Source organism: Curvibacter fontanus, from assembly GCF_054780335.1.
On the sequence record NZ_BAAGWN010000009.1, the window covers coordinates 1 to 55501 of the forward strand.

Below are 55501 nucleotides of genomic sequence, written 5' to 3' on the forward strand. Positions count from 1 at the left end.
ACTCGACGTGGGCGGTGTTGATGGTGATGCCGCGGGCCTTCTCTTCAGGCGCCGCATCGATCTGGTCGTAGGCCTTGGCCTGGCCGCCGAACTTGGCCGCCAGCACGGTGGTGATGGCCGCCGTCAGGGTGGTCTTGCCATGGTCCACGTGACCGATCGTGCCCACGTTGACGTGCGGCTTGGTCCGCTCAAATTTCTCTTTTGCCATTTTTCAAATCTCCAAAGAACAGGTTCCCGTGTACAGGTTTAATGTCTGCACGGTGTTGCTGGTTCGCCCCGCACGGGAACAGGGCGGCACACCGTCGCAGACAGCTTGAAACTTACTTCGCGCGTGCAGCCACGATGGCTTCGGACACGTTGCGCGGAGCTTCGGCGTAGTGCTTGAACTCCATCGAGTACGTGGCGCGGCCCTGGGTGGCGGAACGCAGCGAGGTCGAGTAGCCGAACATTTCGGACAGCGGAACTTCGGCCTTGATGGCCTTGCCGCCACCGGCCATGTCGTCCATGCCCTGCACCATGCCGCGACGCGACGACAGGTCGCCCATCACGGTACCGGCGTAATCTTCCGGCGTCTCGACTTCCACGGCCATCATGGGCTCGAGGATCACGGGGTTGGCCTTGCGGCAACCTTCCTTGAAACCGAAGATGGCGGCCATCTTGAAGGCGTTTTCGTTCGAGTCCACGTCGTGGTAGGAGCCGAAGGTCAGCGTGACCTTGACGTCCACCACCGGGTAGCCGGCCAGCACGCCGGAGTTGATGGCTTCGATCACGCCCTTCTCAACCGCCGGGATGAATTCGCGCGGAACCACACCACCCTTGATGGCGTCGACGAATTCGAAACCCTTGCCCTGCTCGCTCGGCTCGACCGTGAACACCACGTGGCCGTACTGGCCCTTGCCGCCGGACTGACGCACGAACTTGCCTTCGACTTCGGTGACCTTCTTGCGGATGGTTTCGCGGTAGGCCACTTGCGGCTTGCCCACGTTGGCCTCCACGCCGAACTCGCGCTTCATGCGGTCCACGATGATTTCGAGGTGCAGCTCGCCCATGCCGGCGATGATGGTCTGACCGGATTCTTCGTCGGTCTTGACGCGGAAGGACGGATCCTCGGCAGCCAGACGCTGCAGGGCGATGCCCATTTTTTCCTGGTCAGCCTTGGTCTTGGGCTCGACAGCCTGTGCAATCACGGGCTCGGGGAAGACCATGCGCTCCAGCGTCAGGATGGCGTCCGGATCGCACAGGGTTTCACCCGTGGTCACGTCCTTCAGGCCCACGCAGGCGGCGATGTCGCCGGCGCGAATTTCTTCGATTTCCAGACGGTTGTTGGCGTGCATCTGCACGATACGGCCGATACGCTCTTTCTTGCCCTTGACGGGGTTGTAGACGGTATCGCCCTTGGTCAGCACGCCGGAGTAGACGCGCACGAAGGTCAGCTGGCCGACGAAGGGATCGGTCATCAGCTTGAAAGCCAGAGCGGAGAACTTCTCGCTGTCGTCGGCCTTGCGGGAAGTTTCCTTCTCGTCTTCGTCCGTGCCGCCCACCGGAGGGATGTCCACCGGCGAGGGCAGAAAGTCGATCACGGCGTCCAGCATGCGCTGCACACCCTTGTTCTTGAAGGCGGTGCCACACAGCATGGGCTGGATTTCGGTGGCGATGGTGCGCGTGCGCAGGCCGAGCTTGATCTCGGCTTCGCTCAGGTCACCCTCTTCCAGGTACTTGTTCATCAGCTCTTCGCTGGCCTCGGCGGCAGCCTCGACCATCTTCTCGCGCCATTCCTTGGCGGAAGCAACGAGTTCAGCCGGGATGTCCTTGTAGTCGAACTTCATGCCCTGGGAAGCTTCGTCCCAGATGATGGCCTTCATCTTGATGAGGTCGACCACGCCGGTGAAGTTTTCCTCGGCGCCGATCGGGATCACGATCGCCACGGGGCTGGCCTTCAGGCGCACGCGCATCTGGTCATAGACCTTGAAGAAGTTGGCGCCGGTACGGTCCATCTTGTTCACGAAGGCCAGACGCGGCACCTTGTACTTGTTGGCCTGACGCCAGACGGTTTCCGACTGCGGTTGCACGCCGCCCACGGCGCAGTACACCATGCAGGCGCCGTCCAGCACGCGCATGGAACGCTCCACCTCGATGGTGAAGTCCACGTGGCCGGGGGTGTCGATGATGTTGAAGCGGTGCTCCGGGTAGGACAGGTCCATGCCCTTCCAGAAGCAGGTGGTCGCAGCGGAAGTGATCGTGATGCCACGCTCCTGCTCCTGCTCCATCCAGTCCATGGTGGCAGCGCCGTCATGCACTTCACCGATCTTGTGGTTCACACCGGTGTAGAAAAGAATACGCTCGGTCGTGGTCGTCTTGCCGGCGTCGATGTGAGCGGAAATACCGATATTGCGGTAGCGCTCAATGGGCGTTTTGCGTGCCATGATGGTCTTTCGTTAAACAGGTAAGGCCCGCTTGTGGCGGGCCTGAACCACTGGATGGGGACGATGTTTAGAAGCGGAAGTGGCTGAAGGCCTTGTTGGCCTCGGCCATGCGGTGCACTTCATCGCGACGCTTCATGGCACCGCCACGGCCTTCGGTGGCCTCGATGATTTCATTGGCCAGACGCAGGGCCATGGACTTCTCGCCGCGCTTGCGGGCGGCTTCCTTGATCCAGCGCATGGACAGGGCCAGACGGCGCACCGGGCGCACTTCGACCGGCACCTGGTAGTTGGCACCGCCGACGCGGCGGGACTTCACTTCCACCATGGGTTTCACGTTGTTGATGGCAACGGTGAACAGCTCCAGCGCATCCTTGCCGGTTTTCTGTCCAATGGTTTCGAGGGCACCGTAAATGATGCGCTCGGCAACCGCCTTCTTGCCGCCTTCCATGATCACGTTCATGAACTTGGAAAGATCGACATTGCCGAATTTGGGATCCGGCAGGATTTCACGTTTAGGGACTTCGCGACGACGTGGCATGTTTCACCTCATACTGCTTCAGTTGGCATCTTTTCAGACACCGCGAGAGCCATACAGAACTCTCACTTACTCGACCCACCCGGACGATTCCGAGCTTCGGGTCACTACGCTCAACCCGTCTGCCTGACGGAACGAGCACCGAAAAACTCAGACTTGAAAAATCAAGCCTTCTTGGGGCGCTTGGCGCCGTACTTGGAACGCGACTGCTTGCGGTCTTTCACGCCTTGCAGGTCGAGCGAGCCACGCACGATGTGGTAACGCACACCCGGCAGATCCTTGACACGACCGCCGCGCACGAGCACGACCGAGTGCTCCTGCAGGTTGTGGCCTTCACCACCGATGTAGGAAATGACCTCAAAACCGTTGGTCAGGCGCACCTTGGCGACCTTACGCAGAGCGGAATTCGGCTTCTTGGGCGTCGTGGTGTACACACGGGTGCACACGCCACGGCGCTGCGGAGAGTTCTGCATGGCAGGACTCTTCGACTTGATGGTCTCGACCTCGCGGCCTTGACGCACTAGCTGGTTAATGGTTGGCATTTAAAAACGTCCCTCAACGTTTGATAAAAACGAAAACGTGAAACCCTTCGGAAATTCCGAAAAGCCTTCGAGTGTATCAGGTCGACCCCCAGCCCGCAATGACTCGCCTGGACTCAACCGCCAGCCGAAGGAGCCTTAAAGAATCGACCGGGACTACTGGACCCAGAGTCTGAAGGCATCCCAGGCCCGGCCGATCAGACCCGCCTCATCGACTGACTCCAGTGTGAGCAACGGATAGTTAATAAGCGTGTACTCACCTATTAGTATTTTCAGAGTGCCGCTGGTCTGGCCTTTTTTGAGCGGCGCAACCAGGGGGTCGGGGCGCGAGGCCTGGGTGTGCAGCAGGCTGGCTTGTCCGGTCGGCACGGTCACCACCACGGCCTGGGGGCGCCCCAGGCGAATCTGGCCCGACTGACCCTTCCAGACCGCCGGGGTGAGCACCGGCTGGTTGGCTTCGAACAACTTGACCGCCTCGAAAGCGGTAAAGCCCCAGTTCAGCAGCTTCTGAGTTTCGGTGGCGCGCGCGTTCTCGCTGTCGGCCCCCAGCACGACGGCCAACAGGCGCCGGGCGCCGGGCGCGCCGGCCGACCCCAGATGGGGGAACTCGCGCTGCGCCGTGGCAATCAGGCAATAACCGGCCGCCTCGGTGTGACCGGTCTTCAGGCCGTCGACCGAGGGATCGCGAAACAGCAGCAGGTTGCGGTTGCTGTCGTTGGCCGCCGGGGTGCCCTCGTAGTGGTACTTGCGTATGGCATGAAAGTGGGTCCGGTCCGGGAAGTCGCGCAGCAGCCGCGTGGCCAGCGCAGCCAGGTCGCGCGCCGTGCTCTGCTGCCCGGCCTGGGACAGGCCGGTCGGGTTGACGAAGCGGGTCGCCTTCATTCCCAGGGCCTGGGCCTGCTCGTTCATCAGCTGGACAAAACGCTCCTCGCTGCCGGCGGCGCCCTCGGCCAGCGTCATCGCGGCGTCATTGCCCGACTGCACGAGCAGTCCCTTGATCAGATCCTCCACCGGCACCTTCATGCCGGCTTCAAGGAACATGCGCGACCCCGGCTGCCGCCTGGCGCGCTCGCTGACCGGCAGCGTCTGCTGCAGCTCCAGCCGACCTACGCGCAGCGCATCGAACACCAGATACGCGGTCATCAGCTTGGTCAGGGAAGCCGGCGGGACCGGGGCGTCGGCCTCCTTGGCGGCCAGTTGCTGGTCACTCGTCAGGTCCAGCAGCAAATAGGCGCGGGCGGCGATTTCGGGGGGCTGCGGCATGTTCTGAGCCCAGGCGCCGCCCCAGAGCAGGCCACATGCAGCCGCCAGGGAAACCAGGAGTTTCTTCATCACGATGCAGAGAGGTGGCGCACCACCAGGCTCTTGAGCAGGGGCAGTTGCCCGTGGAAAAAATGGCTGCCGCCGGGCACCACCGTCACCGGCAGCACCTGGGGGCGGGCCCAGTCCATCACAGCCGCCAGCGGCACGGTGTCGTCGTGCTCGCCATGGATCACGAGGGTGTGTCCGTGCAATTCCTGCGGCACCTGGGCCACCTGGAAGCGGCTGGCCGCTGCCCCGACGAACACCAGCCTGTCGATCTGGCGCGAGGGCCACAGCGCACCCAGGGTGCGACTCATGACAAAGGACCCAAAGGAAAAACCAGCCAACGCGAGCGGGCCTTCAGCGGCGCACTGCTGCACCACAGCCAGAAAATCCTCGGTCTCACCCCGGCCTTCGTCGTGCATACCTTCGGTGGCCCCGACACCACGGAAATTGAAGCGCAGAGCCGACCAGCCGCATTGCACGAAAGCACGCGCCAAGGTCTGCACCACCTTGTTGTCCATGGTGCCGCCAAACAGCGGGTGCGGATGGGCAATGACAGCCACGCCGCGCGGGCTGACCCCCTCCGCGGGCGCGTCACGCAGCACTTCGATACGGCCTGCCAGGCCCGCCACCTGCAGGCGCTCGGTCTGCGAGTTCATGTCAGCGCCCCAGGTGCGACGGCGTCAGCAGACGCTCGACCACCTGACCGTTCTTGAGATGCGATTCAACGATCTCGTCGATATCGGCCAGATCCACATAGGAGTACCAGACCGCCTCCGGGTACACCACAGCCACCGGGCCGCCGGCACAGCGGTCCAGGCAACCGGCGCGGTTCACGCGCACCTGGCCGGGCCCGGCCAGGCCGGCGGCCTTGACCTGGGACTTGCAACGCTCGAAGGCCGCCTCGGCCTGGTGGTTGGCGCAGCAGGACTCGCCTGCGGGGCGCTGGTTGAGACAGAAAAAGACGTGCCGCTGGTAATAAGTGGCGGGGGCCTCGGGGGTGGTATCGGTGCTCATGGCTGAATTTTAGGGGCTGCCCTGTCCAGGTCGCTGAGGCTCCAAACACGGATCAGCACATACAGCAGCACGGCATAGGGCCAAAACCAGCCCAGCCACTGGACCACCCCGTGAAACCGGATGAAACGCCCCTGCTCCCAAACCTGCAGATTATGGGCAAAGTAGGGACTGGCCGGTGCCTGGTTGATCAGGACCAGGTACAGGCCCAGGCCCAGCAGCAACAAGGCGGCACAGACGCGGGCGGGGGCTCGCAGCAGCAGCAGGGCGATGCCGCCCGCCAGCACCAGGCCGGCCTTGACCGGCAGGCTGAACCAGGCCCAGGCATGCACCGGCCCGTAACTCAGCGTGGCCGACAGCAGCGTGGCCCCCATCGCCGTCGCCAGGACGGCCAGCACAAAACCCGCGCGCCGCACCATCGAGGGAATGACGCAGAAGCCCAGCAAGCAGGGAATCAGCGCCCCCAGCAAGACACAACTCATTTCCGCCCCGGGCACCAGCGGCTGCAGTTCCACCGTGCGCAGCGGCAACCACTCCAGCAACGGTGTGTCGAGCAGCAAGTCGGCCAGGCCAGCCTCTGCACGCTCGAAGACCTGGCCCAGGCCCAGCGGCACGGACACCGGCAGCAACAGGGCAAAGGGCCACAAGGCCAGCAGCACCAGGGCGCCACGCGCATCGGGCACGAACCAGCGCTCCCGGAAACGGGTCCAGCGGTCGATCGCGCCCATTTTTTCCAGCAGGGTCGCCGTCACGGCCCCCAGCCACGCTCCGCCCAGGTTCAGCAGCAAGTCGATGTTGGACGGCACGCGCGCCGGCAGATAACCCTGCAGGGTCTCCAATACCAACGAGAGCACGCCGGCGCCCAGCGTCGCCAGCCGCACGGCGCGGGGGCCCTGCCCGGTCCGCAAGGCCCCCAGAGCCAGCAGAAAACCCAGCGGGGCATAACCCAGCACATTGGAAAAGAAATCGAAGGCCGTCCAGTAGTGCGGCCAGGGTGCGATGAGAAAGCCCCAGGGCAAAGGCCCCTGGTCGCGCCAGCCGGCAAAAGGATAGAGGCTGGCATAGACCACCAGCCCCACATAGACCCCGCTCAGGGGCCAGGCAGAGGTCTTGTGCACCGACATGGCGCCCCTGTACCGATCAGAAAGGCTTGACCACGACCAGCACAACAGCGGCCAGCAGCAGCAGCACCGGCACCTCGTTGAACCAGCGGAACCAGCCATGGCCGCGCCGGTTCTCACCGCGCCTGAACTTCTTCAAGAGCGCACCACAGGCATGGTGATAACCCAGCACGAGCACCACCACCACCAGCTTGGCGTGCAGCCAGCCACTGGCCGGGCCCTGGCCGATGCCGTAGCCCAGCCAGAGCCAGAGGCCGAAACCCAGGGCCGGCACGGCCAGGATGCTGGTGAAACGCATGAGCTTGCCCGCCATCAGCAGCAGCCGCTCTCGCTCGGCCGTGGAATCGGCCGGCACCTGGGCCAGGTTCACGAAGATGCGCGGCAGATAAAACAGGCCGGCGAACCAGCTGGCGACGAAGACGATGTGGAGTGATTTGACCCAGAGCATGCGCTGAGTTTAGTCGCGTGTGCCAGGTGAAGCCACAACCAGCGCAGCTGGTTGCGTCGCAGGCTAACTTTGGCCAAAGGACAAAGTCAAGCGCAGCGGCCGAAAACAAAAAAAACCCCGGCCATAAGCCGGGGTTGCAAGCCTTTTTTGCTGTCACACATCAAGGCCCCGCTCAGGGAGGAAAAGCGGGGGGTGGCGAACCACCCAAGCTCTAATCTAACAAAAACGTTCCTCAAATGCAAGCCGGCCCCGCAATCCACGTGGAAACAGGACATTTTTGGCACTTTTGCGCACCAATCCCGACCGCAATGGAATCGGGCACAATTTTCCCCATGACACCCTATGCCCCCTACCCCATGGGCCGCCCGCGTCGGCTGCGCCGCGACGAGTTCACCCGCAAGCTGGTACGCGAGCACGCACTCAGCGTCGACGATCTGATTTATCCGGTGTTTGTGCTCGACGGTCAGAACCGCCGTGAAGCCGTGGCGTCGATGCCCGGCGTCGAACGCCTGAGCCTGGACCTGCTGCTGCCCCTGGCCGAGGAATGCGTCAGGCTCGGCATCCCGGCACTGGCCCTGTTCCCGGTGATCGATGCCAAGCTCAAAAGCCTGGACGGCAAGGAGGCCTGCAACCCCGAGGGCCTGGTTCCGCGTGTGGTGCGTGAGTTGAAGCAGCGCTTCCCCGAACTCGGCATCATGACCGACGTGGCGCTGGACCCCTACACCAGCCACGGGCAGGACGGCGTGCTCGACGCCACCGGCTACATCCTCAACGACGAGACGGTGGCGATCCTGGAGCGTCAGGCCTTGACCCAGGCGCAAGCCGGTGTGGACATCGTGGCGCCCAGCGACATGATGGACGGGCGCATCGGCGCCATTCGCAGCGTGCTGGAGGCCAACCGCCTGGTCCACACGCGCATCATGGCCTACAGCGCCAAGTACGCCAGCGCCTTCTACGGCCCCTTCCGAGATGCGGTCGGCTCAGCCTCCAACCTGGGCAAGAGCAACAAGAAGGTCTACCAGATGGACCCGGGCAACACGGACGAGGCGATCCGCGAAGTGGCCATGGACATTAATGAGGGCGCGGACATGGTGATGGTCAAGCCCGGCATGCCTTACCTGGACGTGGTGCGCCGCGTGAAGGACGAGTTCCGTGTGCCGACCTTCGCCTACCAGGTCAGCGGCGAATACGCCATGCTCAAGGCCGCCGCGCAAAACGGCTGGCTGGACCATGACGCGGTGATGATGGAAAGCCTGCTGGGCTTCAAGCGTGCCGGCGCCGATGGGGTGCTGACCTATTTCGCCGTGGCAGCTGCGCGCCTGCTGAAGAACTGACCAAGCCCGGGCATGCGCGTCTTCAGCATCAGTCCCGGTGGCGTCAGCGAAAGCGACGCGCCGCCCCAGCAGCTGCCCCCGCTCGGTCATGTCTGGATCGCCTGCACGCGCCAGGAATTCGAGACCGGTTGGTCGCAGCTGCAGGCCACGCTGCAGGCCCTGTGCGGCCTGCAACTGGTGGACCTGCACGTCTCCGACCTGCTCAACGCGCAACTGCCCTCGCACTTCGACTACACCTCGCAGTACGACCTGCTGGTCTTCCGCCGTCTGGCGACCGGCGCCGGCCAAGCCGTCTCACGCGAAACGGACCAAGGCGCCTCCCGCCGCAGCGGCCCGCCCATCCTGCGGCACATCGACACCAGTCCCGTGGGGTTTGCGGTCTTCGAGCGCGTGCTGCTCTCGGTTCACCCTGCCGACTGCGCGGCGCGCGACGCCTATGCCTCCCGGCTGTTGCAAGTGACCTCCAACGATGTGCGCACCGCCAACAGCCGCCTGCCCGCCTCCCCGGCCGATCTGATGCTGCGCATCGTGAACCAGATGGTCGACGGTTTCCTGGAACTGCGGCGCGAACTCACGCGCCAGCTCGATCACTGGCAGACCGAGCTGCTCAACCCGCGCACGCGCTTCAACAACTGGGCGACTCTGCTCAATACGCGGCTGGCTCTGCACCAGCTCGACGAAATCTGCGAAGACCAGCGCTCGTCCGTGCAGGACTGGATCGAGTCCGTCAAGACCTGGCCGGAAGCGGACACGCCGGCGACCCAGCGCGAGCGTGATTTGTTGCTGGTGCGCAGCCGCGACTTGCTGGAACACATCGAACGCGTGGTGCACCATGTACGCCGGCTGGAGCAGGGCGTGGAGACCGCGGTGCAGATCCACTTCAACGCCCAGAGCAACCGCACCAACGACATCATGCGCACGCTCACCGTGCTCACCGCCATCTTCCTGCCGCTGAACCTGATCGCCGGCATCTTCGGCATGAATTTCGAATTCATCCCGCTGATCCACAACGACAGCGGCTTCTGGTGGGCCATGGCTTCCATGGGGCTGACCGCCGTGGCCCTGGCCCTGCTGTTCTGGCGCAAGCGCTACCTCGAGCGCAGCGGGCGGTAAGTCAGTCCGGTCCGGGACTGACCCCGGCTTCGGGTCCGGCGCCGATCTTCAGGTGCACCAGCAGGTCGGCCACCAGTTCCAGCCGCACCAGGGGACTGTCCACCGCCAGGAACTGCTGCTTGAGCTGCGGGCTCACCGGCAGGATGTCGCACCAGCGGTGGGCCAGCCAGCCGCAGTCGTCCCACTGCAGCGGCGGCTGGATCGGCAGCTCGTCACCCGGCCTGGCCTGCGCCTGCATGTGCTGCAGCAGGCGCTGCAGGCCAATGCGGACATGGGCAAGGTCGGCCGGTACCGGCACCGGCGTGTCCTCCTCCAGGTATTCGGCCTCGCCGGTCCACAGGCCGTGTTTCAGCTGCTCGCTGCGCAGCAGGCGAAAGCGCCGGCCGCCACGGCAGCGGACCAGCATCAGCCCCGGTTGCGGTCGCTCGAAAGAGGTGATGTGCGCCATCGTGCCCACGAGATGAAACACTTCGGGCCCGAAGGCCGGCTCACCGGCCTTACCCGGACGCGGCGCCTGCCGCACCTCGCTGCCACTGCTGAGGCAGACGACGCCGAAGGGGGCGCCTTCCTTCTGACAGCGCTGGATCAGGTCCAGGTAGCGCACCTCGAAGATGCGCAGCGGCAACAGCCCGCCGGGAAACAGCGCGGTCTGCAGAGGGAACAGTGGCAAGGCAAAGGTCGCGCTCATTTCAGGGCCTGTTCAACTGGAACAGGCTCGCCCCGTTGTCCCAGGCAATTCGGCGCGCCACGTCGGGCGGCAATTCACCAAGCCAACGGCGGTAAGCACGCATCAACTCGTCGTAATACAACCAGCGCTGGTTGACCCAGGTGTCCGAGCCGAGCAGGAAGCGGTCCGGGTATTTCAGCAGCAGCGCGCGCCATTCGGGGCACAGACTGCCCTCACCACAGGTCAGCCCGGGCCGGTAGGACAACTCTCCCATGAGCCTGGGGTACTTGTCCAGCAAGGCCAACACGCGCGGCGCAGGTGCGCCGCCGATGCCCGTGTGCGCCCAGATCAGGCGCGCGTCTGGCGCATGGGCCATCAGCAGGTCGATGGCCACGTCGTCCACATGGGCCAGCACAGCCAGTTGGTTCTGTGCGGCGAACTGCATCAGCTTCTTCGCCACCGCGCCGTTGGCATTGGCGCTGTCGTAGAGATGAAACTCGCCGATGCCGCGGTAGGGACCGGCAGCCGTGCCGCGCGCGAGCTCGGCCTGCACCATGGTGTAGATGCTCTCGTCGCGGAACCAGTTGTCGTAATCGGCCCGGTTGCGGTAGAGGCGGATGAAGGGCACCACCGTCACGCCGGCAGCACGCGTCTGCGCCCCCGCTTCGGCCAGGGTCTTGGTGCCGTCGTTGGGTCGGCTGTTGGCAACGATGGCGCGCACGCCATTGCGCTGCATGCGAGCCAACACGTCCGTCAGCGGGTGCAGGCCTTCATAGGCTTCAACGTTGTAATGCAGATGGGCATCCAGCAGGGGGCCGTTGTAATCGGCGGCCTGTGCAAGGCCCGTCGTTGCCAGCACCAAGACCCCGGCCACGAGACGCTTCACGGTCTCAGCCCACATGTTTGGCGAAGAAGGCCAGGGTGCGCTCACGCGCCAGAGCGGCGGCGGTGGCGTCATAAGCGCCGCGATGGTCGCAATTGAAGCCGTGGTTGGCCGCGTAGACATGCACCTCGACTTCCGGGTGGGCTTTCTGGAAAACCGCCACCCCCTCCAGCGGAATCCAGTGATCCTTCTCGCCAAAGTGCGCCAGCACCGGCACCTTGGGCGTGCGCGCGATCTCGGCCTCGGTGGTGACACCGCCGCCGTAATAGGGCACGGCCGCGCTCACGCCTTTCAGCAAACAGGCCGTGCGCCAGGTCAGCAGACCACCCCAGCAATAGCCCACCACGCCGACCTTGCCCGCCTGGGCCGCATGGTGGATGGCCGCCTGGATGTCCTGCAAGACGCCGGGTGCCGACGGATTCATGCCCAGGGCCTCGACCGTGGCCTTGAGGGCCTGGCCCGCACTCATGTCGTCGGGCGTATAGCCCAGTTCGACACCCGGCTTGCTGCGATGGAAGGTGGCCGGCGCCACCGCCAGGTAACCCGCCGCCGCATAACCGTCGGTCACAGCACGGATATGCGCGTTGACGCCGAAGATCTCCTGCAGCACCACCACGCCGCCACGCCGCTTGCCCGTCGGCTGTGCCACATAGGCGGGAAAGGTGAAGCCGTCGGCGGCTTTGAGCTCGATGAACTGTCCCATGGCTTTTCTCTCCAGACCTGTTGTTTCAGAGGGTGACACCGAGCTTGCGGGCCACGAAGTCGAGCCGGTCCTGGCCCCAGAAGATCTCGCCGTCGATGACGTAGCTGGGGGCGCCGAACACGCCGGCGCTGATGGCCTGTTGTGTGTGGGCCTCGTAACGCTCACGCACCTCCTGGCTGCGGGACTGTTCCAGGCGTTTGGCATCGAGCCCGTTTTCGGTCAGCAGTTCGGCCAGCACCCTGGCGTCGCCGATATTGCGTTCCTGCGCCCAGACGGCGGACAGCACGGCGCCGGTGATCTTCATCGCAGCTTCGCTGCCGTCGTGCAGGTCCACGGCGATGATCAGACACGCCGCGTCGTCACCGCCGACCGGGAAGAACTTGGGTTGCGGATGCAGGGGAATCTGCAGGTATTCGCTGAAGCGCCGGAGCTCTTGCAAGCGGTAAGCCTGGCGCTGCGGCGCGCGTTTCGGCAAAGGCAGGCCGCCGGAGACGGGGAAGACCTTGCCGCCCAGGTCCACGGGCAGCACGCGGACGGCGACCCCTGCGGCCTGGGCCAGGGCCGCAAAACGTGCATGGCCCAGATAGGTCCAGGGGCTTTGTGGTGCGAAATAGTAGTCCACCGTGCGGCTCATCGTGTCTCCTCTTGCGTGATCTGGCTGTTTCTGCGGCAATGGTATCTTGTCGTCATCACACCTGCAGGAGCTGGGATTTGGACAAGGTTCTACTGGTCACCGGGGGCGGCCGCGGCATCGGCGCCGCCACGGCGCTGCTGGCCGCGCAGCGCGGCTACGCGGTCGCCGTCAACTACACGGCCAACTCGCTGGCCGCTGACGAGGTGGTGCGGCAGATCCGCGCTGTCGGCGGCACGGCCATGGCGGTCCGCGCCGATGTGGCCGACGAGGCCCAGGTGCTGGCCATGTTCGGGCAGATCGACGCCAAGCTGGGTCGCCTGAGCGCCCTGGTCAACAACGCCGGCGTCGTGGACACCACGCAGCGCGTGGACGAGCAAAGCCTGGCGCGCTGGCGTCGTATGTTCGAGATCAACGTCTACGGCACCATGCTCTGCGCGCGCGAGGCCGTGCGCCGCATGAGCAAGCGCCACGGCGGCACGGGCGGCGCCATCGTCAACGTCGGCAGCGTGGCCTCCCTGCACGGCGCGGCCGGGCAGTATGTGGACTACGCAGCCGCCAAGGGCGCGGTGGACGTGTTCACCCTGGGCCTGGCGCGCGAAGTGGCGGCCGAGGGCATCCGCGTCAATGCGGTGCGCCCCGGCATCGTCGACACCGAGATCCACGCCAGCGGCGGCCAGCCCGGCCGGGCACAGCGCCTGGCCCCGCAGATCCCCCTGCAGCGCCCCGGCACGGTGCAGGAGATCGCCCACGCCATCGTCTGGCTGCTGTCGGACGAAGCCAGCTACGCCACGGCCAGCCTCGTGGACATCACCGGAGGACGCTGATGACGACAAGAACCTTCAAGTACTACTGGGAGGACCTCGAGGTGGGCAGCACCCATGAACTCGGCAGCGTGGTGCCCACACGCGAGCAGATCCTCGATTTCGCGCGCCAGTTCGACCCGCAACCCTTCCACCTGGACGATGCCGCGGCCGAAGCCTCGGTCTTCGGCAAGCTGTGCGCGAGCGGCTGGCACACCTGCGCCATGGCCATGCGCCTCATGGTGGACAACTTCCTCTCCCAGGCTGCCGCCCTGGGCTCGCCGGGGCTGGAAAGCCTCAAGTGGACCCAACCCGTCTTCCCCGGCGACACGCTCAGCCTGCGCCACATCGTCGTGGACCGCCGCCCCATGAACAGCCGGCCCGATGTGGGCCTGGTGCGCACGGTCTGGAAAATGCACAACCAGCAGGGCGACCAGGTGCTGCACATGGAGGGCTGGGGCATGTTCCGCCGGCGCACACCGGCTGCGGCGACGGCCACCAAGGATTGAGATGGACTTCAAGCCGCTCGTGACCCTGCTGGCCATCGTCAACCCGCTGGCCATCGTGCCCTTTTTCATCCACTACACCCAGGGTTTCACGCGCGAGCAGCGCCTGCGCACGATCTGGATCTCCTCGCTCAGCGCTTTTGCGGTGATCGCCATCAGCGCCCTGCTGGGCCTGCAGCTGCTGGCCTTCTTCGGCATCTCGCTGGCGAGCTTCCAGGTCGGCGGCGGCATGCTGCTGCTGACCTCGGCCCTGGCCATGATCAACGCGCAGCCGGCCGAGGCCCGCTCCAATGCCGATGAGATGCAGGACGCGGCCGAGCGCTCGGCCGCACGCGCCAGCATCGCCGTGGTGCCGCTGACCATCCCGCTGCTCACGGGGCCGGCCACCATGTCCACCGTGGTGATCTACGCCGACAAGGCCCGCGACCTGCTGCAGCTCGGCACCCTGGTGGGCTACGGCGTGGTCGTGGCGCTGGCCACGGCCCTGTGCTTCGGCCTGGCCGAACCGATTGCGCGCGTGCTGGGCAAGACCGGCATCAACGTCATGACCCGGCTCATGGGCCTGATCCTCGCGGCCCTGGCCGTGGAGGTGATGTCCGACGGGCTGGTGAAACTGTTCCCGGCCCTCGGTCGCTGAGCCAGCGCTGGTACTGTGTCCCGGAAGCAGGGGAACAAAAGGAAAGTGATGGATTCGTGCGCAGGGCAAGGCGCAAGCCTGTGCAGGCCGTCTAGCGTGAACATGCAAGCCAGGGAGCCAGGGTCTTGCCTTTAACCATCCAAGGCCCATGTCACATTGAATCCGCCCGCGGCCATCACCCCATCTGACCTCGCGCCGATACGTAGAATCGTTCGCCAGCAACCACGGAGCCGCCACCATGTCCACCCTGCTGACCACCCTGGAGCAACCAGCGCGCGCACTGGCGCCTGACGAGCGTGCCCGGCTGGCCGAGGTGCTGCTCGAATCGCCGCACGCCACCCCTCCCCCTGAAATCGAAACCGAGTGGCAACGTGAAATCGAGAAACGTGTGGCGGCCTACGACCGGGACGAAACGCAAGTCTACGTTGCTCAAGAAGTGCTCGCCACCGCCAGACGTCTGGGCACGTGAAACAGGCGTTCACCGGACTGCAGCAGGCCCTGGCCCTTGAGTCCGCCGTGCTGGTGCGTGTAGTTCAAACGCAAGGCTCGGCACCGCGCGAGACCGGCGCCTGGATGGCCGTACTGCACACCCAGGTGATCGGCTCCATCGGCGGCGGCCATCTGGAGTTCGACGCCATCGCCCGGGCCCGGGCCATGCTCGCGGGCGCAACCATCCCCACCGAACCACAACGTGTGGCACTCGGCCCCAGCCTGGGCCAGTGCTGTGGTGGTGTGGTGTTTCTGCGCTACGAACTGCTGGGCCCGCAGGATGCGGCCGGCCTGGCGCAGCGCCTGCAAGCGCCCGCCGCCCCCGTCGCCCTCTTCGGCGGTGGCCACGTGGGCCAAGCCATTGCGCGCCAGCTCGCGCACCTGCCCTTTGCCCTGCACTGGATCGACAGCCGCGACGAGATCTTTCCCGCGGACACACCACCGAACATCCGCTGCGAGCATTCGGACCCGGTGCAGGCGGCCGTGGCCGACATCACCCCGGGCTCGACCGTACTCATCATGAGNATGTCTGCGCCGCGCGCGTGAGCAGGATGATCTACCTTATATCGGCCTGATCGGCAGCAAGAGCAAGTGGGCCACCTTCCGGCATCGGCTGGAGGCGCGGGGTTTTGGCGAGGCGGACTTTGCGCGGGTGACCAGCCCCATCGGCGCGCCGGGCATCGCGGGCAAACAGCCCGAGGTGATTGCGGTGGCGGTGGCGGCGCAGCTATTGCAGCGCTTCGGACCGCAGGCTTAAGCCCGTTCGGGCTGAGCTTGTCGAAGCCTGGAGCGCGAGAGCCCTTCGACAGGCCGGTCCTGAGCTGAGCCGAAGGGCTCAGGGCGAACGGATGCGAGGAATCGATCAACGCGTGCCGGCCTGCTGGGCCAGCTGCCAGGCCAGGGTGTTGTGACGCTCCACAAGCTGGCCCGTATCCACCGTCGTCAGTTCGCCCTTGCGCACCACCACCCTGCCGTTGACCACCGTGTAGTCGGCGTTGTCGCTGGCGCAGAGCATGAGCGCGCCCAGCGGGTCGTGCACGGCGCCGCCGGCCATGCTCAAGGTATCGGTGCGGTACATCGCCAGATCGGCGCACTTGCCGGGCGCGATCTGGCCGATGTCGCTGCGGCCCAGCACGCGTGCACCGCCACGCGTGGCCAGCCACAGCGCGTCGCGCGGGGTCATCTCGCCGGGGCCGGTGTCGCAACCGAACTGGGTACGGCCATCGGACCCGATGGCCGGTGGCTCCAGCGCCTTGCCCACGCGCGCCAGCAGCATGGCCTGGCGTGCTTCGTTCAAGAGGTGGCCGGCGTCGTTGCTGGCGCTGCCGTCCACACCCAGGCCCACGGGCACGCCGAGGTTCAAGAGCTTGCGCAGCGGCAGGATGCCGCTGGCCAGGCGCATATTGCTGCAGGGGCAGTGGGCGATGCCGGTGCCGGTCTTGGCAAACAGATGGCTGCCATGTTCGTCGAGCTTCACGCAGTGGGCGTGCCAGACGTCTTGACCCACCCAGCCCAGCTCTTCCACGTACTGGGCGGGGGTGCAGTTGAAGTGTTCGCGCGTGTAGGCGATGTCGTGGTCGTTCTCGGCCAGGTGGGTGTGCAGGCGCACGCCGTAGGCGCGGGCCAGCGTAGCGGATTCGCGCATCAGGTCCTGGCTCACGGTGAAGGGCGAGCAGGGGGCCACGGCCACCTGCAGCATGGCGCCGGCTTGGGTGTCGTGCCAGGTCTCGATGAGGCGGCGCGTTTCCTTCAAGATGAAGTCTTCCTTTTCCACCACGCGGTCGGGTGGCAGGCCGCCCTGGCTCTCGCCCACGCTCATGCTGCCGCGTGTGGCCGTGAAGCGCATGCCGATGGTGTGCGCGGCTTCGATGCTGTCGTCCAGGCGAACGCCGTTGGGGTAGATGTAGAGATGGTCGCTGCTGGTGGTGCAACCACTGAGCAGCAGCTCGCCCATGGCCACCTGGTTGGAGACACGCACCATCTCGGGCGTGAGGCCGGCCCAGATGGGGTACAGGCCCTTGAGCCAGGAGAAGAGCTCGGCGTTCTGCACGCCGGGAATCGCGCGCGTGAGGCACTGCACCATGTGGTGGTGCGTGTTGACCAAACCTGGGATGACCACATGCTTGCGTGCGTCGATCACCTCGTCCACCTCGGCCACGAGCGCGCGCAGGTCCGTGCCTGCGGGCAGGATACGGTCGATGAAACCGTCACGCACCAGGATGGAGGCGTCTTTCAACTCCGTGCGCGCATCGTCCTGGGTGGCGATGCAGCGGGCGTCCTTGATGAGCAGGGTGGTCATGATTGGGTATCGGTTTGGAGGGCGCGCCACACACGTTCGGCCGTGGCCGGTGCGTCCATGCGGACACGGTCGTCGCTGCGAGCAGTCGCCACGGCGTCGCGGATCGCTTCCCAGACGGCGATGGCCAGCATGAAGGGCGGCTCGCCCACGGCCTTGCTGCCGAAGACGTTGTCCTCGCGGTTGGGCTCGGGCCAGAAGTCCACCCGCAGTCTTTCGGGCACATCACCCGTGGCGGGGATCTTGTAGGTGCTGGGCGCGTGGGTGGCGAGTTTGCCGTCGGCGTTCCAGACCAGTTCCTCGGTGGTGAGCCAGCCCATGCCCTGGATGAAACCGCCTTCGATCTGGCCGATGTCGATGGCCGGATTGATGCTCTGCCCCACGTCGTGCAGGATGTCCACGGCCAGCACACGGCTCTCGCCCGTGAGTGTGTCGATGGCCACCTCGCAGCAGGCCGCGCCGTAGGCGAAGTAATAAAAAGGCCGGCCCGTGAGCGTGGTCTTGTCGTAGTGGATCTTGGGCGTGCGATAGAAACCGTCGCTCCAGAGCTGGATGCGGTTGGCGTAGGCGGCCTTGACCACCTCGCGGAAATCGCGCGTGCTGCCAGCGGCGTGGATCTTGCCATTCGCAAAACGTACCTCGCCCGCGCCGCAGCCCTGCAGACCCGCCACAAAGGCGGCCAGGTTCTCGCGGATGCTGCGCGCGGCAAACTGGGCCGCGCGGCCGTTGAGGTCGGTGCCGCTGGAGGCGGCGGTGGCGCTGGCATTGGGCACACGGGCCGTGTCGCTGGCGCTGACCAGCACACGCTCGAAAGGCAGGCCCAGTTCGTCGGCCACGATCTGCGCCACCTTGGTGTGCAGGCCCTGGCCCATCTCGGTACCGCCGTGGTTGACCAGCACACTGCCGTCGGCATAAACATGCACCAGCGCGCCGGCCTGGTTGAACAGGGTGGCCGTGAAGCTGATGCCGAACTTCACGGGCGTGAGGGCCAGGCCCTTCTTGAGCACGCTGTGCTCGCGGTTCCAGGCGGCGATCTCGGCGCGGCGCTCGCGGTAGCGCGCGGTCTGCGCCAGCTGCTGCATCAGCGGCTGCAGGATGTTGTCTTCCACCTTCATCTGGTAGTGGGTCGTATCGCGGCGCCTTTCAGGCGCGGTTGCGCTCGCTGGCGCGATGACTTCATCGCTGTACAGGTTGCGCAGGCGCACGTCCAGCGGGTCACGGCCCAGCTGGCGCGCGATGTCGCCCAGGATGGTCTCGATGGCGATCACGCCCTGCGGGCCGCCGAAACCGCGGAAGGCCGTGTGGCTCTGCGTGTTGGTCCGGCAGCGGTAGCTGTCGATGCGGACGTCGCTGAGGAAATAGGCGTTGTCGCTGTGGAAAACCGCGCGGTCGGCCACGGGGCCCGAGAGGTCGGCGCTGAAGCCGCATTCGGCCAGCAGGGTGAGCTGCAGGGCGGTGATGAGGCCCTCGTCGTCAAAACCCACGGTGTAGTCGTAGGCGAAGGGGTGGCGCTTGCCGGTGACCATGAAGTCGTCGTCGCGGTCCAGGCGCAGCTTGACGGGGCGGCCGGTCTTGCGCGCGGCCAGCGTGGCCCACACGGCCAGATGACCAGCCTGCGTTTCCTTGCCACCGAAACCGCCGCCCATGCGCCGGCATTCCACGCGCACGCGGTGGCTGTCCAGCCCCAGGGCGTGCGCCACCCAGTGCTGGATCTCGCCCGGATGCTGGGTGCTGCTGTAGATCAGCCACTGCTGCTGCTCCTGCGGCACGGCGTAGGCGATCTGGCCTTCGAGATAAAAGTGTTCCTGGCCGCCGACCTCGAAGCTGCCACTCAGCGTGTGTTTCGCTTTCTTCATCGCCTGTTCGGGCTCCCCGCGCTTCACGGTGACGGGCGGCAGCACATAACTTTGCGCGGCATGGGCGGCGCGGGCGGTGAGCACCGCCGGCAGGGCTTCGATGTCGAGCTGCACAGCACGCGCGGCGCGGCGCGCCTGCATCACGGTCTCGGCCAGCACCAAGCCGATGACCTGGCCCACATGCAACACGGCGTCGCGCGCGAAGATGGGTTCGTCATGGACGAAGGTGGCCAGCAGCGGATCACCCGGGATGTCGGCCGCCAGCACCACCTCCACCACGCCGGGCATGGCGCGTGCGGCCTTCGTGTCCACACCCTTGAGTTTGCCGTGGGCCACGGGCGAGAGGATGGGCGCGGCATGCAGGGTGCCGCGCAGCTCGGGCAGGTCGTCCACATAGGGCGCCAGGCCCTGGACCTGGTGGCGCGCGCTTTCGTGCGCGACCGACTGGCCGCTGGCGAAGACGGGGTCCGAAGCGCTCATGCCAGTGCCTCCAGCTGCGGCTCGCCCTGCTCTTCGGCCCAGTAACGCAAGAGCAGGCGGCCCAGCACGCTGCGGCGGTAGGCGGCGCTGGCGCGCATGTCGGAGATGGGTTCGAACTCGGCCTGCAGCACCAGGGTGGCAGATTCGAAAGTGGCGCGCGCCCAGGGCTGGCCCAGCAAGGCGGCTTCGGTCTTGCGCGCGCGCACGGGTGTGGCCGCCACACCGCCCGCGCCGATACGCGCGCTGCTGATGCGGCCCTCGCGCACCTGCAGGTTCAGGGCCAGGCAGACGGCGGAGATGTCGTCGTCCTGGCGCTTGGAGATCTTGTAGACGCGCAAATACTCGACCCCCACGCTCGGCTCACCCGCCACGGGGCGCGGCACCTCGATGTAAGCCAGCACCTCGTCGGGCGCCAGCAGGTTCTTGCGGTAGCCCGTGTAGAAATCGTCCAGTTGCACGCGCCGCTCGCCGCGCACACTGGCCAGCACCAGCGTGGCGCCCATGGCCAGCAGCAGGGGCATGCTGTCGCCGATGGGTGAACCGTTGGCCACATTGCCGCCCAGCGTGCCGCTGGAGCGCACCGGCAAGCCGGCAAAACGTTCGGCAAAACGCTGCAGCTGCGGGCGGTCGGCCACCAGGGCGGCGTAAGCCTCGTGCAGGGTGACGGCCGCGCCTATGGTCAGCGCACCGGGTGTCTGGCGCAACTCGCGCAATTCCGCCACACGGGTCACATCGAGCACCTGCGCGAACTGCCGGTGCTGCTTGGTGACCCAGAGCCCCACGTCGGTGCAGCCCGCCACCAGCTGGGCCTGGGGCTGTTCGGCGCGCAGGCGCAGCAGATCGGCCAGACGGGTGGGCGTGCTGTAGTCGGCCGCGGGGGCGGGCGGAATCTGGCGCAGCTGGGCCAGCACGGCGGCCTCGTCCACCTGCACGCGGGGCAGGGCGCCCATCTCTTGCGCGGCGTCGAGGATGGGGCGGTAACCGGTGCAGCGGCAGAGGTTGCCCGAGAGATCGGTCCGCGCCATCTCGCGGGTGATCTTTATGGCTACACGTGGCGTGAGCGCCGACGGGCCGCCCCTAGGCGCGAGGGCCCCCTCGGGGGGCAGCGAGGACACGCCAGTGCCGAGCGTGGGGGCGATGTAGTTCTGGTACATGCCGAAGAGGCTCATGACAAAACCGGGGGTGCAGAAACCGCACTGGCTGCCGTGGCAGTTGACCATGGCCTGCTGGCAGGGGTGCAGGGCGCCATCAGCGGCGGGCAGGTCCTGCGCGGTCCAGACCGCCATACCGTGCACCGAATGCGCCAGGCGGATGCAGCTGTTGATGGCCTTGTAGCCCAGGCCCGCGCCTTCGGGCTCGGCCAGCACCACGGTGCAGGCGCCGCAATCGCCTTCGCCGCAGCCTTCCTTGACGGCCGTGCACTGCAGGTCTTCGCGCAGGACTTCCAGCAGGGTGCGCGTGGGGGAAACACCCGTGAGCGAGACGATCTCGCCGCGGCGGACAAATTGCAGCGGTTTTTCTTCCATCTCAGTCTCCGAAGCAAGCGTCATACCAGCGGGGGGATCGACACGCGGCGGATTGTATGCAATATTTGTATGCAGGACTTGGCACAGTTATAGCTTAAGCTAGTGCGGTTCGCCCAGATTTCTCACGCGCGAACAACCCCTTTGACATCATGAGCACCTCCGTCGCAGACGCCCCACCTCGCCTTGCGCTCTCCGGTATCAGCAAGCGCTACCCCGGCGTGGTGGCGAACCGCTATGTGGCCCTGACGGTGCAAGCCGGCCAGATCCATGCGGTGCTGGGCGAAAACGGGGCGGGCAAGTCCACCCTGATGAAGATCATCTACGGCGCTGTCAAACCCGACGAGGGCGAGATCGTCTACAACGGGCAGGTCGTGCACATCCGCAACCCGCAGCAGGCCCGGGCCCTGGGCATCAGCATGGTGTTCCAGCACTTCAGCCTGTTTGACTCGCTGACCGTGGCCGAGAACGTCTGGATCGGCCTGGACAAAAGCCTGAGGCTGGCCGAGGTGACCCGGCGCATCCGCGACAAGGCCCGGCAGTACGGCCTGGACATCGACCCCGAGCGCCCCGTGCACAGCCTGAGCGTGGGCGAGATGCAGCGGGTAGAGATCATCCGCGCCCTGCTGGGCGAACCGCAGCTGCTGATCCTGGACGAACCGACCTCGGTGCTGACGCCGCAGGCCGTGGAAAAACTCTTCGAGGTGCTGCGCCAGCTGGCCGCCCAGGGCTGCAGCATTCTCTACATCAGCCACAAGCTGCACGAGATCCGCGCCCTGTGCACGGTCTGCACGGTGCTGCGCGGCGGTGAAGTCACCGGCACCTGCGACCCGCGCGAGGAAAGCAATGCCTCGCTGAGCCGCCTGATGATCGGGGCCGAACCGCCGGCCCTGCAGCACAAACCGCCCCAGACCGGCGCGGTGCAGCTGGAAGTTCGCGGCCTGAGCCTGTCGCGTCTGGACCCCTTTGGCGTGGACCTGGACGACATCGCCCTGCAGGTGCGCGCGGGCGAGGTGGTGGGCATTGCCGGCGTGTCGGGCAACGGTCAGCGCGAGCTGCTGTACGCGCTCTCGGGCGAGGACCTGCGCAGCCCGGGCGGCAGCATCCGCCTGGGCGAGCAGGACGCGACCCGGCTGGACCCGGCCCGCCGCCGCGCCCTGGGCCTGCACTTTGTGCCCGAGGAGCGCCTGGGCCGCGGCGCCGTGCCCGCCATGGGCCTGGACCACAACCTGCTGCTCACGCGTGGCGAATCCCTGGGCCCGCTGGGCTGGATACGCACCGACGCGCTGGCTGCCCAGGCGCGCGGCATCATCGCGCGTCTGCACGTGAAAGCGGCCGATGAGCACGCGGCGGCGCGCAGCCTGTCGGGCGGCAATCTGCAGAAGTTCATCGTGGGCCGCGAGATCGACGCCGGCCCGCGCCTGCTGATCGTCTCGCAGCCGACCTGGGGCGTGGACGTGGGCGCGGCCGCGCAGATCCGCGCCGAGATCCTGGCCCTGCGTGATGCGGGCTGCGCGGTGCTGGTGGTCAGCGAGGAGCTGGAGGAGCTGTTCGAGCTCAGCGACCGCCTGCACGTGATGGCCAAGGGCCGGCTCTCGCCTTCCCTCCCCATGGCCGAGGCCACGACCGAACGTATCGGCGAGTGGATGAGCGGCCTGTGGCACGGCGAGGTGCAACACCATCTGCAAGATATGGAGGCCGGCCATGCTGCGGCTTGAAGCCCGCCCCCAACCCTCGCGCGCCTGGGGCCTGGGTTCGCCCCTGCTGGCGCTGGCGCTGACCGTGCTGCTGGGCGTGATCCTCTTCGTGGCCCTGGGCAAGGACCCGCTGCGCGGCCTGCAGATGTTTTTCTGGGAACCGGTGAAATCGGGTTACGCCCTGGGCGAGCTCATGGTCAAGGCCACGCCGCTGCTCATCATCGCGCTGGGCCTGGCGGTGTGCTTCCGCTCCAATGTCTGGAACATCGGCGCCGAGGGGCAGTTTGTCATCGGCGCGGTCTGCGCCGGCGGCATCGCCCTGCTGGCCGGCAAGGGCACGGGGCCCTGGATCATTCCGGTGCTGCTGCTGGCCGGCGTGCTGGGCGGCATGGTCTGGGCCGGTTTCACGGCGCTGCTGCGCGACCGCTTCAACGCCAACGAGATCCTGGTGAGCCTGATGCTGGTCTACGTGGCCATCCAGCTGCTGAACTTCATGGTGCACGGCCCCTGGAAGGACCCGGGGGGCTACAACTTTCCGCAGACCAAGACCTTCGAGGCGGTGACGCAGATCCCGCGGCTCATGAGCGGCTCGCGCATGAACATCGGCCTGGTCCTGGCCCTGCTGGGTGCGGGCGCGCTCTGGGTTTTCCTGTTCCGCCTGCGTGCCGGTTTCGCGCTGCAGGTCGGCGGGCTGGCGCCGGCAGCGGCACGTTATGCGGGCTTCTCCTCGCGCCGGGCCCTGTGGACAGCCCTGCTGGTCTCGGGCGGCGCGGCCGGCCTGGCCGGGGCGCTGGAGGTGGCGGGCCCCATCGGTCAGCTCACGCCCTATGTGCCGGCGGGTTACGGTTTCGCGGCCATCATCGTGGCCTTTGTGGGGCGGCTGCACCCGGTGGGCATGGTCTTCTCGGCCATCCTCATGAGCATGTTCTACATTGGCGGTGAACTCGCGCAGTCGCGCCTGGGCCTGCCCAAGTCCATCACCGGCGTGTTCCAAGGTCTGCTGCTGTTCACGCTGCTGACCTGCGACACGCTGATCAACTACCGCCTCAAGCTGGGGAGGAAAAGCTGATGGAATCCTACGCCCTGCTGCTCGCGGCCACGCTCAATGCCGGCACGGTGCTGGCCCTGGCGGCCCTGGGCCTGCTGATCAACGAGAAGTCCGGCATCGTCAACCTGGGGGCTGAGGGCATGATGCTGTGCGCGGCCATCGCCGGTTTCGCCACCGTGGTGCACACGGGCAATGACTGGCTGGGTTTCGCCGCCGGCATGGGCGCCGGGGCGCTGCTGGCCGCGCTCTTCGGCTGGCTGGTGATCTGGCTGGGCACCAACCCCTATGCCACCGGCCTGGCGCTGAGCCTGTTTGGTGCGGGCTTTTCCGCTTTTGCGGGCATCGCCTACGTGCAGGCCAAGCTGCCCGAGCGCGCGCAGTGGGTCGTGCCGGTGCTGGGCGACATCCCCTGGATCGGCCCGGCCCTGCTCCGCCAGCACCCGCTGGTTTATGTGACCATGGCCCTGGTCGTGGCCCTGGTCTTCTGGTTCGACCGCAGCCGCAGCGGCCTGATCCTGCGCGCCGTGGGCGAGTCGCCCGAATCGGCCCATGCCCTGGGTTACCCGGTGCGGCGCATCCGGCTGGCGGCCGTGGTGGCCGGCGGCGCGCTGTGCGGCCTCTCGGGCGCCTACCTCTCCGTGGTCTACACCCCGCTGTGGGTGGAGGGCATGGTGGCCGGCAAGGGCTGGATCGCCCTGGCGCTGACCACCTTTGCCACCTGGCGCCCGGCACGCGTCTTGCTCGGTGCTTACCTGTTCGGCGGCGTGACCATGCTGCAGTTCCATCTGCAGGGCGTGGGCGTGGACATACCCAGCCAGTTCCTGGACATGCTGCCCTACCTGGCCACCATCGTGGTGCTGGCCCTGATCTCGCGCAACCCGGCCTGGATACGCGTGAACATGCCGGCATCTCTGGGCAAATCATTCACTCCGAGTTCATAATCCCTACGTCTTTTTCCAACCAGTGAGGACCTTCATGACCGACCTGACCCAACGCCGCCTGTTCCAGGCAGCTGCCCTGATCACCCTGGCCGCGGCCGCCCTCGTGGGCTGCGGCAAGAAGGAAGAGCCCGCTGCCGCGCCGGCCGCAGCCCCTGCCGCAACCAAGCCCGCGCCGCTGAAGATCGCCTTTGCCTACGTGGGCCCCGTCGGTGACGGCGGCTGGACCTTTGCCCACGACAACGGGCGCAAGGCCATCGAGAAGGAATTCGGCGACAAGGTCGCTACCAGCTTCGTCGAGAAGGTGCCGGAAAGCGCCGACGCCGAGCGCGTGATCCGCGACATGGCCGGCCAGGGCAACACCCTGATCTTCGGCACCACCTTCGGTTACATGGAGCCCATGCTCAAGGTCGCCGCGGACACCAAGGGCGTGAAGTTCGAGCACGCCACCGGCTACAAGACGGCCGAGAACATGCGCACCTACGACAGCCGCACCTACGAAGGCGCCTACATGGCCGGCGTGATCGCGGGCAAGATGACCAAGACCAACACCCTGGGTGTGGTCGGCTCGATCCCGATCCCCGAGGTGATCCGCAACATCAACAGCTTCACGCTGGGCGCGCAGTCCGTGAACCCCAAGGTCAAGACCCGCGTGGTCTGGGTGGGTGACTGGTTCAACCCGCCGAAGGAAACCGAAGCCGCCACCGCCCTGATCAACGGCGGCGCCGACGTGCTGATGCAGAACACCGACTCCTCGGCCGTGCTGCAGACCGCCGAGAAGATGGGCAAGCGCGCCTTCGGCTGGGACAGCGACATGACCGCCTACGGCCCCAAGGCCCACCTCGGTTCGGCCGTCATCAACTGGGCTCCGTACTACATCAAGGCCACGCGCGACGCACTCGAGGGCAAGTGGGCCACGGGCCAGAGCTGGTGGGGCGTGAAGGAAGGCGCCATCGACATGGTGTCCATCGCCGCCGACGTGCCGGATGAAAGCAAGAAGAAAATCGACGAGATCAAGGCCGGCCTGAAGGACGGCAGCTTCTCGATCTGGAAGGGCCCCATCGTCGGCCAGGACGGCAAACCCGTGCTGAAGAAGGACGAAGTCGCCGACGACAAGTTCCTCGGCGGCATCAACTTCTACGTCAAGGGCGTGGAAGGCAAGATCCCCGGGGGCAAATAAAGCCGAGACCGGATGAAAGGGGCTGCTTCGGCAGCCCCTTGTTGTTTCATCAGGAGCTTTCCATGCCGTCCATCCCCGACATTGATACCCAGCGGCTGCCTGAACTGCTGCGGGCCATGCCCAAGGCGGAGCTGCACATCCACATCGAAGGCTCGCTGGAGCCCGAGCTGATCTTTGCCCTGGCCCGGCGCAACGGCGTCCAGCTACCCTATGCCAATGTGGCCGCACTGCGTGCGGCCTACGCCTTCACCGATCTGCAAAGTTTTCTGGACCTGTATTACGCCGGGGCCAGCGTGCTGCTGCACGAACAGGACTTCTACGACATGGCCTGGGCCTATTTCGAGCGGGCGCGGGCCGACCACGTGGTGCGGGCCGAACTCTTCTTCGACCCCCAGACCCACACCGCCCGCGGTGTGCCCATGGCCACCGTGATCGAAGGGCTGCGCCGGGCCTGCGCCGATGCGCACAAGAAGCTCGGCATCAGCGCCGACCTCATCCTCTGCTTCCTGCGCCATCTGTCCGAGGAGGATGCTTTCGCCACGCTGGAGGCCGCCCTGCCCTGGCGCCAGCATTTCATCGGCGTCGGCCTGGACTCCAGCGAGGTGGGCCACCCCCCCGAGAAATTCGCCCGCGTGTTCGCGCGTTGCCGCGCGCTGGGCCTGCACCTGGTGGCTCATGCGGGTGAAGAAGGGCCGCCGGCCTACGTGTGGTCGGCGCTGGACGTGCTACGTGTCGAGCGCATCGACCACGGCGTGCAATCCATCCACGACGCGGCCCTGATGCAGCGCCTGGTCGACAGCCGCATGCCGTTGACCGTCTGCCCCCTGTCCAACCTCAAGCTCTGCGTGTTCAAGGACCTGGCGCAGCACAACCTGGGCCGCATGCTCGATGCCGGTGTCTGCGTGACGATCAACTCCGACGACCCGGCCTATTTCGGTGGTTATGTGAACGACAACTACCTGCAGACCTTCGCAGCCCTGCCGCTGAACGCGCAACACGCCTACACACTGGCGGCCAACAGCCTCACGGCCAGCTTCGCCCCCGAGGCGGACCAGCGCCGCTGGCTGCAGGCACTGGACCAGACCTTTGAGCAATGGGCCCGCTGAGCCGTCAGCGCTGGCCCGTGGAACCCCTATGAACCCCCCTGACCTTCCCAGGAAGAATTTCCTGGGCCTTCCGAAACTGCCGGCGCGCGCCGCCGTCTGGGTCATGCCGCTGCTGCTCTCGGTGCTGATGACCTTCATCGTCTCCCTGATCAGCACGCTGCGCAGCGTGGGCCTCACGCCCGAGCTGCCCCGCCTCTGGCTGGGCTCCTGGGCGCTCTCCTGGCTCGTGGCTTTTCCCACGCTGCTTTTTGTGCTGCCGCTGGTGCGCAAGGCCACGGCGGCCATCGTGGATGTCGCCTGAGGCCAAGGAGCCTCCTCAACCCAGCCGGGCCAGCATGGTCTCCATGTCCTTCATCATGGCCGAGAGGTCGGCCTTCTGCTCCTCGCCGGGCGTGAGGCGCGCTTCGAGTTCCTGCGCCATGAAGCAGACCGTCATGCGCAGGTAGGTGCTGTCCAGCGCCTTGCGCACGGCCGAGAATTGCTGGCCGATCTTGAGGCAGCTCTCGCCGTCCTCGATCATGCGCTGGATGCCGCGCAGCTGGCCTTCGGCGCGGCGCAGGCGATTGAGCACCTCGGTGCGTGCGTCGCTGTCGGTCAGCACGGTCGGGTCGCAGCTGACGGCGGTGCTGGCGGGCGCCGGTGCTTTCTTCAAGGATGCGCTCTTGGCCATGCCTCTCTCCCTTGTTTGAGCTGCTGCCCGTTGGCGTCGCGCACGCTGACATGCAGGGGGATGCCCTGCGCCACGCTGGCGCCCACGGTGCAGAAAGCCTCGAACTGTTCGAGCACGCGGTCCAGATGCTGCAGGCTGGCGGCAGGCACGCCCAGCGTGAGCGCCACGTCCAGCCCCAGCACGCGCAGGCGGTTGTCGGCATTGCGGCCGATCTCCGCCGTGACTTCGCAGCTGATGGGCTCGGGCGTCTGCTTGAACTTGGCGCAAGCAAACAGCAGCGAGTCCGACAGGCAGTTGCCCACGGCAGCCGCCAGCAGCTGCACGGGCGTGGGCCCCCGGCCCCGGCCCAGCGGCGGGTTCTCGTCACCGATCAGCTTGGGCAGATCGGCGCCGAAGTCGATGGCGAACTGGAAGTCCTGCTGCTGGCGCAGCACGACACGGGGTGGGGATTCGCTCATGCCGGGCTCCTCGTGATGGCTTACTTGGTGCCGCAGGAGCCGCCTTCGGGCACGCCCAGTTTCCTGAGCAGGAAACCGGGCGGGCAGAAGCCGGTGATGCCCGACTGGAACAGGTTGAAACCGACGAAGGCGGTGAAGGCCAGAAACCAGGGGCTCACGAAGATGGGGCTGGCTTCGATGCCCAGGGCCAGCGACAGCATGACGAAGAAACCGGCCATGATGCGGATGTAGCGTTCAACAGTCATTTTTAACTCCTAAGGTTCAGGTTGCGGAAACGGAAAGCAGGGGCGTGCCGTCGGCGTTCTCATGCTGGCGGCGGTACAGGGCGTAATAGAGCACCGGAATCACCACCAGCGTGAGCAGGGTGGAGACCAGGATGCCGAAGATCAGCGAGATGGCCAGGCCGTTGAAGATGGGGTCATCCAGGATGAAAAAGGCGCCGATCATGGCGGCCAGGCCGGTGAGCGCGATGGGCTGGGCGCGCACGGCGGCCGACTGCACCACGGCTTCGCGGAACCGCATGCCCTGCGCCACCTGCAGCTCGATGAAGTCCACCAGAAGGATGGAGTTGCGCACGATGATGCCGGCCAGCGCGATCATGCCGATCATGGAGGTGGCGGTGAACTGCGCACCCAGCAGGGCATGGCCCGGCATGACACCGATGATGGTCAGCGGAATGGGCGCCATGATGACCAGGGGCGTGGTGTACGAGCGGAACTGCGCCACCACCAGCAGGTAGATCAGGATCAGCCCCACGCCGTAGGCGGTGCCCATGTCGCGGAAGGTTTCGTAGGTGATCTGCCACTCGCCGTCCCACTTGAGCGCGTACTGGCGGAAGGTATCGGTGGGCTGCTTGATCCAGTACTCGCCCAGCTCGCCCGTGCCCTGCAGCGCGGCGGCATTCAGCTTGGGGCGGATGGCGAACAGGCCGTACAGAGGCGAGTCGAGCTTGCCTGCCATGTCACCGAAGACATAACTCACCTTGGCCAGGTCCTTGGTGTAAAGCGGCTTGTCGATCACGCCACGCTCCACGCGCACCAGCTCGGACAAGGGCACCAATTGACCGTTGGCCGCGCGCATAGGCAGGGCCAGCAGGGCGTCCAGCCCCAGCTGCTGCTCGCGCGGCAGCTGCAGGCGCACGGGCACCGGGTACTTGGACTGCGCGTCGTGCAGCCAGGCGGCGTCGGTGCCCGAGAGCGCGGCCGAGACAGTCTGCGCCACGGCGGCCACGGGGATGCCCAGGGACTCGGCGCGCTGGCGGCGCACGCGCAGCCAGGCGCGCGGCGCGTCTTCCTTGAGCGACGTGTCCACGCCCACGATGTCGGCGGTCTGGCCGAAGGCCTGCGCGACACGGCCAGCTAGCTGCTGGCGACCGGCCTCGTCGGGGCCGTAGATCTCGGCCACCAGCGGACTCATGACGGGCGGACCGGGCGGCACTTCGACCACCTTGACGCGCGCGCCGTGCCGTACGCCGATCTTTTCCAGCGCGGGACGCAGGCGCTGCGCGATGGCGTGGCTCTTTTCGCTGCGATGGTGTTTGTCCACCAGGTTGACCTGCAGGTCGCCCTGCTCGGCCTCGGCGCGCAGGTAGTACTGGCGCACCAGGCCGTTGAAGGTGATGGGCGAGGCCGTGCCGGCATAGGCCTGCAGGTCCTGCACCTCGGGCTGCTGCACGAGGAAGGCGCCCAGCTCGTGCAGGGTGGCGGCCGTGTCTTCCAGCGGCGCGCCGGCCGGCATGTCGACCAGCACCTGGAATTCGCTCTTGTTGTCGAAGGGCAGCATCTTGAACACCACGCCGACGAAGGAAGACGGCACCAGGGTCAGCGCCACCGAGAGCAGCAGTGCGGCGCCGATGCCGGCCAGTAGCAGCAGACGCTGGCGCGAGCTGCTCAGGAAGGGTGTGAGCACGCGGGTGAACAGGGTCTGCAGTTTGGCGCCGATGCCGCCGCCATGCTCGCCCCTCACCCCAGCCCTCTCCCCATGGGGGCGAGGGTGCACACCCGCCACGTCCTGCTCCCTCTCCCTCTGGGAGAGGGCCGGGGTGAGGGCCTGCCCGCGGTTCGGCTTCATGAGTTTCAGCGCCAGCCAGGGTGTGACCGTGAAGGCGATGGCCAGGGAGATGGCCATGCCCAGGCTGGAGTTGATCGGGATGGGGCTCATGTAGGGGCCCATCAGGCCGCTGACGAAGGCCATGGGCAGCAGCGCGGCGATCACGGTCAGCGTGGCCAGGATGGTGGGGCCGCCCACCTCGTCCACGGCGCGCGGGATGATCTCGGAGAGCGGTGCGCCCGGCGTGAGCTGCTGGTGGCGGTGGATGTTCTCCACCACCACGATGGCGTCGTCCACCAGGATGCCGATGGAGAAGATCAGCGCGAACAGCGAGACGCGGTTGAGCGTGAAGCCCCAGGCCCAGGAGGCGAAGAGCGTGGCCATCAGCGTCAGGATCACGGCCGCGCCGACGATCACGGCCTCGCGCCGGCCCAGGGCAAAACCCACCAGCAGGATCACCGAGCCGGTGGCGAAAGCCAGTTTCTGGATCAGCTTGTTGGCTTTCTCGGCCGCGGTCTCGCCGTAGTTGCGGGTGACGGTGGCTTCGATGTTGCTCGGGATCACGCTGTTGCGCAGGGCCTGCACGCGCGCATTGGCGGCACGTGCCACGTCCACGGCGTTCTCGCCGGGTTTCTTGGTAACGGTCAGCGTGACGGCCGGGTAGACCTGGCCAACGGGCGCGGCGCCGGCGCCTTCGGCCTGGGCCATGGCGGCGCCCGGCGTGAACCAGACATAACGCTGGGGCTGCTGCGCGCCGGCCTCGACGCGCGCGACTTCGCGCAGGTAGACCGGGGCGCCCTTGCTGACGCCGACCACGATGTCGCCCACGTCCTGCGCCGAGCGCAGGAACTCGCCGGTTTCCACGCTGAGCATCTGCGGCGCGCCGCCCTTCTTCTGGCCCTGCGTGTCCAGCACGCTGCCCGCCGGCATGCCGAAGTTGGCCGCGGCCAGGGTCTGCTTGAGCGTGAGCACGTCGATGCCGCGCGCGCGCAGGCGGGTCGGGTCCAGCCAGACGTGCACGGCGCGGCCCGGGCCGCCCAGGGTCTGCACCTCGCGTGTGCCGCCCACGCGCTTGAGTTCGGTTTCCACCGCATGGGCCACGCGCTCGAGCTCCTGCGCGGGCTGTGCGTCCTTGCTCCACAAGGTCACCGCCAGCACGGGCACGTCGTCGATGCCCTTGGGTTTCACGATGGGGGCCAGCGTGCCCAGGTCGCGCGGCAGCCAGTCCTGGTTGGCATTGAGCACGTCGTACAGGCGCACCAGGGCCTCGGTGCGCGGCACACCGACCTTGAACTGCACCGTCAGCACGGCCAGGCCGGGGCGGGCCACGGAATAGGTGTGCTCGATGCCGGCGATCTGGCTCAGCACCTGCTCGGCCGGCTGCGCCACCATGTTCTGCACATCGCCGCTGCTGGCCCCGGGGAAGGGGATCAGCACATTGGCCATGGTCACGTTGATCTGCGGCTCTTCCTCGCGCGGCGTCACCAGGACGGCGAACAGGCCCAGCAGCAGCGCCACCAGGGCGAGCAGGGGTGTGATGGCATTGGCCTGGAAGGCGGCCGCGATACGGCCCGAGATGCCCAGGCCTTCCGCTTTGTGATCGTTCATGGCAGTCCTCAACGGCTGCTGACCGTGACAGCGGCCTTGGCGCCGGACAGGCCGGCCTTGACCGGATCGAGAGCCACCTGCTCGCCCGCGCTGAGACCGGCCACGATTTCCACGCCCTCGCTGCCATGGTCAGCGCCCAGGCGCACGGCCCGCAGTACGAAACCGGTGTCGGAGGCCACGTAGACGGCGGTCAGCTCACCACGGCGCAGCACGGCGCCTGCCGGCACCACGGTGCGGCTGGCCTGGCCCCCGACAAAGCGCACGCGCACCTGCTGACCCGGCAGCAGCTTCTGCGCCGCCAGGGCCGACAGGTCCAGACGCCAGACCACGGTCTGCGACACGGGGTCGGCCGCCGGCATGGTGCTGCGCTTGACCGGCGCCACCCACTGGCTGTCGCCCTTGGCGTCCGCCAGCTGCACCAGAACCTCCCTGGCCGCGCGCGTGCTGTCGGCCAGCGAAGCCGGCACCTGCACCACGGCGCGCAGAGGCAGCGGCGCGTAGACGGTCACGATGGGTTTGCCCGGCACGGCCAGGTCGCCGGCCTCGGCATGCGTCTGCAGCACCCAGCCGTCGTAAGGCGCGGTCACGCGCGTGTAGCCCTGCGACAGGGCCGAGGCGCGCGCGCTGGCCGAGGCCTGCTCACGACCGGCCTGGGCCGCCTGGTACTGGGTTTCTGCCGCGTCCAGCGCGGCGCGGCTCACGAAGCCCTGGCTCTGCAGGCTGCGGGTGCGCTCGTAGTTGGCCTGGGCGTTGCGCAGTTCGGCCTCGCTTTGCGCCACCTGGGCCGCGCTGCGCTGCAGGCCCACGGCGCTCTCGCGGTCGTCGATGGTGGCCAGCAGCTGGCCGGCCTTGACGCGCTCGCCCATCTTCACGGCCAGGCGGACGATGCGGCCCGAAGCCTGGGCCGAGATCACGCTCTGGCGGACCGGCTCGATCACACCGTCGATCTCGTAACCGGTGGACACGGCCCGCGCGCCGACCTGCACGGTGGGCACGGCCACGCCGGCCCGGGTCAGGACCGGAGCGCCGGCCAGCACGGCCAGGGAAAGGACAAAAGCGAGGGTGTGCAGTGTTTTCATGGGTTTCTCCATATACTGGGTGCAGTATACATATATACCCCATGGGGTACAAGAAGGAGCCATGAAAAACCCCGCCGGCCTTGCGGTTGGCGGGTTTACGGGGGCGGGGGGCGGGCGCCAGCTAGCGTTTCTGGTGCAGCAGCCTGAGAAAGTGTTCGGCCGGCGTGCTCAGTGGGCGGTCCTTGCTGACCAGGCTGCCGTAGGCGGTCAGGCTCTGGCCCAGGCGGTAGGGCAGGATGCGCAGGATGCCGTGCTCGGCGTCGCGTTGCGCCACGGCCTCGGGGATAACGGACACCAGCTGCGAGCGCCGGATCAGGTTGATGGTGGTGAGGATGGAGCCGGTCTCGATCAGGCCCTTGGGCAGCGGGGCCTGGTGGTCGCGGAATTCGCGCTCGATGAGATCGCGCAGAGGACTGCCGGCCGGCTGCAGCACCCAGGGATAGTCCAGCAGGACCTCAAACGTCACGCGGCGCCTGCCCGCCAGGGGGTGCTCGTTGCCGACCACGACGGCCAGGCGTTCGTCGTCGATGGTGGTGAAACGGCATTCGATGCCGGGGTTGCCCACGCGCCGGCCCACCACCACTTCGAGCACGCCTTCGCTCAGCTGCTGCATCAGGCGGTCGCTGGTGTCGACCGCGATCTCGATGGTCAGCAAAGGGAACAACTCCTTGAGCCCGAGCAGCGCCTCGGTGAGGCGCCCCGGCGAAGCCGCCATGATGCTGCCCACCGCGAACTTGCCGGCCCGGCCCTGGCGCACTTCCACCAGCTCGCGGTTCAGCGCCTCCATGCTGCCGCGGATGCTGCGGAAATAACCGGTCACCCGCTCGCCCGCCGCGTTGAGACGCAGGCCACGGCCCACCCGCTCGAACAGGGGCTGACCCAGGGCGTCTTCCAGCTCCTTGAGCATCTTGGTGGCAGCCGGCTGGGTCAGCCCGAGCTGGCCGGCCGCGCCCCGCAGGGTGCGCTCGCTGTCGATGGCGAGCATCAGCGCAATCTGCCGCATGCGCAGGCGATTGAGCAGTTGCGGGGTGCTGTCCTGGCGGTCGATGGAGCCCATGCTGATTACCTCAGGTTATCGATCTATCAATAGCTTTCAGTTTACGGCAAGCAATTGCCTCCCTACCATCGGTTTGTGAGACTTCCTCAAAACCCATCAGGAGACAAAACCATGAAGACTCTGACCACAACGATCGCCCTGGCGATCCTGGCCGCCTGCGGCGCCGTGCAGGCCCAGGAATGGCCGAGCCGTTCGATCCGCATCATGGTTGGCTCCGCGCCCGGTGGCGGCACCGACGCCATGGCCCGCGCCGTGGCCGACCGCCTGGGCCCGCTGCTCAAGCAGCCCGTGGTGGTAGAAAACCGCCCCGGAGCTTCCAACACCTTGGCCGCTGACGTCACTGCCAAGTCCACCGACGGCCACACCCTGGTCATGGGCGTGTCCACCGCGCACGCGATCGCACCGCACCTGATCAAGCTGGGTTATGACAACAACAAGGACCTGGTGCCTGTGGCCTTTGTCGGCTCGGTGCCCAATGTGCTGGTGGCCAACACCGCGCTGCCGGTGGCCAATGTGGCCGAACTCATCAAGCTGGCCAAGAGCCAACCCGGCCAGCTCAACTACGCCACCAGCGGCGCGGGCAGCACGCAGCACATCGCGGCCGAACTGTTCAAGGACGCGACCGGCACCTTCATCACCCACATCCCCTATCGCGGCAGCAGCCCCGCGCTGATCGACCTGATCGCGGGCCAGGTGCAGATCAGTTTCGACACCATGCCCTCGGTGATCGGCCATATCAGGAACGGCAAGATCAAGCCCCTGGCCGTGGCCGCCGCCAAGCGCAACCCGCAGCTGCCCGACGTACCCACCATGGCCGAGGCCGGCGTCAAGGGCGTGGAGATGAGCGCCTGGTACGGCATCTACATGCCGGCCTCCACGCCGAAAGCCGTGATCGAGCGCGTGAACGCCGAAGTGAACAAGGTCATCGCCATGCCCGAGACGCAAACCCGGCTGTCCGCCATCGGCGCCGACCTGACCCCCATGACGCCCGCGCAGTTCAAGGCCTTTCACGACGCCGAGAACCAGCGTTACGGCGACCTGATCCGCAAGAAGAACATCAAGCTGGACTGAACCTGACATGAGCAAGCCCCTTCCCGTCGTCGCGCTGACCCTGGGCGACCCGTCCGGCATCGGCGCCGAACTGATCGCCCGCCTGCTGGCCCAGCCCGGCACCACGACCCGCGCCAACGTGGTGCTGATCGGCGACCCCTGGCTATGGGCCTGGGGCCAGCAGATGGCCGGTGTGCAAGTGGCCACCACGCCGCTGGATTCACTGGAACAGGCACGCGGCCGCGCCGACACGGCCCAGGCCGCCTTTGTGGCCATGGACACGGTGCAACGCAGCGAGGTCACCGTGGGCCAGGTGGGCGCGGCCGGGGGCCGTTCGGTGCTGCAGGTGCTGAACCGCTGCATGGACGCGGCGCGCGCCGGCGCGGTGGACGCCATCTGCTTTGCGCCGCTGAACAAGCAGGCCATGAAGATGGGCGGTTTCCAGCACGAGGACGAGCTGCACCACTTCGCCGAGTACCTGGGCGTGAAGAGCTACTTCTGCGAATTCAACACCCTGGGCGGCCTGTGGACCGCACGCGTGTCCTCGCACATCCCGCTCAAGGACGCCGCGAGTTACCTGAGCGTAGAACGCATCCAGCAAGCCACGCGCCTGATCTACCGCTCTCTGCAGGCCGCGGGCGCAGCCCGGCCCCGCGTGGCGGTGGCGGCCTTCAACCCGCACGGCGGGGACGGCGGCACCTGCGGGCGTGAAGAGATCGAGATCATCGAGCCAGCGGTGCGCGCGCTCAAGACCGAAGGCCTGGACGTGAACGGCCCCTACCCGGCCGACACCATCTTCCTGAAAGCACGCGACGGCGAGCTGGACGCCATCGTCACCATGTACCACGACCAGGGCCAGATCGCGATCAAGCTCATGGGCTTCTCCAAGGGCGTGACGGTGCAGGGCGGCCTGCCCATCCCCATCACCACGCCAGCGCACGGCACGGCCTACGACATCGCCGGCCAGGGCCGCGCCAACGTCAGCGCCACCGAACAAGCGTTTCTCATCGCCTGCCGCATGGGTGCGGCCGGCCTGTCTGCCTGAAAGTAGTCCGTTCATGAAAATCAAATCCGTCCGCGCCCGTGTATTCGAATGGAAGGGCAAGACCGTGCCGCCCCAGGGCAATTTCTGTTCCAACGCCATGGACCTGCTGTACTCCAAGAAAACAAGCCCCCACGCTTCGCTGCCCCCCGAGGGGGCCATCCACGCCTCGGGGCGGCCCAGCGACGTGGAGACCATGAGCACCTTCCGTTTCCATTCCTGGACGGTGGTGGAAGTGGAGACCGACGACGGCATCGTTGGCCTGGGCAATGTGGCCCTGGCGCCCATGATCGCCAAGGCCATCATTGACGAGTACCTGACCCCCTTGGTCATCGGCCAGGACCCCTGGGACTACGAGTACCTGTGGCAGCGCATGTACCGCGCCACCCACGCCTGGGGCCGCAAGGGCGTGACCATGGCCGCCATCTCGGCGGTGGACCTGGCCATCTGGGACATCCTGGGCAAATCGGTCCACAAACCGGTGTTCAAGCTGCTGGGCGGGCGTACCAAGGAAAAGATTCCTTGCTATTACAGCAAGCTCTACCGCACCGACCTCCAGGCCATGCAGGAAGAGGCCCAGCAGTTCAAGGACCAGGGTTTCAAGGGTTTCAAGATGCGCTTCGGTTACGGCCCGGCGCATGGCCAGCAGGGTGTGACGGAAAACCTCAAGTCGGTGGAAGCGGTGCGCGAAGTGATCGGTTATGAAAACGATCTGATGCTCGAGTGCTATATGGGCTGGAACCTGGAGTACGCCAAGCGCATCCTGCCCAAACTGGAGAAGTTCGAACCGCGCTGGCTGGAAGAGCCCGTGATCGCCGACGACATCGACGGTTATGCCGAACTCAACCAGCTCACCAGCATCCCGATCTCGGGCGGTGAACACGAGTTCAGCCTCTACGGCTTCAAGCAGCTGCTCGACAAGAAGGCGGTGAGCGTGGTGCAGTACGACACCAACCGCGTGGGCGGCATCACGGTCGCGCACAAGATCAACGCCCTGTGCGAGGCCTACAGCGTGCCGGTGATCCCGCACGCGGGCCAGATGCACAACTACCACCTGACCATGAGCACCCTGGCCTCGCCCATGGCCGAGTATTTCCCCATCTTTGACGTGGAAGTAGGCAACGAGCTGTTCTGGTACATCTTCGACGGTGAGCCCATCGCCGAAAACGGTTTCCTGGACCTGCGCGACGACGCGCCCGGCCTGGGCCTGACGCTCAAGCCCGACTACCTCGACCAGTTCCACATCACCGAATGAGCGCCATGCAGCGTCGTTACCAGGGCGTGTTTCCGGTGGTGCCCACCACCTTCCACGAAGACGGCACGCTGGACCTGGACAGCCAGAAGCGATGTGTCGACTTCATGATCGCCGCCGGCTCTAACGGCCTGTGCATCCTGGCCAACTTCTCCGAGCAGTTTTCGCTCTCAGACGAGGAGCGTGAGGTCATCACGCGCACGGTGCTGGCGCACGTAGCCGGCCGGGTGCCGGTGATCGTGACCACCACCCACTACGGCACGGCCGTGTGCGCCGCGCGCAGCCGCCGCGCGCAGGACCTGGGCGCGGCCATGGTGATGGTGATGCCGCCCTATCACGGCGCCACCTTCCGCGTGCCCGAGCCGCAGATCCACGAGTTCTATGCCCGGGTCTCGGACGCCATCGACATTCCCATCATGGTGCAGGACGCGCCGGCCAGCGGCACGGTGCTGTCGCCGGTTTTTCTGGCCCGCATGGCTAAAGCAATTGAACAGCTGGCCTACTTCAAGATCGAGACCGCGGGCGCCGCGAGCAAGCTGCGCGAGCTGATCCGCCTGGGCGGTGATGCGATCGAAGGCCCCTGGGACGGCGAAGAGGCCATCACCCTGCTGGCCGACCTGGACGCTGGCGCCACCGGCGCCATGACGGGCGGCGCCTACCCGGATGGCATCCGCACCATCATCGATCCCTATCTGGCCGGCGACCGCGAAGCCGCGGTGACGGCTTATGCCAAGTGGCTGCCGCTGATCAATGCCGAGAACCGCCAGGGCGGCATCCTCACCGCCAAGGCCTTGATGAAAGCAGGTGATGTGATCGCCTACGAAGCGGGCCGTCACCCCTTCCCGCCCATGCACCCGGAAGTGCGCGCCGGCCTGCTGGACGCTGCGAAGCGGCTGGACCCGCTGGTGCTGCGCTGGGCTCGCTGAGATGGTCCACGCCAACTACATCGCCGGCGAATGGCTCACCGGTAGCACGGCCGCGCCCAACCTCAACCCCTCGAACCTCTCTGACGTGGTGGGTCATTACGCGCTAGGTGATTGCGCGGCGGTTGACGCGGCCATGGACGCCGCGCAGGCGGCCTTCCCTGCCTGGTCCACCAGCGGCATCCAAGCGCGTTTCGACGCGCTGGACCGCATCGGCAGTGAGATCCTCGCGCGGCGCGAAGAGCTCGGCACCCTGCTGTCGCGCGAAGAAGGCAAGACCCGGCCCGAAGGCATAGGCGAGGCCACACGCGCGGGCCATATCTTCAAGTTCTTCGCCGGTGAATGCCTGCGCCTGGCGGGCGAGAACCTGCCCTCGGTGCGCCCCGGTATCACTGTGGACATCACGCGTGAAGCCATCGGCGTGGTGGGCCTGATCACGCCCTGGAATTTCCCCATCGCGATTCCCGCCTGGAAAATCGCGCCGGCTCTGGCCTTTGGCAACTGCGTGGTCCTCAAGCCGGCCGATCTGGTGCCAGGCAGCGCCTGGGCTCTGGCCGACATCATCAGCCGCAGCGGCATACCCCCCGGCGTGTTCAACCTGGTGATGGGCCACGGCAGCATCATCGGCGAGGCCATCGTCCAACACGCGGGCGTGCAGGCCGTGAGCTTCACCGGCTCGGTCGGTGTGGGCCTGCGCATCGCCGAAGCCTGCGTGCCGACGCACAAGAAGGTGCAACTGGAGATGGGCGGCAAGAATCCGCAAGTCATCCTGGACGACGCCGACCTGAAGCAGGCGGTGGAGCTCAGCGTGCAGTCGGCCTTTTTCTCCACCGGCCAGCGTTGTACGGCCTCGAGCCGGTTGATCGTGACCGAGGGCATCTACCCGCGCTACATCGAAGCGCTGCAGGCACGCCTGGCCACCCTGAAAATTGGCGATGCCTTGGCCACGGGCACGGACATCGGCCCGGTGGTCTCGGAGCAGCAGCTGGCGCAGAACCTGCGCCACGTGGAGACCGCGAAAACGGAAGGCGCGACGCTGGCCGCGGGTGGCGTCCGCATCGCCTGCCACACCGGCAACAGGCACGAAGGCTATTTCATGAGCCCCGCGCTGCTCACCGACACCACGCCGGCCATGCGCATCAACCGCGAGGAAGTGTTCGGCCCGGTGGCCAGCGTCATCCGTGTGAAAAACTACGAGGAAGCGCTGGCCGTGGCCAACGACACCGAGTTCGGCCTGTCAGCTGGCATCGCCACCACCAGCCTCAAGCACGCCACGCACTTCAAGCGCCACGCCCAGGCCGGCATGGTGATGGTCAACCTGCCCACGGCGGGCGTGGACTACCACGTGCCCTTCGGCGGACGAAAGGGCAGCAGCTACGGACCGCGCGAGCAGGGCCGTTACGCGCAGGAGTTCTACACCACGGTGAAGACAGCGTACACGCTGGTCTGAGCGCCTGCCAAAACTTTCCTCCCAAAGCCTCGATGCATCTCGTCAGGGCGGTCCAACGCTTCAAGCTGTAGTCGAGGGCACGCGCCGTGGCGGTTCCGTCCGTGATCCGGGGCCGCTGTGCCAGCAACCATTCATGAAGTGCATCGGCAATCGGGCGTAAACGCGTTCTTCGCTCCTGCAGGCGCTGCGCTGGCGCCATCTCCTTGACCTCGCGCTCGATGCCATAGAGCTGGCCGATGAAGTCGATGGCCGTGCCGGCGATGGTGCTCTTGTGGGTCAGGTGAAGCTCGACGAACTTGCGCCGCGCATGCGCCATGCAGCCCACCTCGGTCGTGCCGAGCGCGAAGCTTGCCTTGTAGCCCGCGTAGTCGTCGCAGACCAGGCTACCGCGCCAGTCGCCAAGGAAGGCCCTGGCATGTTCTCCGGAGCGGCTGTCGGTGAAGTCGTAGACAACTGCGCGCAGCGCCTCGAAGGCAGACCAGCCCCGTTTGGCTCAGTAGCAGCTAAGTCTGCCTGCGTAGGCTCTCCACCGTGCAAATCCCTGCACCTTTCTGGAGAAGCATCATGCACCGCTACACCAAACTTTCCCTTCTGGCCATCACGATGGCCGCGGCCGGCGCTGCGGTCTATGCCGCCAAAGGCGGCATGGAAAACGACGCCCTGGCCATCACCAAGGCCCAGATTCCCCTCGCTCAGGCCGTCACCGTTGCCGAGCAGCACGCCAACGGCAAGGCGTCGCGCGCCGAGTACGAGAGCTCGAAACAAGGCTGGGTCTACGACGTGGAAGTCGTCAGCGGGGCCAAGGTCTTCGATGTGCTGGTCGATGCCGACAAGGGCACGGTCATCTCGTCTGCCGAGGACAAGGCGGATCACGATGACGACCACGACAAGCAAGACTGACTGCCCGCCAGTGTGGCCGGATCACTCGTCACGCAGGGATCCGGCCAGGAGACCTCATGGAACCCCTCAACCAGGCGCTCTTTCTCTGGCTCAACGCGCCTGAACACCCGGATGCTCCTGTGGCGACGCTGGCCATTTTCCTTGCGGAATGGCTTATCTGGCTCGTTCCTGCCCTGATCGGCATCGGCTGGTTGCGCGGCAACGAGGACACCCGCAAAACGATGCTCGTCGCAACGGCGTCCGGTCTGCTGGGGCTGCTCATCAACCAAATCATCGGCTTGGCCTGGTCACATCCCCGGCCTTTCATGACCGGCCTGGGCCACACACTTATTCCCCATGTTGCCGATTCGTCCTTCCCCAGCGATCACCTGACGCTGTGGTGGGCGGTTGCGTTCAGCCTCCTGCTGCAAAGGGGCCGGCGAAGCGCTGGCGTCACGTTGGCCCTGCTGGGCGCACCCATCGCCTGGGCGCGCATTTACCTGGGCGTCCATTTTCCGCTCGACATGCTCGGGGCCATCGCGGTCGCCGCGTTCGGTGCCTGGCTGGCATGGCGCGCTGCGGCCTGGTATCTGGGGCCGAGCTACCGACTTGCCACGCGCATCCATCACGGGCTGTTCGGCAGGCTGATCGCGCTGGGATGGGTGCGCGAGTGAGCCTATGGCTGGGCTAAGTCGGCCGGGTCAGACTGATGGCTATCCCCCTCACTTCTGCAGGAAAACACCATGAACACATTGCCCACGCCTCGATCAAGCGACTGGCTCAACAAAGTCCCGGAAGTCACGCTGTCGTTCTGGATCATCAAGATCATGTCCACCACGGTGGGCGAGACGGGGGCTGACTTCCTGGCGGTCAGTGCGGGTTGGGGCCAGGGCGTCACCCGCTTGGTCATGGCGGCCTTGCTGGCGGCTGCCTTGTTCATACAGTTGCGCACTCGCCGCTATACCCCGTGGATTTACTGGCTGACAGTCGTGCTGGTCAGCGTGGTCGGCACCCAGATCACTGACCTGCTGACCGATGGCTTGGGAGTCAGCCTGTATGTCAGCACCTCTGCGTTTGCCGTGGCGCTCGCCGCGATTTTCTTCGTCTGGTACCGGGTCGAACGCACCCTGTCCATCCACGACATCGTGACGCGCAACCGGGAGCTGTTTTACTGGTCCGCCATCCTGTGCACTTTCGCGCTGGGCACGGCGGCCGGCGATCTGGCGACCGAGGCCTTGGGCCTGGGCTTCACCTGGGGCGCGGTCGCATTCGGTGCGGTGATCGGCCTCACCTATGCCGCCTCGCGCATGGGCGGTAACGCCGTGCTGACCTTCTGGATCGCCTACATCCTGACCCGCCCGTTCGGCGCCGCGCTTGGCGATCTGCTGACGCAGGCCAAGACCTACGGCGGCCTCGGCATGGGAGCCATGTGGACCAGCGCCCTGTTCCTCTCGGTGATCGTCATGCTGGTGGCCGTCGCGCAGTTTGGCATGAACGCAAACCGATCAGCCCCAGCCGCCGAGTAACCCTCTTTCCACTGCTCAAGGAGACACCATGCACATGCAACACACATTGACCCGTCCCATGGTCGCCGTATCGGCCGCCTTGCTCCTGGTTCTGGCGACCGGCTGCTCCAAGTCTGCCGACCAGGGAGGCACGGGCGCAGCGCCTGACACATCGGCCCAGGCGGCCTCGCCATCACCGCAGGCCAAAGCCACCTCCAAGCTCGGTGATTTGTCGGCGTTCCACAGCGTTGCCACCGACGTGGCCGCTATCGTGGACAAGGGTGATCTGCCCGCAGCCAGGGCCCGCATCAAAGATTTGGAGATGGCCTGGGACTCGGCCGAGGCGGGACTGAAACCTCGGTCTGCCGGCGACTGGCACGTTCTCGACAAGGCCATCGACAAGGCGTTGACCGCACTGCGCGCCGATGCGCCGAGTCAGGCGGATTGCAAGGCAGCCTTGACCGATCTGCTGAAAACCTTCGACACGCTCCAGGGCAAGGTCTGATCAGCGAGCGCGCCCCATGAAAACATCCACTGAACACGCGCTGGCCAAAGTTCCCGAAGTCACCCTGGGGTTCTGGCTCATCAAGGTCGCCGCCACCACACTCGGCGAAACCGGCGGCGATGCCGTCTCGATGTCCATGAATCTGGGCTATCTGGTCGGCACCGGCCTCTTCGCAGCGATTTTCCTGGCCGCCGTGATCGCGCAGATCAAGGCCAAAGGGTTCCATCCCTTCCTGTACTGGACCACCATCATCGCCACCACCACGGTCGGCACGACGTTTGCGGATTTTGCGGACCGCTCGCTGGGGATCGGTTACGCTGGAGGTTCGAGTTTGCTGCTGACCCTGCTGCTCGGCTCCCTCTTTGTCTGGCACCGGACCCTGGGTTCCGTTTCGGTGAGCACCGTGAGTTCGCCCAAGGCGGAAGCCTTCTACTGGGTGACGATCATGCTCTCCCAGACCTTGGGGACGGCGCTGGGCGACTGGACGGCCGATACGGCGGGCCTGGGCTACACCGGTGCGGCCTTCGTGTTCGGCGGGCTGCTCGCCCTGGTCGTGGCAGCCTGCTACTGGACCCGTGTCTCCCGCACGCTGCTGTTCTGGGCTGCGTTCATCCTGACCCGCCCCTTAGGAGCTGTGGTCGGTGACTTTCTGGACAAGCCGCTGAGCGCTGGTGGTCTGGCCTTGAGCCGCTATTCGGCATCGGCCGCACTGCTTGCCTTCATGCTGATGGCGATCCTGTTCTTCAGGCAGCGGGCAGCCAAGGCGGCACATTGAAAATGCCGTCTCCGTCTCACACAGCTGATCAGAACTTTCGAATGGAGTGAAAACTTGAGTGAAAACAATCCTGATCGCTATGACGCGTTAAGCATAGCCTTTCATTGGATCACGGCTGTCACGGTTGTCATGGCATTCGCTTTAGGCCCTGGTGACTTTGGTCGATTGCTGCATGACGGTATCGATCCGGGCACACGGAGCGACATCGTTTGGCATGAGTCCTTGGGTATCGTCGTATTGACGCTCACCTTTCTGCGCCTGATCTGGGTTGCAGTGCGTCCCAATGCTCCCGGGCTTCAGAGGGCGACCTGGGTGCGTCTCCTGTCGCGTCTGATGCATTTTGTGTTGTGGGCTTTACTTTTTGCATTGCCGCTTTCTGCTCTTCTGGCTCTGGGGGCGGAGGCGCATCCCTTGACGTTGCTGGGCGGATTTCGGATTGACGAGCTGCCTTCCATTGCAAACTTTTATTTGTCCGATCTTGCGGATTGGGGCAAGGTGCACAAGTTTCTTGGCGATGTCATCATGTGGTTAGCGACAATTCATGCTTCAGCTGCCATATATCACCACATCAAGCTGAGGGATCGAGTCCTTGCTTCAATGCTGCCTTGACAGACGCAATTCATCCATAACAGATACGACAACAAGGGGGAGAGAATGCGGGTACTGCTGGTCGAAGACGATCCCATGATTGGGGAAGCGATCCAGGGCGCATTGAAAGATGCCTCTTATGCGACAGACTGGGTTAAGAACGGTCAGGCCGCTCTGACAACACTGGATTGCCAGCACTATGACCTGGTGCTCCTTGACCTCGGCCTGCCCGGCAAGGATGGACTCGACGTGCTGACCAGCATCCGCGCCAAGGACAACCCGATTTCCTTGCTCATCATCACGGCGCGCGATGGCCTGAACGACCGCCTGCGTGGTCTGGATGGCGGGGCCGATGACTACATGCTCAAGCCTTTCGAGATGGCGGAGCTGCTGGCCCGGATGCGCGCTGTCCTGCGGCGCAAAGGGGGCGCCGCCACTCCCGTTCTCAGCAACGGCGTGGTGTCGCTCGATCCGGCCACAAAAGAGGCCGCCATCCATGGCGGCTCTCCGGTGCAACTGTCCAACCGCGAGTTCTCGTTGCTGCAGGCCCTGCTGATTCGGCCGGGAGCCATTCTGTCTCGAAGCGCGCTGGAGGACCGGATTTACGGCTGGGGAGAAGAAGTCGAAAGCAATGCCGTCGAGTTTCTGATCCATGCGTTGCGGCGCAAGCTGGGCAGCGGAGTCATCAAAAACGTCAGGGGGGTTGGATGGATGGTCTCAAAAAGCGCTTGAACGAGTCGGTTCAGCTCAAACTGTCCTTCACCCTGTCTTTGGCCATCCTCTTTGTGGCCATTGTGGCTGGCATCTCCTCGTTTCTGTCGGCCTTCGATGAAGCGCATGAGCTGCAAGATGATGTCTTGCGCCAGATAGCACAACTCGTGGATCGGCAGCGCCTGTCGCCCACCCCACCGGCCACCGATGCCCGCAACAGAGACGGCGACGAAGAGTCGCGCGTGATCGTCCAGCCCTTGGGCAAGGGAAATCCCTCCACATCAGGCATGGATGTCGGTGAACAACTTCCCTTGCCTGCGACGCTGGCTGATGGCCTGCACACGCTGGATGTCGGCGGGGAAACATACCGCGTGCTGGTCAAGACAACGGGGGCTGGCGAACGGATTGCCGTGGCCCAGGCGTCCGGTTTCCGCAATGAAATTGCCCGTGACGGTGCGCTTCGCACCGTGATGCCTTTCCTGATCCTCGTGCCCGTTCTGCTGCTGATCGTGGCCGACCTGGTGCGCAAGATGTTTCGGCCCATTTCGACGCTTTCCAAGGAAATCGACCAACGCGCCGAGCAAGAGCTGCACCCCATCGAAGAACTTCACCTTCCCGTCGAAGTACGGCCGTTCGCCGTGGCGATCAATCGCCTGCTCGCCCGTGTGGGACGAGCGATGGAGTCCCAGCGCCGATTTGTCGCCGATGCAGCGCACGAGTTGCGCTCGCCGCTGACCGCCCTGTCGCTGCAGGCGGAGCGACTGGCAGACGCAGAAATGCCCGTCCTGGCGCGCGAACGGCTGACAGTGCTGCGCCAAGGGATCGAGCGCGGCCGGAGCCTGCTGGATCAACTTCTGACTTTGGCCAAAGTGCAGTCCGCTGCCGAATCGCCGAGGTCACCGGTATCCATCCAGGGCACTTACCGTCGCGTGCTGGAAGACCTCATGCCACTCGCCGAGGCCAAACACATCGACGTTGGCGTAGAGGGAGAACAGGATGCCCAGGTGTGGGTGAGCGAGCCAGACATGATCGCCGTGGTCAGGAATCTGGTAGACAACGCCGTCCGCTACTCGCCAGAGGGTGGGCGAGTGGACCTCTCGGTCGGCGTTCAGGAGGGTCTCGTGACGCTGCTTGTTCAGGACACTGGGCCAGGTATCGCGGTGGATGAGCGGGACAGAGTGTTCGATCCGTTCTACCGCATCCTCGGCAACGAGCAGACTGGTTCAGGTCTGGGCCTCTCCATCGTTCAAACGATTGCCAGCCGCATCGGTGCGGAAATTCGCCTGGACTTCACCGACAACGCAAATCAAACCGGCTTGCGTGTGACCGTGCTCATCCCCGTGGCTGCTCCGTCGAAGGCGGAACGGTAGCCTGCCTCGGGCCGTAGCTCAACCAGGGAGCAGACCGCCGGCCGCGATGACGCCTCGGCGCCGATCCAATATTGAACCCGCAGAGGATCGAGCCTGTAGCCCAATGAAGTGGGTTTATCGAACTCAGAACGGGATGTCGTCGTCCATGTCCTCGAAGCCGCTGGCCGATTTGGCCGGGGTCTGCGGGCGCGGAGCGGCGCCGGCGGCCGGGCGTGCAGCCGGGGGAGCGCTGCGGCGCGGTGCGCCACCGCCGTCTTCGTCCGGGCCGCCCGAGCCTTCACGGCCACCGAGCAGCTGCATTTCGGTGGCGATGATGTCCACGGTGTTCTGCTCGTGGCCATCCTTGTTGGTGAACTTGCCGTACTTCAGGCGGCCTTCGACGTAGACCGGGCGGCCCTTCTTGAGGTACTCGCCGGCGATCTCGGCCAGGCGGTCATAGAAGGTGACGCGGTGCCACTGGGTGTCTTCGATCATTTCGCCGGAGTTCTTGTCCTTGCGGCGGCTGGAGGTGGCCACGCTGACGTTGGCCACGGCCTGGCCAGAGGGCAGGTAACGGATTTCGGGGTCGCGGCCGCAGTTGCCGACGAGGATGACTTTGTTGACGGATGCCATGGGGAATTCCTCCAGAGATTCGGGTGATTATGGCGCTTTGCGCCCGGGCGCCACCATGGGCCAGGCCAGCAGCAGCCACAGGCCCATGCCCATCGCGCAGGCGATGAAAAGGGCCGGCGCACCCTGGGTCTTGACCAGCCAGCCGCCGGCCGCGCCGCCGGCGAAGAAACCCAGCGATTGCAAGGTGTTGTAAACACCCAGGGCCGCGCCGCGGGCATGGGGCGGGGCCACGCGCGAGGCCAGGCTGGGCTGGCTGGCTTCGAGCACGTTGAAGCCGCAGAAGAACAGGAAGAGCATGAACGCCAGCCAGGCGATGTGCGGGGCCTGCGCGGCCCACAGCAGGCCCAGCTGCACCAGGGCGACCAGGCCGATGGCGCCCAGGAAAACGGCGCGCAGGTAACCACGCCGCTCCAGCGGGAACAGGGTCACGCCCATGACAACGAAGGACGCCAGCACGGCCGGCAGGTAGACCCACCAGTGCTGCGCCGGGGGCAGGCCCGCTTTCACCAGCAGGGCGGGGATGGCCACCCACATGGCCAGCTGCACGGCGTGCAGGATGAACACACCGGCGTCCAGGCGCAGCAGGGCGGCGTGCGTGAGCACTTCGGAGAGCTTGCCGCGCGGCTGGTTCTTGTGCTGCAGGGGTTCGGCGGGCACCCACCAGATCACCACGGCCACGCCGCCCAGGGCCAGCGAACCCGTGAGCGTGAACAGGCCGGCCAGGCCGATGTGTGTCACCAGCAGGGGCGCCAGCACCAGGGAGAGCGCGAACATCAGGCCGATGCTGGCGCCCACCAGGGCCATGGCCTTGGTGCGCACCTCGTCACGGGTCTGGTCCGCCAGCAGGGCGGTGACGGCGGCCGAGACGGCGCCGGCACCCTGCAGGGCACGGCCGATGATGAGCCAGGTCAGGCTGCCGGCCAGGGCCGCCACGAAACTGCCCAGGGCAAAGACCAGCAGGCCGGCGATGATGACGCGCTTGCGCCCCAGGCGGTCCGAGGCCATGCCGAAGGGGATCTGCAAGAGGCCCTGGGTCAGGCCGTAGATGCCCATGGCCAGGCCGATGAGCACGGGGTCGCCGCCGCCCGGGTAACGGGCCGCTTCCAGCGCGAAGACCGGCAGCACCAGGAACAGGCCCAGCATGCGCAGGGCGAAGATGGCGGCCAGCGAAGCGCTGGCGCGCCGCTCGCGCGCGGTCATGGCGTAGGCGTCAGGGCTGGCGGCGGGGAAGGCGGCAGTAGAGGACACGGGGAAAGCGGGCACCGGAATAGAGAAGGCCCGCGCAGGGGCGGGCAAGACCTGTATTGTCCCCGATCCGGGCGGCCGGGGTGCCGGGCCGTCCGGAATTCTCTATCATGGATGGTTTTGCTCACAGGTCCGCCCTTGAACTCCACTCCTGAAGGCCAGCACGCCCCCGTTCTTGCAGAAGAACCCTCCGGCCGTTACCTGGGCCAGACCCTGCAGCAGCAGACCATGCACATCCGCGGGGCGCGCACGCACAACCTCAAGAACATCGACCTGGACATCCCGCGTAACCAGCTGGTGGTGATCACCGGCCTCTCGGGTTCGGGCAAGTCCAGCCTGGCCTTCGACACACTCTACGCCGAGGGCCAGCGCCGTTACGTGGAAAGCCTTTCGACCTACGCGCGCCAGTTCCTGCAGCTCATGGACAAGCCCGATGTGGACCTGATCGAGGGCCTGTCGCCGGCGATTTCCATCGAACAGAAGGCCACCAGCCACAACCCGCGCTCCACCGTGGGCACGGTGACCGAGATCCACGATTACCTGCGCCTGCTTTACGCGCGCGCCGGCACGCCCCACTGTCCCGACCACAACCTGCCGCTGCAGGCGCAGACCGTGAGCCAGATGGTGGACGCCGTGCTGGCCCTGCCGGCCGACACGCGACTCATGATCCTGGCGCCGCTGGCGCGCCAGAAGAAGGGCGAGTTCAACGAGGTCTTCGAGGACATGCAGGCCCAGGGCTATGTGCGCTTTCGCATCGACGGCCAGGCCCTCAATTTCGACGAACTGCCCACGCTCAAGAAGACCGAGAAGCACGACATCGATGTGGTGATCGACCGTCTCAAGGTGCGTAGCGCCGATGAGCCCGAACACGCCGCGCTGCGCCAGCGCCTGGCCGAGAGCTTCGAGGCCGCGTTGCGCATCGCCCAGGGCCGCGCCATCGCGCTGGAGACGGACAGCAGCACCGAGCACATGTTCAATGCCCGCTACGCCTGCCCGCTGTGCCACTACTCAATCAGCGAGCTCGAACCGCGTCTGTTCTCCTTCAACTCGCCGCAAGGGGCTTGCCCCAGCTGTGACGGCATCGGCCAGCAGGAGTTCTTCGACCCGGCGCGGGTGGTCGCCTTCCCCAGCCTGAGCCTGGCCGGCGGCGCCATCAAGGGCTGGGACCGGCGCAACGCCTATTACTACGCCATGCTGGAGAGCCTGGCCAAACACTACAAGTTCAAGCTCGAGGACCCTTTCGAGGAGCTGCCGCTGCCGATCCAGGAGGTTCTTCTGCACGGCTCGGGCGAGGACGAGATCAAGTTCAGCTACGTGATGGACTCCGGGGCCTCCAAGGGCCGCAAGGTCAGCAAGACCCACCCCTTCGAGGGCATCATCCCCAACATGACGCGGCGCTACCGCGAGACCGATTCGGCCCTGGTGCGCGAGGACCTGGCCCGACTGCGCGGCACCCAGCCCTGCCCGGCCTGCGCGGGCACACGTCTGCGCCCCGAAGCACGGCACGTGAAGCTGGGCGAGGACGCGCAGGCCCGTGCGATCTTCGAGGTCAGCCGCCTGACACTGCGCGAATGTTTCGATTACTTCGAGCAGCTGCAACTGCACGGCGCCAAGGCCGGCATCGCCGACAAGGTGGTGCGCGAAATCCGCCTGCGCCTGAAGTTTCTCAACGACGTGGGCCTGAACTACCTGAGCCTGGACCGCAGCGCCGAGACGCTCTCGGGTGGCGAGGCCCAGCGCATCCGCCTGGCCAGCCAGATCGGCAGCGGCCTGACCGGCGTGATGTACGTGCTGGACGAGCCCAGCATCGGTCTGCACCAGCGCGACAACGACCGCCTGATCGAGACCCTGCGGCACCTGCGCGATATCGGCAACAGCGTGCTGGTGGTGGAGCACGACGAAGACATGATGCGCGCGGCCGATCACCTGATCGACATGGGCCCGGGCGCCGGCGTGCATGGCGGGCGCGTGGTGGCCCAGGGCAGCTACGACGAAGTCAAGGCGCACCCTGATTCCCTGACCGGGCAGTACCTGGCGGGCACCCTGAAGATCCCTCTGCCCAAGCGCCGCACCCCCTGGCTGCCCCTGCGCGGTGAGGCCGAACCGCGAACCGCAAAAAAGGGCACGGCGCACACCGAACTCCAGCGCCTGCAGATCATCGGTGCGACCGGCAACAACCTGAAGAACGTGAGCGTGGACGTGCCCGTGGGCCTGTTCACCTGCGTCACCGGGGTTTCGGGCTCGGGCAAGTCCACCCTGGTCAACGACACCCTTTACAAGGCCGTGGCGCGCCAGCTCTACCGCGCGCACGACGAGCCGGCCCCCGTCAAGGAGATCGAGGGTATCGAGCACTTCGACAAGGTCATCAACGTGGACCAGTCGCCGATCGGCCGCACACCGCGCTCCAACCCGGCCACCTACACCGGCCTGTTCACCGCCATCCGCGACCTCATGGCCGAGGTGCCCATGGCGCGTGAGCGCGGCTACGGACCGGGGCGTTTTTCCTTCAACGTGGCCGGCGGCCGCTGCGAAGCCTGCCAGGGCGATGGCATGGTCAAGGTGGAGATGCACTTCCTGCCCGACGTCTACGTGCCCTGCGACGTCTGCTTTGGTGCGCGCTACAACCGCGAAACGCTGGAGGTCATGTACAAGGGCAAGAACATCGCCCAGGTGCTGGACCTCACGGTGGAAGCCGCGCACAACTTCTTCAAGGCCGTGCCGGCCATCGCGCGCAAGCTGCAGACCCTGCTGGACGTGGGCCTGTCCTACGTGAAACTCGGCCAGTCGGCCACCACGCTCTCGGGCGGCGAGGCGCAGCGCGTCAAGCTGGCGCTGGAGCTGTCCAAGCGCGACACGGGGCGCACGCTCTACATCCTGGACGAGCCGACCACGGGCCTGCACTTTGCCGACATCGACCTGCTGCTGAAAGTTTTGCACCAGCTGCGCGACGCTGGCAACACCATCGTGGTGATCGAGCACAACCTGGACGTCATCAAGACGGCCGACTGGCTGATCGACATGGGGCCGGAAGGCGGTGCCGGCGGCGGCGCCGTGGTGGGCGTAGGCACGCCCGAGGAACTGGCCGCCAATCCGGCCAGCCACACGGGACACTATCTCCAACCCCTGCTTTAGGGACTGGGGCCGCTGCGTCTCAGCGCTGCAGGTCTTCGATGGCGTCGATCACCACGGTCGTGCCAACGGCGATCAGCAGGATGTCGCTGGCAACGCGCACGAACTCGTACCCGGCCGGCGGCGTACCCAGGCGCACGCGGATGTCCGCCTCGACCGGACGGTAGCTGACGTCACGCGGCAGCGGTTGGCCCATCTTCCATTTCTTGGCCTGTCCGGGCGGCTGGCAGCCATTGCCCTTCTTGGCCAGGCCGGGCGGGCAATGGGCACGCGGAGGCTGGTCATAGGCCTCGTAGACCGAAGCGCGCTGGCGCTCGCCGAAGTAGCCGCCGATGTTGATCTGCACGTTCGTGCCACCGCGGCGATCGTCATCCCGGTCCTTACGCCGGTCATCTCCGCGGTCGTCCCGCCGATCACCCCTGTCTTCGCGGCGATCGTCTCGGCGATCATCCTTGCGGTCGTCACGCCGCTCGTAACGATCACGGTCGCGGCCCGGGCCCGCCTGGCCCGGGGCCTCGGCCACCACAGAGCAGCCGCTCAGCATGATCGACACCACCACCGCATATAGGGGGAGCCGTTTCAGAGAATTCATCATCAATAACTCCTAAGCGGCTCTGGCCGCAACTACTTCGTGCGTGCCATTTTGCATGTGCTTGGCCGATACCTTGCGCAGTCGCTAAGTTTTTTGCAGGTTGAACGTCTACCTTGGAGCGGAAGCAAGTCTGCCCGGTAACCGGCCATGGGCCAAGGACAACCCCCTGACACGTTACTTCTGCCCGAGCCAGGCCTCGACCAGACGCACCCAGTACGTGCCGCCCAGGGGGATGAGTTCGTCATTGAAATCATAGCTGGGGTTGTGCAAGGTGCAAGGCCCCTCCCCGTGCCCCATCTCGCGGTGCATACCGTCGCCGTTGCCGATGAAGCAGTAGGCCCCGGGCTTGGCCTGCAGCATATAGGAAAAATCCTCCGCTCCCATGGTGGGCTCTTGCAACAACACCCTGTCGGCGCCTACGAGCTTCGTCATTACAGCCCGGGCAAACTCCGCTTCGGTCGCGCTGTTGACGGTGGCTGGATATTTGCGATCAAACTGGAACTCACACGCGGCGCCGTGGGCCAGGCAGACGTGCTCGGCAACCTGCCTCATGCGCGCCTCGATGGTGTCCAGCACGTCCATCTTGAAGGCACGAACCGTACCACGTAGCTCGCAGCTGTCGGGGATCACGTTGCTGGCGTGTCCGGCATGGATCATGGTGACCGAGATCACGCCCGCATCAATGGGCTTGAGGTTGCGGCTGACGATGGTCTGGAAGACTTGCACCATCTGGCACGCCACCGGCACCGGATCGATGGTGTTATGCGGCATGGCGGCGTGCCCGCCCTTGCCGCGGAGAGTGATCGTGAACTCGCTGCTGGAAGCCATGACCGGCCCCGAACTAAGTGCAAAAGCGCCGGCCGGCATGCCGGGCCAGTTGTGCATGCCGAATACGGCCTCCATTGGAAATTTCTCGAACAGGCCATCGCGAATCATGTCGCGTGCACCACCGCCGCTCTCCTCGGCGGGCTGGAAAATCAGGTAGACCGTGCCATCGAAATTGCGCTGCCGGGCCAGATGTTGGGCCGCCGCCAGCAGCATGGCTGTGTGGCCGTCATGCCCACAGGCATGCATCTTGCCGGCGTGCTGGCTGGTGTGCGCAAAGGTATTCAACTCCTGCAGCGGCAGGGCATCCATGTCGGCACGCAGCCCGATCGCGCGCGGGGACGTACCGTTCTTGACGATCCCCACCACGCCCGTGCCACCGAGCCCCCGGTGCACGGGAATGCCCCATGCGCTCAGCTGCTCGACCACCAACGCGGCCGTGCGGTGCTCCTCAAAGCCCAATTCGGGGTGAGCGTGTATGTCGCGCCGCAGCGCGGCTAATACGCCGAGCTGCGCCACCATGGCCGGTTCTATCTGTTTCATGGCATGTCCTTGTCCAGTTGTTCTCCACCTTCGCATCGGCGTCAGCATTCCACGATGTTGACGGCCAGACCGCCACGCGATGTTTCCTTGTATTTCGTCTTCATGTCGGCACCCGTCTCGCGCATGGTTTTGATGACCTTGTCCAAGCTCACTACGTGGTGGCCATCGCCCTGCAGGGCCAAGCGCGTGGCATTGATCGCCTTGATCGCGCCCATGGCGTTGCGCTCGATGCAGGGAACCTGCACGAGCCCGCCGACTGGGTCGCATGTCAGGCCCAGGTTATGCTCCATGCCGATTTCTGCCGCATTCTCGATCTGCTCCGGGCTGCCTCCCATAGCCGCCGCCAGCCCGGCCGCTGCCATCGAACAGGCCACGCCGACTTCACCCTGGCAACCGACCTCAGCGCCCGAGATCGAAGCGTTGAGCTTGTAGAGGATGCCGATGGCCGCAGCGGTCAGCAAAAAGTCAATCACACCGTCCTCATTGGCTTGCGCCACGAAGCGGTCGTAATAGTGCAGCACGGCAGGGATCACACCTGCTGCGCCGTTGGTGGGCGCCGTGACGACACGCCCACCTGCGGCGTTTTCCTCGTTGACGGCAAAAGCGTAGACATTGATCCAATCCATAACCGACAGCGGGTCGCCCAAGGTCTTTTCCGCGCGCAAGCGCAACTGCGCCGCCAGAATAGGGGCACGCCGCTGCACCCGAAACGGCCCCGGCAGCACGCCTTCCTGTGACAGACCTCGCTGCACGCAGGCGCACATGGTGCGCCAGAGCTGGAGCAGCTGCTCGCGAATTTCGGCCTCGCTGCGCCAGGTCCGCTCATTGGCGAGCATGAGTTGGCTGATGCCCAAGCCCTCTTGTCGGCACAGCGCCAGCAACTGCTCGCCCGAAGCGAAGGGATAGGGCACATCCTCGTAGCCCGGGAGGCTTTTCTCGGTCTCACCGCCCACCCGCACGACGAAGCCACCGCCGACCGAGAGATATTTGGCCTGCCGCAGCAGAACGCCATCCGCGCCATAGGCACTGAACTGCATGCCATTGGGGTGTTCCGCCAAGGCCTCGCGGCGATACATCAGAAGATGCTCTTTCTCGCGAAACACAATGCTTGGTCCCGCAGCCAGCGTGAGCCGACCTTCGGCCCGGACCTGCTGGATGATGCCGGCGATGGCGTCCACCGCCACCGTATCCGGCGCATGCCCCATGAGGCCGAGCATGACACCGGTATCGGAGCCGTGGCCCTTGCCCGTGGCCCCGAGTGAGCCGTAGAGTTCGACCTTGAGCGTGGCTGTGGCTTGGAGCAGGTCGGCCTGCTGCAGCGCGCTCACGAACAGGCGAGCCGCCCGCATCGGCCCGACAGTGTGCGAACTGCTGGGGCCTATGCCCACCTTGAAAAGGTCAAACACCGAAATCGCCATACAGAATTCCGCCCGTTCAGGACTTTCCGGCCTCAGCGCAAAACGGCCACGCAATAGCCCAGGGCGAAGCTGAGCCCGGAGACGAAGAGCAGCAACCATGCTGGCACCAGGGCGCCCAAGCCACCACCGGTAACCACCGGTCCCGTCGCCTGGATGCCCGGCCGTGCGGGCGCGGCGGGCGCACCGGCGGGGGCGCCGCTCTCTGCCGCCGCAAGGGCAGCAGGGGCAGCAGGGGCACCCAGCTGACGCGCAAAAGCCGAAAAGAAGTCATCCGCATTTTTCTTGGCCACGGACTGCACCAGGCGACTGCCCACGCTCGCCAGCTTGCCGCCGATGTCGGCACTGGCGGTGTACTGCAGCACGGTCTCGTCCCCGTCGGGGCGCAGCATAACGCGCGCAGTCATGCGGGCAAAACCAGCGGCGCCGCCCTGGCCGCGCCCGGTCAGGGTGTAGCTGTTGGGGGCATCGATCTCGCCGAGTTCGACGCTGCCGCGAAAGGTGGCAGACACCGGGCCCACCTTGGCCACGACGATCGCACTGAACTCGCTGTCCGACACCTTGTCGAGCTGCCGACAGCCGGCGATGGAGGCTTGCAGTACAGCCGGATCATTGAGCGCGGCCCAGACGCGCTGCTGCGGCGCCGGAATACGGTATTCACCAGAAAATTCGAGTGCCATGCTTACACTCCATAACGCTTGATCAGGGCCTGTGTGCCCAGCCGAGCCAGCCCCTGCCCAGCCAGCCCCTCAAACAGCTTGCGCGCCAGGGCCAGGCCCGGCAGGTCCAGCTGCATGCGCTCGGCCTCGGCCAAGGCAATGCCTAGATCCTTGATGAAGTGCTCGATGTAGAAGCCCGGCGCAAAGTCGCCGGCAATCATCTTGCCGCCCATCA

55 protein-coding genes and 2 pseudogenes (1 of these 57 cut by a window edge) are annotated in these 55501 nt (G+C 66.0%); 27 read left to right on the forward strand and 30 right to left on the reverse strand.

The window, feature by feature from the left end:
- The 9 genes from ACYVH8_RS04850 to ACYVH8_RS04890 form a co-directional block, all read right to left on the reverse strand.
- Positions 1-208 (reverse strand): GTP-binding protein (locus ACYVH8_RS04850; RefSeq protein WP_460487755.1); only part of this gene is annotated, 208 nt, incomplete at its 3' end.
- A gap of 112 nt (positions 209-320) precedes the next feature.
- The gene (gene fusA / locus ACYVH8_RS04855) at positions 321-2423 is read right to left on the reverse strand and encodes an elongation factor G (RefSeq protein ID WP_460487756.1); all 2103 of its coding nucleotides are present in this window, start codon (positions 2421-2423) and stop codon (positions 321-323) included.
- Between the two features lie 67 nt (positions 2424-2490).
- Positions 2491-2961, reverse strand: a complete 471-nt coding sequence (gene rpsG / locus ACYVH8_RS04860) for a 30S ribosomal protein S7 (RefSeq protein ID WP_460487757.1) — start codon at positions 2959-2961, stop codon at positions 2491-2493.
- 161 nt (positions 2962-3122) lie between these two features.
- Positions 3123-3500, reverse strand: a complete 378-nt coding sequence (rpsL, locus tag ACYVH8_RS04865) for a 30S ribosomal protein S12 (protein WP_057674148.1) — start codon at positions 3498-3500, stop codon at positions 3123-3125.
- Positions 3501-3653: 153 nt separating this feature from the next.
- Positions 3654-4829, reverse strand: coding sequence for a D-alanyl-D-alanine carboxypeptidase family protein (locus tag ACYVH8_RS04870; protein WP_460487758.1), 1176 nt, complete (start codon positions 4827-4829; stop codon positions 3654-3656).
- Complete coding sequence (locus ACYVH8_RS04875) at positions 4829-5461, reverse strand: alpha/beta hydrolase (protein ID WP_460487759.1); 633 nt, start codon at positions 5459-5461, stop codon at positions 4829-4831. The genes ACYVH8_RS04870 and ACYVH8_RS04875 overlap by 1 nt, the downstream gene beginning before the upstream one ends.
- Before the next feature lies 1 nt (position 5462).
- Complete coding sequence (locus tag ACYVH8_RS04880) at positions 5463-5819, reverse strand: (2Fe-2S) ferredoxin domain-containing protein (protein ID WP_460487760.1); 357 nt, start codon at positions 5817-5819, stop codon at positions 5463-5465.
- On the reverse strand, positions 5816-6940 hold the full coding sequence (locus ACYVH8_RS04885) for a VanZ family protein (protein ID WP_460487761.1): 1125 nt from the start codon (positions 6938-6940) through the stop codon (positions 5816-5818). Before ACYVH8_RS04885 ends, ACYVH8_RS04880 begins: the two co-directional genes overlap by 4 nt.
- 16 nt (positions 6941-6956) lie before the next feature.
- Positions 6957-7385, reverse strand: coding sequence for a CopD family protein (locus ACYVH8_RS04890; protein WP_460487762.1), 429 nt, complete (start codon positions 7383-7385; stop codon positions 6957-6959).
- A gap of 332 nt (positions 7386-7717) precedes the next feature.
- Between ACYVH8_RS04890 and hemB the strand changes: the two genes are divergently transcribed.
- Both hemB and ACYVH8_RS04900 read left to right on the forward strand, forming a co-directional pair.
- Positions 7718-8719, forward strand: a complete 1002-nt coding sequence (gene hemB, locus ACYVH8_RS04895) for a porphobilinogen synthase (RefSeq protein ID WP_460487763.1) — start codon at positions 7718-7720, stop codon at positions 8717-8719.
- A 12-nt stretch (positions 8720-8731) separates the two neighbouring features.
- Positions 8732-9832, forward strand: coding sequence for a magnesium transporter CorA family protein (locus ACYVH8_RS04900; RefSeq protein WP_460487764.1), 1101 nt, complete (start codon positions 8732-8734; stop codon positions 9830-9832).
- A 1-nt stretch (position 9833) separates the two neighbouring features.
- On the opposite strand, the gene ACYVH8_RS04905 is transcribed toward ACYVH8_RS04900, so the two are convergent.
- The 4 genes from ACYVH8_RS04905 to ACYVH8_RS04920 are packed head-to-tail and all read right to left on the reverse strand — an operon-like array spanning position 9834 to position 12719.
- Positions 9834-10520: an LON peptidase substrate-binding domain-containing protein gene (locus tag ACYVH8_RS04905; RefSeq protein WP_460487765.1), complete on the reverse strand. Its 687-nt coding sequence runs from the start codon at positions 10518-10520 to the stop codon at positions 9834-9836.
- 1 nt (position 10521) lies between these two features.
- Complete coding sequence (locus ACYVH8_RS04910) at positions 10522-11400, reverse strand: amidohydrolase family protein (protein ID WP_460487766.1); 879 nt, start codon at positions 11398-11400, stop codon at positions 10522-10524.
- Positions 11390-12085 (reverse strand): dienelactone hydrolase family protein, encoded by a 696-nt coding sequence (locus tag ACYVH8_RS04915; RefSeq protein ID WP_460487767.1) that lies wholly within the window; start codon positions 12083-12085, stop codon positions 11390-11392. The genes ACYVH8_RS04910 and ACYVH8_RS04915 overlap by 11 nt, the downstream gene beginning before the upstream one ends.
- A gap of 25 nt (positions 12086-12110) precedes the next feature.
- Positions 12111-12719, reverse strand: a complete 609-nt coding sequence (locus ACYVH8_RS04920) for a DsbA family protein (RefSeq protein ID WP_460487768.1) — start codon at positions 12717-12719, stop codon at positions 12111-12113.
- A 77-nt stretch (positions 12720-12796) separates the two neighbouring features.
- On the opposite strand from ACYVH8_RS04920, the gene ACYVH8_RS04925 reads away from it, so the two are divergent.
- From ACYVH8_RS04925 to xdhC, 5 genes and pseudogenes are all read left to right on the forward strand, one after another.
- Entirely contained in the window at positions 12797-13543 is a 747-nt protein-coding gene (locus tag ACYVH8_RS04925; RefSeq protein ID WP_460487769.1) for an SDR family oxidoreductase, read from the forward strand.
- Complete coding sequence (locus ACYVH8_RS04930; RefSeq protein WP_460487770.1) at positions 13543-14028, forward strand: MaoC family dehydratase; 486 nt, start codon at positions 13543-13545, stop codon at positions 14026-14028. Before ACYVH8_RS04925 ends, ACYVH8_RS04930 begins: the two co-directional genes overlap by 1 nt.
- 1 nt (position 14029) lies before the next feature.
- Complete coding sequence (locus ACYVH8_RS04935; protein ID WP_460487771.1) at positions 14030-14662, forward strand: MarC family protein; 633 nt, start codon at positions 14030-14032, stop codon at positions 14660-14662.
- 238 nt (positions 14663-14900) lie between these two features.
- Positions 14901-15131: an addiction module protein gene (locus tag ACYVH8_RS04940; protein WP_460487745.1), complete on the forward strand. Its 231-nt coding sequence runs from the start codon at positions 14901-14903 to the stop codon at positions 15129-15131.
- A pseudogene (xdhC, locus tag ACYVH8_RS04945) lies at positions 15128-15908 on the forward strand (xanthine dehydrogenase accessory protein XdhC). Before ACYVH8_RS04940 ends, xdhC begins: the two are co-directional and overlap by 4 nt.
- 105 nt (positions 15909-16013) lie before the next feature.
- Here the strand turns inward: xdhC and ACYVH8_RS04950 are convergent.
- Genes ACYVH8_RS04950 through xdhA form a run of 3 tightly spaced genes read right to left on the reverse strand, consistent with a single transcriptional unit; the run spans position 16014 to position 21309 of the window.
- Positions 16014-17450, reverse strand: a complete 1437-nt coding sequence (locus ACYVH8_RS04950) for an 8-oxoguanine deaminase (RefSeq protein ID WP_460487772.1) — start codon at positions 17448-17450, stop codon at positions 16014-16016.
- Positions 17447-19783: a xanthine dehydrogenase molybdopterin binding subunit gene (gene xdhB, locus ACYVH8_RS04955; RefSeq protein ID WP_460487773.1), complete on the reverse strand. Its 2337-nt coding sequence runs from the start codon at positions 19781-19783 to the stop codon at positions 17447-17449. The genes ACYVH8_RS04950 and xdhB overlap by 4 nt, the downstream gene beginning before the upstream one ends.
- Entirely contained in the window at positions 19780-21309 is a 1530-nt protein-coding gene (gene xdhA / locus ACYVH8_RS04960) for a xanthine dehydrogenase small subunit (RefSeq protein WP_460487774.1), read from the reverse strand. Before xdhA ends, xdhB begins: the two co-directional genes overlap by 4 nt.
- Positions 21310-21458: 149 nt before the next feature.
- Here xdhA and ACYVH8_RS04965 point away from each other — a divergent pair, with 149 nt between their 5' ends.
- The 6 genes from ACYVH8_RS04965 (at position 21459) to ACYVH8_RS04990 (ending at position 27576) form a co-directional block, all read left to right on the forward strand.
- Positions 21459-23024, forward strand: coding sequence for an ABC transporter ATP-binding protein (locus ACYVH8_RS04965; protein ID WP_460487775.1), 1566 nt, complete (start codon positions 21459-21461; stop codon positions 23022-23024).
- On the forward strand, positions 23011-24072 hold the full coding sequence (locus ACYVH8_RS04970) for an ABC transporter permease (RefSeq protein ID WP_460487776.1): 1062 nt from the start codon (positions 23011-23013) through the stop codon (positions 24070-24072). The genes ACYVH8_RS04965 and ACYVH8_RS04970 overlap by 14 nt, the downstream gene beginning before the upstream one ends.
- Entirely contained in the window at positions 24072-24992 is a 921-nt protein-coding gene (locus tag ACYVH8_RS04975; RefSeq protein ID WP_460487777.1) for an ABC transporter permease, read from the forward strand. Before ACYVH8_RS04970 ends, ACYVH8_RS04975 begins: the two co-directional genes overlap by 1 nt.
- A 34-nt stretch (positions 24993-25026) precedes the next feature.
- Complete coding sequence (locus ACYVH8_RS04980; RefSeq protein ID WP_460487778.1) at positions 25027-26169, forward strand: BMP family ABC transporter substrate-binding protein; 1143 nt, start codon at positions 25027-25029, stop codon at positions 26167-26169.
- 62 nt (positions 26170-26231) lie between these two features.
- Entirely contained in the window at positions 26232-27275 is a 1044-nt protein-coding gene (locus ACYVH8_RS04985) for an adenosine deaminase (RefSeq protein WP_460487779.1), read from the forward strand.
- Positions 27276-27303: 28 nt separating this feature from the next.
- The gene (locus ACYVH8_RS04990) at positions 27304-27576 is read left to right on the forward strand and encodes a DUF2798 domain-containing protein (RefSeq protein ID WP_460487780.1); all 273 of its coding nucleotides are present in this window, start codon (positions 27304-27306) and stop codon (positions 27574-27576) included.
- Between the two features lie 15 nt (positions 27577-27591).
- On the opposite strand, the gene ACYVH8_RS04995 is transcribed toward ACYVH8_RS04990, so the two are convergent.
- The 6 genes from ACYVH8_RS04995 to ACYVH8_RS05020 all read right to left on the reverse strand — a co-directional run bounded on the left by ACYVH8_RS04995 (position 27592) and on the right by ACYVH8_RS05020 (position 34196).
- Positions 27592-27945, reverse strand: coding sequence for a metal-sensing transcriptional repressor (locus ACYVH8_RS04995; protein WP_460487781.1), 354 nt, complete (start codon positions 27943-27945; stop codon positions 27592-27594).
- Positions 27924-28403, reverse strand: coding sequence for an OsmC family protein (locus ACYVH8_RS05000; RefSeq protein WP_460487782.1), 480 nt, complete (start codon positions 28401-28403; stop codon positions 27924-27926). Before ACYVH8_RS05000 ends, ACYVH8_RS04995 begins: the two co-directional genes overlap by 22 nt.
- A 20-nt stretch (positions 28404-28423) precedes the next feature.
- Positions 28424-28648 carry a YgaP family membrane protein gene (locus ACYVH8_RS05005; protein WP_460487783.1) on the reverse strand — a complete coding sequence of 75 codons (225 nt, stop codon included), beginning with the start codon at positions 28646-28648 and terminating at the stop codon, positions 28424-28426.
- A 16-nt stretch (positions 28649-28664) separates the two neighbouring features.
- Complete coding sequence (locus tag ACYVH8_RS05010; RefSeq protein WP_460487784.1) at positions 28665-32060, reverse strand: efflux RND transporter permease subunit; 3396 nt, start codon at positions 32058-32060, stop codon at positions 28665-28667.
- Positions 32061-32068: 8 nt separating this feature from the next.
- Positions 32069-33139: an efflux RND transporter periplasmic adaptor subunit gene (locus tag ACYVH8_RS05015; protein ID WP_460487785.1), complete on the reverse strand. Its 1071-nt coding sequence runs from the start codon at positions 33137-33139 to the stop codon at positions 32069-32071.
- A gap of 121 nt (positions 33140-33260) precedes the next feature.
- Positions 33261-34196, reverse strand: coding sequence for a LysR family transcriptional regulator (locus tag ACYVH8_RS05020; protein ID WP_460487786.1), 936 nt, complete (start codon positions 34194-34196; stop codon positions 33261-33263).
- A 111-nt stretch (positions 34197-34307) separates the two neighbouring features.
- Here ACYVH8_RS05020 and ACYVH8_RS05025 point away from each other — a divergent pair, with 111 nt between their 5' ends.
- From ACYVH8_RS05025 to ACYVH8_RS05045, 5 genes are read left to right on the forward strand one after another with little or no spacing between them, the layout of a single operon-like run.
- Positions 34308-35267, forward strand: coding sequence for a Bug family tripartite tricarboxylate transporter substrate binding protein (locus tag ACYVH8_RS05025; RefSeq protein WP_460487787.1), 960 nt, complete (start codon positions 34308-34310; stop codon positions 35265-35267).
- Between the two features lie 7 nt (positions 35268-35274).
- On the forward strand, positions 35275-36291 hold the full coding sequence (locus tag ACYVH8_RS05030) for a 4-hydroxythreonine-4-phosphate dehydrogenase PdxA (RefSeq protein ID WP_460487788.1): 1017 nt from the start codon (positions 35275-35277) through the stop codon (positions 36289-36291).
- A gap of 13 nt (positions 36292-36304) precedes the next feature.
- Complete coding sequence (locus tag ACYVH8_RS05035) at positions 36305-37543, forward strand: L-rhamnonate dehydratase (protein ID WP_460487789.1); 1239 nt, start codon at positions 36305-36307, stop codon at positions 37541-37543.
- A 5-nt stretch (positions 37544-37548) separates the two neighbouring features.
- Entirely contained in the window at positions 37549-38466 is a 918-nt protein-coding gene (locus tag ACYVH8_RS05040) for a dihydrodipicolinate synthase family protein (RefSeq protein WP_460487790.1), read from the forward strand.
- 1 nt (position 38467) lies between these two features.
- On the forward strand, positions 38468-39913 hold the full coding sequence (locus ACYVH8_RS05045; protein WP_460487791.1) for an aldehyde dehydrogenase family protein: 1446 nt from the start codon (positions 38468-38470) through the stop codon (positions 39911-39913).
- A 28-nt stretch (positions 39914-39941) separates the two neighbouring features.
- Here the strand turns inward: ACYVH8_RS05045 and ACYVH8_RS05050 are convergent.
- Positions 39942-40385, reverse strand: a pseudogene (locus tag ACYVH8_RS05050) (IS66 family transposase); the annotation flags it as partial.
- Positions 40386-40477: 92 nt separating this feature from the next.
- Between ACYVH8_RS05050 and ACYVH8_RS05055 the strand changes: the two are divergent.
- From ACYVH8_RS05055 to ACYVH8_RS05090, 8 genes are all read left to right on the forward strand, one after another.
- Positions 40478-40813 (forward strand): PepSY domain-containing protein, encoded by a 336-nt coding sequence (locus ACYVH8_RS05055; protein ID WP_460487792.1) that lies wholly within the window; start codon positions 40478-40480, stop codon positions 40811-40813.
- A gap of 56 nt (positions 40814-40869) precedes the next feature.
- Positions 40870-41466, forward strand: a complete 597-nt coding sequence (locus ACYVH8_RS05060) for an undecaprenyl-diphosphatase (RefSeq protein WP_460487793.1) — start codon at positions 40870-40872, stop codon at positions 41464-41466.
- Between the two features lie 69 nt (positions 41467-41535).
- Entirely contained in the window at positions 41536-42318 is a 783-nt protein-coding gene (locus tag ACYVH8_RS05065; RefSeq protein WP_460487794.1) for a COG4705 family protein, read from the forward strand.
- Between the two features lie 28 nt (positions 42319-42346).
- Positions 42347-42802: a hypothetical protein gene (locus ACYVH8_RS05070; protein ID WP_460487795.1), complete on the forward strand. Its 456-nt coding sequence runs from the start codon at positions 42347-42349 to the stop codon at positions 42800-42802.
- A 16-nt stretch (positions 42803-42818) separates the two neighbouring features.
- Complete coding sequence (locus ACYVH8_RS05075) at positions 42819-43577, forward strand: COG4705 family protein (protein ID WP_460487796.1); 759 nt, start codon at positions 42819-42821, stop codon at positions 43575-43577.
- 54 nt (positions 43578-43631) lie between these two features.
- A complete protein-coding gene (locus ACYVH8_RS05080; RefSeq protein ID WP_460487797.1) occupies positions 43632-44186 on the forward strand; it encodes a cytochrome b in 555 nt (184 codons plus the stop codon).
- Positions 44187-44231: 45 nt separating this feature from the next.
- Positions 44232-44897 carry a response regulator gene (locus ACYVH8_RS05085; RefSeq protein ID WP_460487798.1) on the forward strand — a complete coding sequence of 222 codons (666 nt, stop codon included), beginning with the start codon at positions 44232-44234 and terminating at the stop codon, positions 44895-44897.
- Positions 44873-46246: an ATP-binding protein gene (locus ACYVH8_RS05090; RefSeq protein WP_460487799.1), complete on the forward strand. Its 1374-nt coding sequence runs from the start codon at positions 44873-44875 to the stop codon at positions 46244-46246. Before ACYVH8_RS05085 ends, ACYVH8_RS05090 begins: the two co-directional genes overlap by 25 nt.
- 123 nt (positions 46247-46369) lie before the next feature.
- On the opposite strand, the gene ssb is transcribed toward ACYVH8_RS05090, so the two are convergent.
- Together ssb and ACYVH8_RS05100 are read right to left on the reverse strand one after the other, a co-directional pair.
- Positions 46370-46858: a single-stranded DNA-binding protein gene (gene ssb, locus ACYVH8_RS05095; protein WP_460487800.1), complete on the reverse strand. Its 489-nt coding sequence runs from the start codon at positions 46856-46858 to the stop codon at positions 46370-46372.
- A 27-nt stretch (positions 46859-46885) separates the two neighbouring features.
- Positions 46886-48058 carry an MFS transporter gene (locus ACYVH8_RS05100; protein ID WP_460487837.1) on the reverse strand — a complete coding sequence of 391 codons (1173 nt, stop codon included), beginning with the start codon at positions 48056-48058 and terminating at the stop codon, positions 46886-46888.
- Between the two features lie 273 nt (positions 48059-48331).
- On the opposite strand from ACYVH8_RS05100, the gene uvrA reads away from it, so the two are divergent.
- Positions 48332-51235 carry an excinuclease ABC subunit UvrA gene (gene uvrA, locus ACYVH8_RS05105; protein WP_460487838.1) on the forward strand — a complete coding sequence of 968 codons (2904 nt, stop codon included), beginning with the start codon at positions 48332-48334 and terminating at the stop codon, positions 51233-51235.
- Positions 51236-51254: 19 nt separating this feature from the next.
- Here the strand turns inward: uvrA and ACYVH8_RS05110 are convergent, their stop codons facing one another.
- From ACYVH8_RS05110 to ACYVH8_RS05130, 5 genes are all read right to left on the reverse strand, one after another.
- A complete protein-coding gene (locus tag ACYVH8_RS05110) occupies positions 51255-51824 on the reverse strand; it encodes an RcnB family protein (RefSeq protein ID WP_460487801.1) in 570 nt (189 codons plus the stop codon).
- A gap of 174 nt (positions 51825-51998) precedes the next feature.
- Complete coding sequence (locus ACYVH8_RS05115; RefSeq protein ID WP_460487802.1) at positions 51999-53192, reverse strand: M20 aminoacylase family protein; 1194 nt, start codon at positions 53190-53192, stop codon at positions 51999-52001.
- 41 nt (positions 53193-53233) lie between these two features.
- On the reverse strand, positions 53234-54610 hold the full coding sequence (locus tag ACYVH8_RS05120; RefSeq protein ID WP_460487803.1) for an L-serine ammonia-lyase: 1377 nt from the start codon (positions 54608-54610) through the stop codon (positions 53234-53236).
- A gap of 32 nt (positions 54611-54642) precedes the next feature.
- Entirely contained in the window at positions 54643-55287 is a 645-nt protein-coding gene (locus ACYVH8_RS05125; RefSeq protein WP_460487804.1) for an SRPBCC family protein, read from the reverse strand.
- 2 nt (positions 55288-55289) lie between these two features.
- Positions 55290-55501 carry the final stretch of an NAD(P)-dependent oxidoreductase gene (locus ACYVH8_RS05130; protein ID WP_460487805.1) on the reverse strand. 664 nt of this gene lie beyond the right edge of the window, so the window shows 212 of its 876 coding nt (coding positions 665-876); the start codon falls outside the window, past its right edge — the gene reads right to left on this strand; it ends in the stop codon at positions 55290-55292.

What these genes read in the sequence shown, in the direction of transcription:
- ACYVH8_RS05020 (WP_460487786.1), bottom strand. Translation starts at nt 34,196, where the DNA reads ATGGGCTCCATCGACCGCCAGGACAGCACCCCGCAACTGCTCAATCGC.
- ACYVH8_RS05120 (WP_460487803.1), bottom strand. Translation starts at nt 54,610, where the DNA reads ATGGCGATTTCGGTGTTTGACCTTTTCAAGGTGGGCATAGGCCCCAGC.
- ssb (WP_460487800.1), bottom strand. Translation starts at nt 46,858, where the DNA reads ATGGCATCCGTCAACAAAGTCATCCTCGTCGGCAACTGCGGCCGCGAC.
- ACYVH8_RS04940 (WP_460487745.1), top strand. Translation starts at nt 14,901, where the DNA reads ATGTCCACCCTGCTGACCACCCTGGAGCAACCAGCGCGCGCACTGGCG.
- ACYVH8_RS04980 (WP_460487778.1), top strand. Translation starts at nt 25,027, where the DNA reads ATGACCGACCTGACCCAACGCCGCCTGTTCCAGGCAGCTGCCCTGATC.
- ACYVH8_RS05045 (WP_460487791.1), top strand. Translation starts at nt 38,468, where the DNA reads ATGGTCCACGCCAACTACATCGCCGGCGAATGGCTCACCGGTAGCACG.
- ACYVH8_RS04870 (WP_460487758.1), bottom strand. Translation starts at nt 4,829, where the DNA reads ATGAAGAAACTCCTGGTTTCCCTGGCGGCTGCATGTGGCCTGCTCTGG.
- ACYVH8_RS04915 (WP_460487767.1), bottom strand. Translation starts at nt 12,085, where the DNA reads ATGGGACAGTTCATCGAGCTCAAAGCCGCCGACGGCTTCACCTTTCCC.
- ACYVH8_RS05100 (WP_460487837.1), bottom strand. Translation starts at nt 48,058, where the DNA reads ATGACCGCGCGCGAGCGGCGCGCCAGCGCTTCGCTGGCCGCCATCTTC.
- ACYVH8_RS05085 (WP_460487798.1), top strand. Translation starts at nt 44,232, where the DNA reads ATGCGGGTACTGCTGGTCGAAGACGATCCCATGATTGGGGAAGCGATC.
- ACYVH8_RS04905 (WP_460487765.1), bottom strand. Translation starts at nt 10,520, where the DNA reads ATGAGCGCGACCTTTGCCTTGCCACTGTTCCCTCTGCAGACCGCGCTG.
- ACYVH8_RS05090 (WP_460487799.1), top strand. Translation starts at nt 44,873, where the DNA reads ATGGATGGTCTCAAAAAGCGCTTGAACGAGTCGGTTCAGCTCAAACTG.
- ACYVH8_RS05060 (WP_460487793.1), top strand. Translation starts at nt 40,870, where the DNA reads ATGGAACCCCTCAACCAGGCGCTCTTTCTCTGGCTCAACGCGCCTGAA.
- uvrA (WP_460487838.1), top strand. Translation starts at nt 48,332, where the DNA reads ATGCACATCCGCGGGGCGCGCACGCACAACCTCAAGAACATCGACCTG.
- ACYVH8_RS05075 (WP_460487796.1), top strand. Translation starts at nt 42,819, where the DNA reads ATGAAAACATCCACTGAACACGCGCTGGCCAAAGTTCCCGAAGTCACC.
- ACYVH8_RS04920 (WP_460487768.1), bottom strand. Translation starts at nt 12,719, where the DNA reads ATGAGCCGCACGGTGGACTACTATTTCGCACCACAAAGCCCCTGGACC.
- ACYVH8_RS04995 (WP_460487781.1), bottom strand. Translation starts at nt 27,945, where the DNA reads ATGGCCAAGAGCGCATCCTTGAAGAAAGCACCGGCGCCCGCCAGCACC.
- ACYVH8_RS05000 (WP_460487782.1), bottom strand. Translation starts at nt 28,403, where the DNA reads ATGAGCGAATCCCCACCCCGTGTCGTGCTGCGCCAGCAGCAGGACTTC.
- ACYVH8_RS04950 (WP_460487772.1), bottom strand. Translation starts at nt 17,450, where the DNA reads ATGACCACCCTGCTCATCAAGGACGCCCGCTGCATCGCCACCCAGGAC.
- ACYVH8_RS05055 (WP_460487792.1), top strand. Translation starts at nt 40,478, where the DNA reads ATGCACCGCTACACCAAACTTTCCCTTCTGGCCATCACGATGGCCGCG.
- xdhB (WP_460487773.1), bottom strand. Translation starts at nt 19,783, where the DNA reads ATGAGCGCTTCGGACCCCGTCTTCGCCAGCGGCCAGTCGGTCGCGCAC.
- ACYVH8_RS05040 (WP_460487790.1), top strand. Translation starts at nt 37,549, where the DNA reads ATGCAGCGTCGTTACCAGGGCGTGTTTCCGGTGGTGCCCACCACCTTC.
- fusA (WP_460487756.1), bottom strand. Translation starts at nt 2,423, where the DNA reads ATGGCACGCAAAACGCCCATTGAGCGCTACCGCAATATCGGTATTTCC.
- ACYVH8_RS04910 (WP_460487766.1), bottom strand. Translation starts at nt 11,400, where the DNA reads ATGTGGGCTGAGACCGTGAAGCGTCTCGTGGCCGGGGTCTTGGTGCTG.
- ACYVH8_RS05065 (WP_460487794.1), top strand. Translation starts at nt 41,536, where the DNA reads ATGAACACATTGCCCACGCCTCGATCAAGCGACTGGCTCAACAAAGTC.
- ACYVH8_RS04990 (WP_460487780.1), top strand. Translation starts at nt 27,304, where the DNA reads ATGAACCCCCCTGACCTTCCCAGGAAGAATTTCCTGGGCCTTCCGAAA.
- ACYVH8_RS04875 (WP_460487759.1), bottom strand. Translation starts at nt 5,461, where the DNA reads ATGAACTCGCAGACCGAGCGCCTGCAGGTGGCGGGCCTGGCAGGCCGT.
- ACYVH8_RS05070 (WP_460487795.1), top strand. Translation starts at nt 42,347, where the DNA reads ATGCACATGCAACACACATTGACCCGTCCCATGGTCGCCGTATCGGCC.
- hemB (WP_460487763.1), top strand. Translation starts at nt 7,718, where the DNA reads ATGACACCCTATGCCCCCTACCCCATGGGCCGCCCGCGTCGGCTGCGC.
- ACYVH8_RS04900 (WP_460487764.1), top strand. Translation starts at nt 8,732, where the DNA reads ATGCGCGTCTTCAGCATCAGTCCCGGTGGCGTCAGCGAAAGCGACGCG.
- xdhA (WP_460487774.1), bottom strand. Translation starts at nt 21,309, where the DNA reads ATGGAAGAAAAACCGCTGCAATTTGTCCGCCGCGGCGAGATCGTCTCG.
- ACYVH8_RS05010 (WP_460487784.1), bottom strand. Translation starts at nt 32,060, where the DNA reads ATGAACGATCACAAAGCGGAAGGCCTGGGCATCTCGGGCCGTATCGCG.
- ACYVH8_RS04935 (WP_460487771.1), top strand. Translation starts at nt 14,030, where the DNA reads ATGGACTTCAAGCCGCTCGTGACCCTGCTGGCCATCGTCAACCCGCTG.
- rpsL (WP_057674148.1), bottom strand. Translation starts at nt 3,500, where the DNA reads ATGCCAACCATTAACCAGCTAGTGCGTCAAGGCCGCGAGGTCGAGACC.
- ACYVH8_RS04965 (WP_460487775.1), top strand. Translation starts at nt 21,459, where the DNA reads ATGAGCACCTCCGTCGCAGACGCCCCACCTCGCCTTGCGCTCTCCGGT.
- ACYVH8_RS05125 (WP_460487804.1), bottom strand. Translation starts at nt 55,287, where the DNA reads ATGGCACTCGAATTTTCTGGTGAATACCGTATTCCGGCGCCGCAGCAG.
- ACYVH8_RS04930 (WP_460487770.1), top strand. Translation starts at nt 13,543, where the DNA reads ATGACGACAAGAACCTTCAAGTACTACTGGGAGGACCTCGAGGTGGGC.
- ACYVH8_RS05025 (WP_460487787.1), top strand. Translation starts at nt 34,308, where the DNA reads ATGAAGACTCTGACCACAACGATCGCCCTGGCGATCCTGGCCGCCTGC.
- ACYVH8_RS04985 (WP_460487779.1), top strand. Translation starts at nt 26,232, where the DNA reads ATGCCGTCCATCCCCGACATTGATACCCAGCGGCTGCCTGAACTGCTG.
- ACYVH8_RS05030 (WP_460487788.1), top strand. Translation starts at nt 35,275, where the DNA reads ATGAGCAAGCCCCTTCCCGTCGTCGCGCTGACCCTGGGCGACCCGTCC.
- ACYVH8_RS05005 (WP_460487783.1), bottom strand. Translation starts at nt 28,648, where the DNA reads ATGACTGTTGAACGCTACATCCGCATCATGGCCGGTTTCTTCGTCATG.
- ACYVH8_RS04885 (WP_460487761.1), bottom strand. Translation starts at nt 6,940, where the DNA reads ATGTCGGTGCACAAGACCTCTGCCTGGCCCCTGAGCGGGGTCTATGTG.
- ACYVH8_RS05110 (WP_460487801.1), bottom strand. Translation starts at nt 51,824, where the DNA reads ATGAATTCTCTGAAACGGCTCCCCCTATATGCGGTGGTGGTGTCGATC.
- ACYVH8_RS04975 (WP_460487777.1), top strand. Translation starts at nt 24,072, where the DNA reads ATGGAATCCTACGCCCTGCTGCTCGCGGCCACGCTCAATGCCGGCACG.
- ACYVH8_RS05035 (WP_460487789.1), top strand. Translation starts at nt 36,305, where the DNA reads ATGAAAATCAAATCCGTCCGCGCCCGTGTATTCGAATGGAAGGGCAAG.
- ACYVH8_RS05115 (WP_460487802.1), bottom strand. Translation starts at nt 53,192, where the DNA reads ATGAAACAGATAGAACCGGCCATGGTGGCGCAGCTCGGCGTATTAGCC.
- ACYVH8_RS04880 (WP_460487760.1), bottom strand. Translation starts at nt 5,819, where the DNA reads ATGAGCACCGATACCACCCCCGAGGCCCCCGCCACTTATTACCAGCGG.
- rpsG (WP_460487757.1), bottom strand. Translation starts at nt 2,961, where the DNA reads ATGCCACGTCGTCGCGAAGTCCCTAAACGTGAAATCCTGCCGGATCCC.
- ACYVH8_RS04890 (WP_460487762.1), bottom strand. Translation starts at nt 7,385, where the DNA reads ATGCTCTGGGTCAAATCACTCCACATCGTCTTCGTCGCCAGCTGGTTC.
- ACYVH8_RS04970 (WP_460487776.1), top strand. Translation starts at nt 23,011, where the DNA reads ATGCTGCGGCTTGAAGCCCGCCCCCAACCCTCGCGCGCCTGGGGCCTG.
- ACYVH8_RS05015 (WP_460487785.1), bottom strand. Translation starts at nt 33,139, where the DNA reads ATGAAAACACTGCACACCCTCGCTTTTGTCCTTTCCCTGGCCGTGCTG.